The sequence below is a fragment of the Pseudomonas sp. B707 genome (genome assembly GCF_022496685.1).
Classification (GTDB): Bacteria; Pseudomonadota; Gammaproteobacteria; order Pseudomonadales; family Pseudomonadaceae; genus Aquipseudomonas; species Aquipseudomonas paraglycinae.
The window spans coordinates 1-55,890 of record NZ_WTVE01000030.1 but is presented as its reverse complement, the minus strand read 5'-3'; the positions used below and the strand labels follow the sequence as shown (position 1 = coordinate 55,890).

Genomic DNA, 55,890 nt, shown 5'->3' with positions numbered 1-55,890 from the left:
CGGCACTGCACCTGGGCGCGAGTCGGGTGCTGGTGGTGGGCGTCAGCGGCAACCCGCGCGGTTTCGATCCGGCGCAACCGCTGGAACGCACCTACACCGGGCAGCAGCCGACGCTGGCGCAGATCGGCGGGCACATGCTCAACAGTACGTTCATTGATAGCCTGGAAAGCGATATCGAGTTGCTTCAGCGCCTGAACCAGTTCAGTCATCTGATGCCCGAAGGCACGCCGACCCGCGCGCTGGGTGTGGCGCCGGTGGAAGTGCTGGTGATCTCGCCGAGTCAGCCGATCGATGAAATCGCGGCGCGGCATCGCCAAGAACTGCCGGCGGCGTTGCGGCTGTTTCTGCGTGGGCCGGGAGCGACCAAGACGAGCGGGGCAGGGGTGTTGAGTTACTTGCTGTTCGAGGCGGGGTATTGCAGTGAATTGATCGACCTTGGACGGCGCGATGCCTTGGCCAAGCGCGATGAGCTGTGCCGGTTTATCGGGATTGGCGAGGCGCTGGTTCCGGCCTGAGAACGATGGCGCCCGAGCGGGCGCCATCTGAACCTTCATCAGAAGTGGAACTTCACCAGGAAGCTGGTCACGTTCTGATTGGTGGTGAAGGCCTTGGTGTCGTCGATACCGTACTTGTCTTTCCAGTAGTCGTATTCAACACCGACGTACAACTGCTTCTCGCCGAAATTCAGCGCCTTGCCCAGGTCGTATTTGACCTGCGGGTTGAAGTGCAGGTTGGCGTGGTATTCGCCTTTGTTGTTGACGTCGTTGTCGACCACCCAGTCCATGTAGCCGTCGATCAGGATGTTCGAGTCGCCCACCGGAATGGTGTAGGACCACACTGGTGTGATCTGCCAGACGTTGTCACCCGCACGCGAGCCTTCGGTGTGACGCTGGTAGAAGTTCAGCTGGAAGTAGTCGAAGCCCGGAATGGCCAGGTCGAAGCCGGGGCCGATCAGGTAGGACTCGGTGTCACCCTCGCCGAACTCGTAGGTCATCGCCAGCAGGACGTCCTTGATCGGGCCGAACTCGATCTTCTGGTCGAGCACCTTGCCCAGCGAGATGCGTGGCTGGAACTCGCCGTAGTAGGTGTTCGGACCGTTGTTGAAGTCCTTGTCACCGTTGTAGAAGATCTTGTCGAGGAAGAAGAAGTTGTCCCCGTACTTCCACGCATCGGCGTGCTCGAAGGTCACGGTCTGCTGGATGGCCGGGTTGACCTTGAAGTCTTTGCCGTAGAGGTAGGTCAGGCTGTTGTTCTGCCATTGCAGCAGGCCGTCGGCCATGGCCTGACCCCCTGCCAGCAGCGATCCCGCAAGCATCAGGCTGGTGCACATACGTTTCATTCGGTTGCTCCCAAAGTAGGTGTTCCACGTTTATTTTTTTGAGTCGGCGCTCTGGTGTGGCGCCTTTTTTCGTTGCTGCAAAAGTCATCCATCCGGTCAGCTTTCATGCTGTTAGCAAGAGCTGAGCCAAGGCTTTTCGAAAAGCAAAAAAACGCCCGTCGGCTGCTGAAAAACAGTCGATTGAGCGTGTTTTCGGGATGCCTCGGTACTGACCGAAGCCTGGATAAGTTGGCTTTTCGGTCAGGAATTAAATTCGGGCTTTTTTTTAGACCGAATTCAGGAGGCCGCGGAGAATACTGACTCAACGGCCAGGCCTCAAGTGCCCCGCAACAGAGCACCGACGACAGGTAGGGGGCACGGTTGCGGGTCATCTTAGAAGTGCACCTTCACCAGCAGGCTGGCGGTGTTCTGGTTGGTGTCGAAACTGTGGGTGCTTTCGACCCCGTATTTGTTTTTCCAGTAGCTGTATTCGGTGCCGACGTACACCTGCTTTTCACCCCAGCCGAGGGCTTTGCCCAGGTCGTATTTGATCTGCGGGTTGATGTGCAGGTTTGCGTGATAGGTGCCACGGGAGTTCTGGTCGTTGTCGACCACCCAGTCCAGATAGCCGTCGATCAGCAGGTCGGAATTGCCCACGGGAATGCTGTAGGACCAGCCGGGCGTGATCTGCCAGACGCCGTCGCCCGGGCGCGGGCCTTCGGTCTGGCGGCGGTAGAAGTTCAGGGTGAAATAGTTGAAGCCCGGTACCTTGAGGTCGAAGCCGGGGCCGATCACATAGGCCTCGCTGTCGCCTTCGCCGTACTCGTAGGTCATGGCCAGCAGCACGTCCTTGATCGGGCCGAACTCCAGCTTCCTGTCGAAGATCTTGCCGAACGACAGGCGCGGGCTGAATTCGCCGTAGAACGCGTGGGGGCCTTTGTTGCGGTCTTCCTGGCCGTTGTAGAAGATCTTGTCGACGAACAGGAAGTTGTCGCCGTACTTCCACTTGTCGGCGTGCTCGAACGTCACCGTCTGCTGGATCGACGGGTTGATCGCGAAGTTCTTGCCGTACAGGTAGCTCAGGCTGTTGGTCTGCCACAGCAATAAATCGCCGGCCATGGCTTGCGATGCGGCCAGCAGGCCGCCGCTCAACAACACGTTGGTTTGAGTCCGGATCATCTGTTGCTCCCTCTTGTTTTTATTGTTTGAGGCAAAGCTGTCGCGAGGGGGCAGGCTTGGGCGAGCCCCCTTTTTTACTCTTCGGATCAGTGCGGGTGTGCGTGGCAGTCGTTGATCGCGGCGCGTTCGGCGCCGCCGAGGATGTTGAACAACAGGTTCAGCGTCAGCGCGCTGAGGGTGGCCATGGCGATCCCGCTGTGGGTGATCGGGCTCATCCACAACGGCAGGTGGGCGAAAAATTCCGGACGCACCACCGGGATCAGGCCCATGCCGATGCTCACGGCTACCAGCAATTGATTGCGGCGGTCGCCGATGTCGGCTTCCTGCAGGATCTTGATGCCGGTCGCCGCCACCATGCCGAACATCGCAATCGCCGCGCCACCCAGCACCGCCGGTGGAATCGATGCCACCAGGAACGCCGCTTTCGGCAGCAGGCTCAGGACGATCAGCAGACCGCCGGCAACGATGGTCACCGAGCGGCAGCGCACGCCGGTCATCTGCACCAGGCCGATGTTCTGCGCGAAGGAGGAGTGGGTGAAGGTGTTGAAGAAGCCGGCGAAGAACGACGCGCCGGCATCACACAGCAGGCCGCGACGCAGCATGCGCGGGCAGACTTCCTGGCCGGTGATCTTGCCCAGCGCGAGGAACATCCCGGTGGACTCGACGAAGATGATCACCACCACCAGGCACATCGACAGGATCGGTGCCAGTTCGAACTTCGGCATGCCGAAATGCAGCGGGGTGACGAACTGAACCCACGGCGCGTTGGCCATGCCGCTCAGGTCGACCATGCCGATGGCGCCGCAGAGCACGTAGCCCAGGCACATGCCGATCAGCACGGAAATGTTGACCCAGAAACCGCGCATGAAGCGGTGGATCAACAGAATGGTGGCCAGCACCAGTGCGGCGATGGCCAGGTAAATCGGTGAACCGAATTGAGCAGCGCCAGCGCCGCCGCCGGCCCAGTTTACGGCCACGGGGAACAGCGACAAACCGATCGAGGTGATGACCGTGCCGGTCACCAGAGGCGGGAAGAAGCGTACGACCTTGGACATGAACGGCGCGATGATCATGCCGAAGAACCCGGCGGCGATGGTGGCGCCGAAGATTCCCTGCAGACCGATGCCGGGCATGCCGGCCATGGCGACCATGCTGCCGACGGCGGCGAAACTGGCGCCCATCATTACCGGCATGCGAATGCCCATCGGGCCGATGCCCAGAGATTGCACGATGGTGGCGATGCCAGCGACCAGCAGGTCGGCGTTGATCAGGAAGGCGATTTCTTCACGACTCAGGCCAGCGGCCTGTCCAATGATCAGCGGTACCGCGATGGCGCCGCCGTACATCAGCAGTACATGTTGCAAACCGACCAGGATCAGTTGCAAAAGGGGCAAACGCTGAATGGCGGGTGCGTCGGGGATGCGCGCTTTGGACAGCTCGGACATGCAACACCTCGGATCTTTTTTATTCTTGTGATTAACAGCTGCCGGGTTGCTCACAGCTGTTTCTTTGCATCAGGTAAGCCGCGTTGCGGCTAATCGCTGGCAAGCCAGCTCCCACACAGGCAGTGCAAAACCCTGTGGGAGCTGGCTTGCCAGCGATGCTTTTACTGCTTAGTTGGTCTGGGCTCCCTGGGCGATCCATGCACCGATCAGGTCACGTTCCTGCTGGGTCATCTGTGTGATGTTGCCCAGTGGCATGATCTGCGTGGTGATGGCTTGCGCCTGGATCCGTGCCGCGTTCTGGCGGATCTGCTCGGGGGTGTCGAACATCACGCCGGCCGGTGCAGCGCTGAACAGCGGGCTGGTCGGTTTGGCCGAGTGACAGACCGCGCAGCGTTCCTGGATCACGTTGTGCACCTTGTCGAACGCAGGACCGGCGTTGGACGCCTGAGCCGGAGCGGCGGCCGGTGCAGCAGGGGCGGCCGGTTGTGCAGCTTCAGCCGGTTTCGCGCCACCACCCAGCGCCGTTTCCGGCAGTGGCTGGTACTCGATTTTCGCAGGCGCCTTGGCCACGTCTGGAGCGGTCGACATCGGCGCAGGGCCGGTGACGTACGCCAGACTGATCATGCCCACCGCTGCCACAGGCAGGGTCCAGGCAAACTTGTGGCTGTCGTGACGGGTGTTGAAGTAGTGACGCACCAACACCGCCAACACTGCGATCCCGGCCAGGATCAGCCAGTTGTACTGGCTGCCGTAAGTGCTCGGGAAGTGGTTGCTGATCATGATGAACAGCACCGGCAGGGTGAAGTAGTTGTTGTGACGCGAACGCAGCAGGCCTTTGGCCGGCAGGGCCGGATCCGGCGTGCGGTTCTCGGCGATCGCGGCCACCAGTGCGCGCTGGGCCGGCATGATGATGCGGAACACGTTGCCGACCATGATGGTGCCGATGATCGCGCCGACGTGCAGGTACGCACCACGACCGCTGAACACCTTGCTGAAGCCAAACGCCGCGCCGATGATCAGCACGAACAGGATGAAGCCGAGCAGGGCAGGTTTTTTGCCCAGAGGCGAATCGCAGAGGAAGTCGTAGATGAACCAGCCGGCGATCAGCGAACCGATGCCGATGGCCACGCCTTCAGGGCCGGTCAGGCCGCTGCCGGGTGCCACGAGGTAGAGCACGGGGTTGGAGTAGAACACCACGCACAGCAGCGCGATCCCCGACATCCAGGTGAAATAGGCTTCCCATTTGAACCAGTGCAGGTTCTCCGGCATCGACGGAGGGGCCAGTTTGTATTTTTCCAGGTGATAGATACCGCCGCCGTGGATCGCCCACAGATCACCGGCAAGACCGGTTTTCGGGTTGACGCGGTTGAGGTTGTTCTCCAGCCAGACGAAGTAGAACGACGCGCCGATCCAGGCCACGCCAGTGATCATGTGAACCCAGCGCACGCTCAGGTTCAGCCATTCCAACAGATGTGCTTCCACAGTCTTTACCTCTCGCCCGTCACTCTTGTTGTCGAGTGATCGGACCTTCTCTTATTGGTGGGGGGCGAGGATCAAACGCTCATCCTCTTTGAAAAAATGCTCATCGCAGTTATTGCCTGTGCCACTGCGATCAACCACCAGGAAGTCATCCCGCTTTTCGATCGTCAGCACCGGGTGGTGCCAGACGCCGCGATGGTAATTGATGCCCTGCCTGCCGTTGGTGACGAAGGCGCGGACCAAGCCTGATACAGGTTCATCGCCAAGTGGCGCGACCACGATCAGAAAGGGGTTGCCGAGCAGCGGAATGAAAGCCTGGCTGCCCAGCGGATGGCGTTCCAGCATGCTGACGGTCAGCGGCATGTCCTGCGCGTCGGCGCGGAAGATGCTGATGATCGCGTTGTCCTCAGGCGTCGCGGTTTCGACCGTCGCCAGTTTGTGGAAGCGCATGGTCGAACCGTTGTTGATCATGAAGTGATCGCTGCCGTCGGTTTCGATCACGTCACCGAAAGGGGCGAAGGCTTCTTTGGTCAGCGGTTCAATCGTCAGTGTGCGCATGCTGTTCTTCTTATCCGAATTCTGTGTTGTTGGTTCTGTTGCTATCGCTGGCAGGCCAGCTCCCACATCTGGAATACATTCCCTTGTGGGAGCCAGCCTGCTGGCGATCGGGTTCAGCGCTTATTTAGCGACCTTGCCCAGTACGCGCAGGCGGCTCACACCACCATCCGGGAACACGTTCAGACGGATGTGGGTGATCGGGCCCAGTGCCTTGATCTGCTCGACGAAGGTGTGTTCGGCGTGCATTTCCAGCTTCTGGCTTGGCAGCAGCTCGCGCCAGAACAGCGACTGGGTTTCGATCTGGCTGTCGGTGCCGCCCTTGACGAACGCGCCCTGGATCGAGCAGGTGTCCGGGTAGTTGCCCTTGAAGTGCAGGGTGTCGACGATGATCTTCTCGATCTCGCCCGGGTGGCCCAGCGCGACGATCACCCAGTCATTGCCTGGCGTGCGACGACGTGCGGTTTCCCAGCCGTCGCCCATGTTGATGCCACGGCCCGGGTTGAGAATGTTGCTCATGCGGCCGAAGTGTTCGTCGGAGCAGGCGAGGGCGCGGCCACCGTTGAGGGCTGCTGCCAGGTCCACTTGCTCGTTGTCGCCAACCGCCGACCAGTCGCGGAACGGAATGCCGTACACGCGCAGACGGGCCACGCCGCCATCCGGGTAGATGTTGAAGCGCAGGTGGCTGAACGCCTTGTCGTTGCTGATTTCGTGGTAGTGGTGGCTGTTGCCCTGCAGCTCGACGGCCGACAGCACTTCAGTCCACTGGGTGTTTTCGTCCGGCTCGCCCGACGCCAGGAAGCAGGCTTCCAGCGAGGCCGATGGCGGGAAGTTGCCGGTGAAGAATGAAGTGTCGATGTCCACGCCTTTGATCGAACCCGGTACGCCCAGGCGGATCACCGCGCTGTCGTAGCCTTCGAAGCGCTTGCGGCGCGATTCCCAGCCGTCCATCCACTTGCCGTTGTCATCGAACACGCCCTCCTTCCACACGGCCGGGGTCGGCTGAAACAGACGATTGGCGTCTGCGAACCAGTCATCGGTGACCGAGATGATTTTGGTGCCCAGACGGGCATCGGCCAGGTTGACGAACTTCTCGAAAGGTACGGCGTAAGCTTTCATTCTTCTTGTCTGCCTTTAAATAAGTGGCTTGGGATGCTTGCAGGGCCCTGGGAAACACAAGCGTTCTAGAGGTTTCTCGGGCCAGGCTCGCTAGAGAGTCAGTAATCGGAACAGGGCGATCTTGTTGATCTCCGCCAGCGCGCATTTGAACTCGGTGTCGACCGGGTTGTGAATGCGCGTTTCGAACGCCGCGAGGATCTGATGCCGGTTGCTGCCTTTTACCGCCATGATGAAGGGAAACTTGAACTTGGCTTTGTAGGCGTCGTTCAGCTCGGTGAAGCGCTGGAACTCTTCGGCCGTGCATTGGTGAATACCGGCGCCAGCCTGTTCATTGGTGCTGGCTTCGGTCAACTCGCCCTGGACGGCAGCTTTGCCGGCCAGGTCCGGGTGAGCGTTGATCAGTGCCAGCTGACTGGCGTGATCGGCGCTCAACAGGATGTCGCTCATGCGCTGGTGCAGGGTTTCGATCTGGTCGATCGATACGTCCTGGCCCAGGTCGAAGGCCTTCTCGGCCACCCATGGCGAATGTTCGTAGATGTCGGCGAAGGCTTTGACGAAGGCGTCGCGGCTCAGGGTCGACGGTTGCAGGGTTTGAAAGGTGCTCATTTGGCAGCCCCTTGGTACGGGTGGGTTTCGTGCCAGTGACGCGCGATGTCGACGCGGCGGCTGAACCACACCTGTTCATGACTTTTAGCGTATTCGATAAAGCGCTTGAGCGAAGCCAGACGCGCCGGACGGCCCACCAGACGGCAGTGCAGACCGATCGACAGCATCTTCGGTGCTTCGGCGCCTTCGGCATAAAGCACGTCGAACGCATCTTTGAGGTATTCGAAGAAATCGTCGCCCTTGTTGAAACCCTGGACCTGGGTGAAACGCATGTCGTTGGTGTCCAGGGTGTACGGGATCACCAGGTGCGGCTTGCCGGTCGGGTTGTTCGGTTCCCAGTAGGGCAGGTCGTCGTCATAGGTGTCGCAGTCGTAGAGGAAACCGCCTTCTTCCATCACCAGGCGACGGGTGTTCGGGCCAGTGCGACCGGTGTACCAGCCCAGTGGGCGCTCGCCGGTGAGTTCGGTGAGGATGCGGATCGCTTCGAGCATGTGCTCGCGTTCCTGCGCTTCGTCCATGTACTGGTAGTCGATCCAGCGGTAGCCGTGGCTGCAGATCTCGTGACCGGCCTCGACCATCGCGCGGATCACGTCCGGGTGACGCTGGGCGGCCATGGCCACGGCGAAGATGGTCAGCGGAATATCGAATTCCTTGAACAGTTTCAGGATCCGCCAGACGCCGGCACGGCTGCCATACTCGTAAAGCGATTCCATGCTCATATTGCGCGCGCCTTGCAGAGGCTGGGCAGCAACCATCTCGGACAGGAAGGCTTCCGATTCTTTGTCGCCGTGCAGAATGTTGCGCTCGCCGCCTTCTTCGTAATTGAGTACGAACGACAGGGCGATCCGGGCATTGCCCGGCCAGTGTGGGTGAGGAGGGTTACTGCCGTAACCGATCAGGTCGCGTGGGTAGTCAGCGCTCACTGCAGTCTTCCTTCTTATTCGTTGACAGATTGTGTGGCGCCCTGAAGTTTGAATGGCAGGCTGGCGTCACAGCGATGGGCTGATTGTATACAACTTTATTCTCAATTTGTAAGCCTGAATTTTCGCATTTTTCACCGGCTGTCATCTTTTGCTGTTAATGGCGTGAACCTGCAAGAAACCTGCCTGACCAGTCAGCTAATGGATTGGGGGTTCAATGAATGCGAGGTTATGGGGCAAATCACCGGGAAATCGAAGGATGGCGGGGGTAGCAGCAAAAATGTCGTTTTTATTGTGTACAATTTTTTTGAAAAGTGTCTTAATCAATCGCTCGCCGCAGCTTTTCGTGCTCCGAAACGGTGCGGTCTCCTTTTCAACTGACTTCGGGAGGCGCGAGGTCTGACTGCTCCACGCAGGCAGGCGCGCAGAATCAATGGGACGTTTGACAACACACGTTTTGGACGCTGCACACGGTTGCCCGGGCAGCTCGATCAAGGTCGAGCTGTACCGCGTTGAAGGTTCGCACCTGGAATTGGTCGCCAGTGCGCTTACCAACAGCGATGGCCGGGTCGATGCGCCACTGCTGCAAGGCGATGACTACCGTACCGGTGTCTATCAGGTTCAGTTCCACGCCGGCGATTACTACCGCGCCCGTGGCGTCCAGTTGCCGGAGCCGGCATTCCTGGACGTGGTCGTGCTGCGGTTCGGCATTTCTGCCGAACAGGATCACTACCACGTACCGTTGCTGATCTCGCCTTACAGCTATTCCACCTATCGGGGCAGCTGACCCCCAAGCAGCTGCCCCTACCGGGAAGCGACTGCGCATATAGCTTCTTTGGTCTTTCGCCCGCTCACACTGCGGGCTTTTTTTCGTCTGTCATTCAGCAATCTGCGATCACAGCCGTGGGTGCCCGTCGCGCACGATAAACACTGTGTCGTCAGCGTTTGCAAGCGTCTGCGGGCCGCCCCTGAGCCAGACGACTTTGTTTCTGGCATTTGCTGCGATCACCGCTGCCGCCGCCGGTGCGCCCACCTGAATATGCAGGCGCAAGCTGGCGCTGTTCTGATCGACATTCAGAGTCTGGTTGATCTTGCGGCCCCGGATGCGATGCAGGCTGATGAAGAATACATAGTCATGCCCGGTGCGCTTGAACACCAATGCCGGATACGAGTTGGAAGGGCTAGGATCGAACACGGCGTAACCGTTACGGGTCAGCAGCGTCGCCATGAAGCGTTTGAGATCCACCGCCGATTGGGTATTGGTCGAATACAGCCATTCCTGGCGAAACAGCGCCGGATCGAAATCCAGTCGCTGCAGCGGACCACCCGATTCCGGCGTCGGTAGTTCGATCACACGGATCGTTCCAGCGCCCGACGTTGGCAGGATCGGCAACATCAGCAACGGATCCGCCAATTGCTGGCGTGGAGTGTCGTTTCCGGTTTCCCAGTCGTTGAAGGTTTGTCGCAGCAAGGTCAGTCCCGAGCCGGTGGCGGTATTGGTTCCGTTTGCCAGCACAAACTGGTGAAACGCGACATTCTCCTGCGAGCTCGCGGACAACTCGGGAAAGTATCGAGCGACGTAATTCGTCAATGGACGATCGAATGGCAACGTCGGATCGATTTGCCAGTGCTGGGCAGGCGGAACCTGAATGGCGCCTCGCGGCTGTTGCTGCGGGTCCAGTCGGAGTGTGCGCTCCAGCAGGTCGAAGTCGTAGATCAGGTGACTCGGGTTCTTGATATAGACGATCGGATCTCTCGCATCGCCTGGCGGAATGACTTTGTACTGGATACCGTCGACGCGAATGTCACCCGGGGTGGCATGTTGCGGGTCGATGCCCCAATCGCTCCACGGCGTCTCTTCCAGGCGAGAGCGTTTTGACGGTACGGCTGACGGTTCATCATCCGGCAATCGGTGGCGTGTGATGGTCAGCCTGGAAGTATCTGGCGCGGTTTCCACGGGAACCGGGCGCCACATCAGCGTCCCTTCAACCCGCTCCAGCAACGGACCGGACGCGAAGAGTTCGTTCGATAAACGAGCTCTTACTCCATCCTGTGCATCGGGGTCGATCAGCACGGTGCCACCCTCGACAAGATCGACATAGGCATAGCGTCCGGCGGAACGAATGCCGCTCGGCAAGTCGGGAGGCGGCAACCTGTTGACCAGCCCGGGTGCAAGAAAATAACTGCCGATCGGCCTTTGCGCGGTGCTGGCCCTGACCTGTGTCTCGGCAGGAAGATCGTAGATTTCGATCATCTGACGGCGAGTCACGGGCGGCGCAGGCAATTGCCAGGCCGGATGCGTGAGGGTTGGGTCGATCAAGGTGTCGGGCGTCAGGCGTGGGGGGACTGGAATGTCCGGCGTGGTGTCTCGTACGACAGGCGTGGAGTCCGGTGTATCCGTTTTCGGTCGGGTGGGGCGTTTGGGGCTCATTGATGATCAGCCTTCGCGAAGAATGAAGAGGGTGGGTTGGTCCGGACTCGGTCGTTGAATGCCGCCCACCAGATAGTTGATTTTGTCTTGTGCCAGCAGGGTGTTCAGCCGTTGCCGTCCGGTTTCGTCGAGTGTCATCAGCGCTGCCGAGCTGGTCAGTTCGGAACCCGGTCGGGTGTATCGCGGGATGAAGTCGGAGGAGACGAGCGGGAGCTTCAGTACGAAAAGCGAGTCCAGTCCTTCCCGACGGAAAACCAGCGAGTTTTCCAGCAGCAGGGGATCTGGCGGACTGACCGTGTAGCCGCTCTTGACCAGAATTTTGTAGAAGAGCTTTTGCAAGCTCGCAGCCCCCGGTTCAGCCGTATATTCATTCCATTGCTGCGAAAATTTCTGCGGATCAATATCGACTCGCTGCAGGCTTGGCCCGCTTGTCGGGGGCAGTACGATCCCTCCCCCGAAAGTGCCGTCATCGATGATGGGCTGGATCGGCAGCAACATCAGCGGATCTGCGAGCTGTCGGTGGGCGGGGATGGTCCTGTTTTCCCAGTAACGGAACGTCTGGCTCAGTGCCTGCAATCCCTCACCATTGATCACTTCGGCGCCACGTGACGCGCTGAACATGGCCTTGGCCACGGCCCTGGCGGATTGCCCGGACAAGTACTCGAAGGTATCGGCGACGTATTGCGTCAGCGGTTTTTCGAATGGCAGGTGATCGTCTGCAACGACCCACCGGTTGTCCGGGGCACGGGCTGCCCAGCGCGGTTGTAGCGTGCGATTGTCTACGAGCATCTGTTCGAAAGCTTCGAAGCGTTCCGGGTTGAAGCGCGGGTACTTGATGCAGACGATGGGTGTATTGGAGCGAACAATCTGCGACACGATCGGGTAGTGCAGCCCATCTACTTCAACCGATTGACCGCTGGTGGGTTTTGTCGGTTGACCCCAGCTTCGCCATGGCTTGCTGGACAGGTCCAGTGGTTGCTGGATGGTTGTCGAAGCCTTGTCGGCGAACGGGTCCGGATCGGTCGACGCGTCATCCTCATTCAGTCGCGGGCGTTTGCTCGGACCGGCTTGCTCGTCCGGCTCGTCGACATGCGGGCGACGTGCCGCGATGGCTTGGCGTTTTTGCCACAGATTCGTGCCATGGATCCGCTCGACTTGAAAACCGGATGGCGTCAACTCGCTGGCCGAGGTCAGTTGATAGCGGCCGTCAGGGTGTTGATGAACCATGGCAGTGCCTTCGCGCATGTCGACATAGGTTCGTTCACGACCGTCACGGCGAATGCCTTGCGGTGAGTCTGCTGCCGGGGTCAGCCTGAGGGCCAGATGAACGGGAATGAACACGGGTGATGTCGGCCTCGCCGAGGCGTCAGGTGCAATGACTGACCCGTGTGGATGCTGGCGGGTCAGCATCTCGCTGACCTCGACCGAGGGCTGTTTGCCCCCGCCATGGTCTGCCGTGTGTTGCGATGAATGTCCGGCGAACGTCAGCTCGACGGTTGGCAAATGCGTGCCGGGGCGAATGTTCGAAACGTGATCGACATTGATAGGAGGCGTGTCTGTCAAGGACCTGGGAGGCGACGAACTCGCGGGAGGAATCTGCTTGGGTGGCTTGGCCATTTGAAGTGCTCCGATGTACGACTGATTCAGCGGTGTAAAGCCATGGAGTGGTGCTGGCTAAAGGGGGCTGAATGATCGTCAAAGCAGGCTTCTGGCGTGTGGTACATATATCAATTGGCGCAAGCGACTGATGCAAAGCGTTTCCAGCGGAGTCCGTGACTCCCGAGGGCGTCAGTTGTAGTGCGATTGTCCGGATAAAAGCCAGGCGAGGTGTTTCGCCTGTTCCAGTTTTGCCGGGTAATCCAGCGAGAGATCGCCCATCAGCCTGACGCATTGATCGCGCAAGGCTCTCAAAGCTTGCTCGCCAAGTGGAGGAGAGTAAGCGAGACCGATCTGTGCCACTTCTTCGAACAGTTTCAATTGGTGGGTACAGTGATTGGTTGTCTGCAGATCCCGGGGGGCAATGGTGCGGGACTTGTCTGTGTCGAGCATCCATTTGCGCTGTGTCAGGTGATACCGCAGTGCACCGAGGCTGCCATCTTTCATGACCATGTTGCGTACAAGTATGTGGTCTTCCGGATGTTGCTTCAGCCCGGCAGGCAAGGAGGTCGAAACATCGGTTGCCGGTACCAGGAACCGTGCGTCTATCGCTTCGATATAGACCGCCTCGAAAATCAGATCGACCGCCCAGACAATGCCCTGCGCGGTTATCACGCGAACCTGGTCGATCAGGTCGCCCGTGTTCTGGTATTGCGGCAGATAGATGATCGTCTGCCCGATCTGCAACTGGTTGTCGATGAGCCTGATCTCCACCTCGCCCAGGCTGGAGGCGTCGAATTCCCAGGTCGAGGAAAAGGCCAGTTGCTGGCTCGCGGTCGCCAATGCGCCTGGCGTGGAAATGCGCAACGACATGCCGGGGTTGAGGTGGACGAGGTACTTCGAACCTTCACCGGTGAGGCTTTCCACGGCAGTCTGTTGCGCAGCCGGTTTGAGCATGACGCACTTCTCCCCGCTACCTAGCGCATGTGTCTGGTTGTCGAGCGGTTGCAGGTATTGATGCGTTCCCGCTCTGGGGGAAAGTGGCAGAGGCACGTTGCTGGTCCAATGCATCGGGCCGCTTATTTCAAACGTGTCGTTCAAAAAATGACTGTCGGTGACAGGGGGTTGGATAAGTCGATAAGACGCGCCGTCGTTCATGATCAGAATGAACGAGTGGTTGGTTGCCAGCTCGGGGGCCTTCAACCGGGGCTTGAGATCGCGCATGCCGGACACGGTCGAAGAGGCAAGATTTTTGATCGATAGCTGTTTGCTGCCGAAATGCAGGGTCAGCCCGCATTCCTTGTACATTATGTAGTTGAAATGAGTTCCGCGCATGAGGTCGGCGTTGTAATAAGCCTCGACGTGAGTCAGTTCTGTGCTGGCACAATCGATGTGCAGCGTAGTGACCCCTGTATTACCGGGCGTTGTTACCTGGAAAACCGTCTGGATATTGTTGCGTGACAGCCAGTAGCTCGAACTTCTGTCGTTGGGGACGGTGAGCTGCTTATCAAACACAATGACCGGAAGCTGGCGTGTTCCCTGTCGCAGGATCACCACTTCCACATCGACCGCTAGCGGCGTTTCTATGCTGGCTGGAAGTTCCGGCACGAGATGAAATCCATCTTTGCTGATGAAGGTCAGTTTTCCATTCTGTAGCAATCGTTTGTCCCCGGTTTGCTGGTAGACATTCTTGATCCGGACAATTTTCTTGCTGGTATCGTCGAATTCGAATCCTGACGTGATGACCAGTTCCCGTTTTTCAATCTTCCAGCTTTCGATCAGCTCGCAGCGCCAGTCCAGCGCAATGATGCTTTCATCTGCGCCGTCTTCAATAATCGATACCATGCCGGGGACGTGAGCGATTGCGTAGGCATCCTTGCCTTTGCCGCCATTGGCCGATACGTAACTGCCGAGTAAATAAATCTGGTCCTCGCCGGGGCCTGCATCAATCTCGTCGCGACCACGGGACTTGATGATGTTCGGACCGTCACTACCGATGACTTCATTGGTTGCACCGGCCAGCGTCTCGACGTTTTCGATACTTTGCAGATGACTGTGCAGCCTGTAGGCCTGCTCTTTTGGAGTGAGCGGCTTGACCAGCAGCGACATCTCGCCCTTATGCAAATCAACTCGGAATCCGTAACGATCTTCGTTGGTTTGCGGAAAGTGCCCCGCCAGTTTCAGCGTGTCGTTACCTGCATCACCTTGCAGTTCGGAAATCAGTGTTTCTTGCGTGCCGGTTTTCAGCAGGTCGGCAGCGCCCTCGAAGATGAACTCGTCGGCTTTCTCGCCACCGTTCAGGGATTTATGGCCGGCACCGTAATAGAACCTGTTCGGTTTTTTCTTTACCCCCAGAATCGTGTCGTTACCGCCACCGATAAACCATAGGATGTCTTTGTCGTCGGCAGAAGTTCCAAACACTGCCCCGGGTGTGTCTTGGGTGACGCCTGCATGTGCGTCGATGTTGTCGTTGTTATCGCTGATTCGTGGACGCTTGATGGTTTTGTACTTCGGGTTTTCCGGGGTCCACTCATAAGTCGCGACCTGGAGTGATTCGACTTCCACCCGGAAACTGCCATTGATGATGGCTTCGGTCTGATCCTTGAGTGTTTCGTCCAGCAACTTGCGGGCGGTGGTTTGAAGTTGTTGTGAATGTCGGGCAGCCGATCTGGCAATGAGGTGACGATCTTCAATGCTTTCATCCGGGCTGATGCCCCAGAAAGCGAACCAGCCGGTACGCAGACGCTCTTCGGTGGTCAGCGTGATGTAATCGTCAATGTCATCGACTACATTGATTGCCGCCCAGACTCGCGATCCCGCGACCAGCAGCAAACCCGCGACCAGCCCGATCGGGCCGGCCGAGGAAAATCCGGCCAGGGCCGCGGCGCCGAGCAGCACGGTCATGGTCGCGCTGGTGACGCTCAGCCCGGCATTCACATAATTATTGATCGACTCTTTCCCGGTTGTCCTGGCTGCCGCTTTGAAACCATCCACTGCAGAAATGACATCGAACGGCAGCGTCAGGGCACCGCCGATCAAGCCACCGCCGCGACCCAACTTGAGGGCGAAACTGGTTTTGGCAAATCCCTTGTAGGCACTCTCGCTGGCTTTGAGCATTTGTGTGGCTTTGCGGGCGACGGCCAGATCGATCGCTATCGAAGCGACATCGGCGGTGAACGCCGAGCTGTTGAACACAATGCCATACGAATCCTTGTCTCTGATCGCATCCTGCAGACCGCGAAGACCACTGTAGATACCGAACGCCTGAAGTCCGATACCGGTGCTGGCCATGGTTCGGCTGCTTGAGCGTTTGACCCAGTTGGGAAGTGGCTCCTCGATATGGGCATGGCGGATATTGAGTCTCTGCGCCGAGTTCAGAAGTTGTTTCAGCTTGGCCTGATAAGCACCTGGATCGGTTTGAGTATCGAGTGGATCAATCAACAAGGGAGGTGCCGTGAGAGGGCGTCGGCTGGCCATTTCGAAGAGCAGGGCCGGCAGTAAATAGTCGTCTGCGCCGGTCGTTGTTTTCATCCGCGCTTCAATGGCGACCGGGTCAAATTGCAGGGCGTTGATAAAGCGCTTTCCTGGGGTACGGAAAAACGTGTTCTTGCCATCCAGGGGGTGCCCGTCGACCGTTGCGCCCAATGTGTCCAGCGCTCTGCGGCTAATGGAGTATTCGCCTATCTGCAGCGGGCCGAAGACTTGGTCCACGGTTTTAAGCTGCGCTCTTTTGTTTTTGAGCGCAGGAGAGGGCGGGCGGGAATTGTCGTCGTCATAGTCGATCGTTGAAGGTTGCCGTTCATTGGCGACAAGTTGCATGTCGGCAATGTCTGCGTCGTTATATTCGATCGAGGACGGGTGAATAAGCGTGGCCATTTGAACATCCTTGTTCTGAGATGAGGTTGTGCTGCGCCGTCATCTTAGGAAAAGGGTTCAAACGAAGTACATCGGCGGGGTGTTGCGGTGTGTTGCGTTTTGGAAGCGGAAGTTGCTGCCAGTTTCGATGCAGGACGTGAGTGTCGAAACTGGCAGTCAGATTCAAATCATCTGAGACTCAGAACATTGTCTGCAAGTATCAGTGCCCGCTGAGCAGCGATGCGGCACCGGCACCGCCGAACAATCCGGCGCTGATGCGGTTGAACCAGCTCTGGCCCTTGCCACTGCGCAGGTAACGCGCTGCACCATGGGCACCGAGGCCGTAGGTCAATTTGCACAGCAGATCGAGCAGCGTCCAGGTGGCGATCATCACCAGCAGTTGCGGCAGGAACGGTTGCTCGGCGCTGAGGAATTGCGGCAGAAACGCGGCGAAAAACAAAATGTCTTTAGGATTGCTGGCGCCAAGCACGAAGGCCCGGCTGAACAATGCGCGGAACTTAGGAACCGGTGCGGCCTGAGGCACTTCGGCCCCCACCGACGGCTGGCGCGATTGCTGCCAGCTCTGCCAGGCGAGGTAGAACAGGTAAATCGCGCCGACGATCTTCAGGGCGCTGAACAGTTTTTCGGACGCCAGCAGCAGGGCGCCCAGCCCCAGCGCCGAGGCACTGAGCAGGCAGATCGAGGCGAACACGCCACCGAGAAACGCCGGGTACGATCGACGCAGACCGTAATTCAGACTGTTGCTGATCATCAGCAACGACAGCGGCCCCGGAATCAGGATCACCACCAGCGCAGCGCCGCTGAACAGCAGCCAGGTTTCCAGACTCATCACTTGCTCCTTTTTATCGTTATCAAGAATGTGCAAAAGCCCCACCCGGTGGGGTGAGGCTGTTTTGAAGCGTGAACCGCGCAGCGCTTACAGGAAGATGAACTTGGCGATGAAGATCGCGCAGAGCACCCACAGGCTGACGGAGATCTCTTTGTATTTACCGGTGCCGGCCTTCAGCGCGACATAGGTAATGAAGCCCAGCGCGATACCGTCGGCGACCGAGAAGGTCAGCGGCATCATGATCGCGGTGACGATCGCCGGAATGCTGTCGGTCGCTTCGTCCCATTCGATGTGCGCCATGCCGCCCATCATCAGCATCGCTACGTAAATCAGCGCGCCGGCGGTGGCATAGGCGGGAATCATGCCGGCCAGCGGTGCAAAGAACATCGCGGCTATAAATAGCACACCCACGGTGACTGCGGTAAGACCAGTCCGACCACCAGCCGCTACGCCGGCGGCACTTTCCACGTAACTGGTGACCGGCGGAACGCCGACCACTGCGCCGAAAACGCTGGAGGCGGAGTCGGCTTTCATGGCGCGGGAGAGGTTTTCGATACGACCGTCAGCGTTCACCAGGTTGGCGCGCTGGGCGACGCCCATCAGGGTGCCGGCGGTGTCGAACATGTGTACGAAGAGGAAGGCCAGCACCACGCTGATCATGCTGACGTTGAATACGCCGGCGACGTTCATGGCCATGAAGGTCGGTGCCAGGCTTGGCGGGGCGGACATGATGCCCTCGTAGTGCACCAGACCAATGCCCCAGCCGGCCAGGGTCACGGTGATGATGCTGATGAGGATCGCGCCGAACACTTTGTGATAGCTGAGGATCGCGATCATCAGGAAGCAGATGGCGGCAAGCAGCGGACCGGGTTCACGCAGCGAGCCGAGTTTGATCAGGGTGGCCGGGCTATCGACGACGATGCCGGCGGTTTTGAGGCCGATCAGCCCGAGGAACAGACCCACACCCGCGCCCATCGCATAGCGCAGGCTCACCGGAATGCTGTTGAGCAGCCATTCGCGAATCCGCGAAAAGGTCAGGATCATGAACAGCACGCCCGAGACGAACACCGCACCGAGGGCCGTTTCCCAGTTGTAGCCCATGGTGCCGACCACGGTGTAGGTGAAAAACGCGTTGAGGCCCATGCCCGGCGCCAGGCCTACCGGCCAGTTGGCGTAGAGGCCCATCAGCAGGCAGCCCAGCGCGGCGGCGATACAGGTGGCAACGAAGGCTGCACCGTGATCGATCCCGGCATCGGCCATGATGTTCGGGTTGACGAAAATGATGTAAGCCATGGTGATGAAGGTTGTCAGACCGGCAATCAGCTCGGTCTTCACCGTGGTGCCATGCAAGCTGAGTTTGAAGATGCGCTCCAGCAGGCCATTGCGTAACGGCGGCGAGAGTTCCAGCGTCGATGCTTCGGATTTGCGGCTTTCCACAGCGAGTACTCCTCAAGAGTTTTATTGTTATTTCCAGGACCGGACCCATGAGGGGTGGCAGCGGCCCTTTGAGGCATACGCGAATTTGTTGACCATGCGGTCAGGAACTCGCACGCTGTGGATTATGCTTTTGTGTACAAATAAAGCAAATATTGTTTTTGGTTTTGTAGACGAAAATACTGGCGATCAAGCTATATCACTCGTTCGGGCGATTGGCTCCCAGCGCCAGATTCACCGCCAGCCAGCCGTTGACCGCCGTTTCGCCGGCTTCGGCAAAGACGCGTTCAAGCAATTTCACCTGTTCCCGACGCAGAGCCTGTTCAAATTTCGCGCCTTCAGCAGTCAGCTCCAGCAGGCGTTTACGCTTGTCGGTCTCGGACGCCACGCTGTTCACCAGATGCATTTCCTGCAATTGCCGCAGCGGCATGTTCAGCGCCTGCTTGCTGACACCGAGCAGCGCGAGCAATTCCTTGACGCTCAGGTTCGGGTAACGGGCGATGAAAAACACGATGCGTTGATGCACGCGGGACAAGCCGCGACGCTCGAGCATTTCATCGGCCTTGGCGGTGAACGCCTGGTAACCGAAGAAAAACGCTTCCATGGCTTGTTGCTGGCTGGCGCAGTTTTTAAGGTCAAGCATATTGACGTTTCCAGAGAGGGTGTCGTAATTTCAGTCAACAAGTTTGACTCATTTTTCCCATGCCTCGCTAGCGGTGACTTCCATGGCTTTTTCCGAACGTGTCTCGCGCCTCAAAAGTTCTCTGATCCGTGAAATCCTTGCCGCGGCTCAGCGCCCGGAGGTCATGTCATTCGCCGGTGGTTTACCGGCCGAAGCGATGCTGCCGAAAGTTGAATGGGCTGAGATGCCGCTGTCTCTCGGCCAGTACGGCATGAGTGAAGGCGAGCCAGCACTGCGCGAAGCGCTGGCGGCAGAGGCGAGGGCGCTGGGTTTGCCGTGTGAGGCGAGTCAGGTGCTGGTGGTCAGTGGCTCCCAGCAAACCCTCGATCTGGCGGCCAAGCTGTACATCGACAAGGGCACCGAAATCCTGCTCGAAGCGCCGACCTATCTGGCGGCCTTGCAGATTTTCCAACTGTTCGGCGCCGATTGCCTGACCGTGCCGCTGGAGGCTGACGGGCCGAATCTTGCGCAGTTGCGTCAACGCCTGGAACAGCATCGCCCGGCGTTCATCTATTTGATTCCGACCTTCCAGAACCCGTCTGCCGTGCGCTATAGCGAAGCCAAGCGCGAAGCCGTTGCGGCATTGCTCGACGAATTCGGCGTGACCCTGATCGAAGACGAGCCCTATCGCGAGCTGACCTTCGACGGCGGCAGCGCGCAGCCGATTGCCGGACGCCTGAAAAAATCCAGCTGGATCTACACCAGCACCGTGTCGAAAACCCTGCTGCCAGGTCTGCGCGTCGGCTATCTGATCGCCAGCCCGGATCTGTTTCCGCATCTGCTCAAGCTCAAACAATCGGCGGATCTGCACACCAACCGCATTGGTCAGTGGCAGGCGTTGCAGTGGATCGGCAGTGAGAAATATCAGCAGCACTTGAGTGAATTGCGTGGCTTCTACCGTCAGCGTCGCGATGCATTTCAATCAGCGCTGGAAACTCACTTCGGCGATCTGGCGGACTGGAACACACCCCAGGGCGGGCTGTTTTTCTGGCTGACCCTGAAGCAACCGCTGGACACCCGCACGTTGCTGAACACCGCGCTGGACAACGATGTGGCGTTCATGCCGGGCGAACCGTTCTTCCCCGAGCCGGATCGCAACCCCGGCCACCTGCGCCTGAACTTCAGCCACATCGATCCGGCCCGACTGGACGAAGGGCTCAAACGTCTAGCGGCGGTGGTGCGCCAGGCACAGGCCGCGCAGGCAGCATGAAAAAACCGGCCTTCAGGCCGGTTTTTTTGATTCAGACCGCGGCGAACCGCTGGTTCAGATATTCGATGATCGTGTTGGACTCATACATCCAGGTGGTCTGGCCGTTCTCTTCGATGCGCAGGCACGGCACCTTGATCTTGCCGCCCTGTTCCAGCAGGGTCTGGCGATCCTGCTCGTTGTTTTTCGCATCCTTCAGGGCCACCGGAACGTTCAGGCTGCGCAGGCTGCGGCGGGTCTTCACGCAGAACGGGCAGGCGTGGAACTGATACAGGGTCAGGTCCTTTGCGGCGGCATCAACCTGAGCCTGGGCAGCGGCGGGGCGCTGCTTCTTGCCCGGGCGAGTGAGGAAATCAACGAAGATGATCAGTTGGCCGAGGCCGACACGAAGCGCTTTGACGAACACGTTACAAGCCTCACAGGGACATTGAAGAAGGCGCGCAGCTTACCCGATTTTTCACGGACGAAAAAAAACCGGCGATCAACGCCGGTTTTTTTGTGTCACGCATTACTTGATCAGGCTGAGAAACTCGCTGCGGGTCGCCGCGTTTTCGCGGAACTCACCGAGCATCACCGAGGTGATCATCGACGAATTCTGTTTCTCGACACCGCGCATCATCATGCACATGTGCTTGGCCTCGATCACCACGGCCACGCCCAGCGCGCCGGTGACCTGCTGGACCGCATCGGCGATCTGGCGGCTGAGGTTTTCCTGGATCTGCAGGCGGCGGGCGTACATGTCGACGATCCGCGCGACCTTCGACAGGCCCAGCACTTTGCCGCTCGGGATGTACGCGACGTGGGCCTTGCCGATGAACGGCAGCAGGTGGTGTTCGCACAACGAGTAGAGCTCGATGTCCTTGACCAGCACCATTTCGCTGTTGTCGGAGCTGAACAGGGCACCGTTGGTGACCTCTTCGAGCGTCTGTTCATAACCGCGGCAGAGGTACTGCATGGCTTTGGCGGCACGCTTTGGCGTGTCGAGCAGGCCCTCGCGGGAGACGTCCTCGCCCAATTGGCCGAGAATCGCGGTGTAATTCTGTTCCAGGGACATGAAACTACCTGTGGGGATTTTCGCAAAGGGCAAGGGTACGGTGGCGGACACGACCCTGCAAGTTCGGTGTGACGGGATTATTCGTCGCGGCCTTCCATCATGGTGCGTTTGAGCATCACATACACGGCGCCGGCACCGCCATGTTTCGCCTGGCACGAGCAGAAACCGAGTACTTGCGCATGCTGGCGCAGCCAGGTGTTGACGTGGCTTTTGATCATCGGCCGCTTGCCGTCCAGACGCACGGCCTTGCCGTGGGTGACGCGCACGCAGCGGATTTCGAATCTGGTCGCTTCGGCGAGAAAGGCCCAAAGGGTTTCGCGGGCCTTTTCGACGCTCATGCCGTGCAGGTCGAGGCTGCCTTCAAACGGGATCTGCCCGATCTTGAGCTTGCGCATCTGGCTTTCCTGCACCCCGTCGCGGGCCCACATCAGCTCGTCTTCGGGACCGACGTCGATCACGAACTGATCGGACAGGCCGTCAACGGTAGGGGTGTCGGTGCGCACGGTGGCGGACTGGCGCAGCTTGGCGATCCGGTCACGGTCTGCCTTGGGTTTGCCGGTGTCGGCGCGGTCGTGCTTGATCGGCTTGACGCCTTGGATCGCACTTTTGAACAGGGAAAAATCGTCGTCTTGCATGTCAGCCTCCGCGAAGGGCGGCCAGTTTACCCAAACAGACACAAAACGGCCCGGCAAAAAGCCAGGCCGTCGATCAATCGTGTTTTTTCATCAGGTGCGGGGACATGTTCAATTCCCGCGATTGCCGTGCGCGACGCCGGCAACGACGCCACAGGGCCACACCGAAATACAGGAACAGCAGGCCGACCGCGAGAATGATCGCCGAGCCGAGCGGTGTTGCATTCAGATCGCCGAGCGCCGGCGGGCGCCCCAGCAGGCTGGCGGCCCCGGCCATCGCCAGCAGCACGCCGAACGTGGCCAGAATGGCCGCGATCGCCGCGCCGAATCGAAATCGCCAGTTGCTTTGGCCTTTGGGCCGCAAGCGGCGTGCGTCAAATCCATCGGATAACTTCATTCCGACCTTCCTCAATGGGTATCGGCCCTTCGACCGGGAGTTGACCGGGTTGTTCCTGAGGCTAGGGTAATTGAAGCAAATGCGAGGTTTTTGCAGATGAGCGGCGAGCTGAGCCGCTCATTTACGGTCGATCAGATCAGGTCCTGAGTCAGCGCGAGGGTGGCGAAGTTGTCGGCCATGATTGCCATTTCCGCTTCCTGTACCTGTTCGGCGCTGAGTACGCGGCCCTTGAACGGCAGATCGCGGGTGGCGCAGGCGTCTTCGACCAGGGTGCAGCGGAAACCCAGGTTCTTCGCCGCGCGCACGGTGGTGCTGACGCTGGAGTGGCTCATGAAACCGCAGACGATCAGGTCCAGCGAGCCGATGGTTTGCAGACGATCGTAGAGTTCGGTGCCGTGGAAGGCGCTCGGCAGCAGTTTGCCGATGATGGTTTCATCGCCCTGGGGTTCCAGGCCGGGGATGAATTCGCCGCGTTCGCCCTGCGGGTCGAACAGACCGCCGACGGTGCCGAGGTGGCGCACATGCACGATCGGTCGGCCGGCTGCGCGGGCGGCGGCAACCAGTTGTTTGATGTTCGCGACAGCCGCGTCCATGCCGCTCAGGGCCAGCGGGCCGCTGAGGTACTCTTTCTGGGCATCGATGATGACCACGGTGGCATGGCTCAACGTGGCCGCTGCGTAACCGCGACCGCTGAGTTGAAACATCGTTTTTGGAACGGACATTCTGGGGCTCCTTCGGGTGGGGCTTTTGCGACATTGTCCTCTGGCTGAGCGGTTCTGTGAATCGCTACCATCGTAGACACCGTCGTTGCTGGCCTGCAGCCTTGTCAAGTTACACGATCTGTTCAATAGCCGAGGGGAAAATCGGAAGCGTCCTACCGTCGCCCCGGAATCTTTCCTGCGTCGTCGCGGCGCGTTTTGGCTGCTAGAATCGCCAGTCGTTTTTTCTGGAGTTCTGCCCCGTGATCACTTCCCGACTTCGTACCCTGCGCGACCACATTCGTTGGGCCGTCAGCCGCTTCCATGGGGAGGATCTGTTTTTCGGCCATGGCACTGACAATGCCTGGGACGAAGCCCGACAGCTAGTGCTCGGTGCCTTGCACCTGCCATGGGAAATCGCCGACAGCTATCTGGATTGCGCGCTGGAAGACGACGAACTGGTCAATCTTCAACGCCTGCTCAAGCGCCGCATCGAAGAACGCATTCCAACCGCTTACCTGCTGGGCGAAGCCTGGTTCTGCGGCATGTCGTTCATCGTCGATGAGCGCGTGCTGATCCCGCGCTCGCCGATTGGCGAACTGATCGAAAACCGTTTTGCCCCATGGATCGGCGACGAGCCGGCGCGGATTCTCGACCTGTGCACCGGCTCCGGCTGCATCGGCATCGCCTGCGCCTACGAGTTCCAGAACGCCGAAGTGGTGCTGGCGGATCTGTCGTTCGAAGCGCTGGAAGTGGCGAACCAGAACATCGAGCGTCATGGCGTCGATGAGCGTGTGTTCACCGTGCAGGGCGATGGTTTCGACGGCCTGCCGGGTCAACGTTTCGACCTGATCGTGTCGAACCCGCCCTACGTCGATGCGGAAGATTTCGCCGACATGCCGGACGAATACCAGCACGAGCCGGAACTGGGCCTGGCCTGCGGCGATGACGGTTTGAACCTGGTGCGCCGGATGCTCGCCGAAGCGGCGGATCATCTGACCGAGAAGGGTTTGCTGATTGTCGAGGTGGGCAACAGCCAGGTCCACGTCGAGGCGCTGTACCCGGAAGTCGATTTCGCCTGGCTGGAGTTCGAGCGCGGCGGGCATGGCGTGTTCATGCTGACCGCCGAACAGTGCCGCGCCCATCAGGCACTGTTCGCTTCCCGCGTCTGACTGACGTCGATCGTTCCCACGTCGAGGCGTCGAACCGTCTGCGTGGGAATGCAGCCCGGGACGCTCCGCGTCCCATCCGAGTCAAACGCGGAGTGTAGGAAAGATCAGTCAGCGGTGCGTTGCAATCCAGATCAGCAACCCGGCCTGAAACACCGCAAACGCCACCAGGCAAGTAATGGTGAAACGCAAACCGGCGTCTTCACGCTTGAACTTGCTGACCTTGTCTTCCTGCTTCTTCAGCTTCACTTCCTGTTCGGCCAGATTCTGCTCGGCCTGCTGCAACATCTGCGCAGCTTCAAGAATTTCGACGATCTGCAGCTTTTCGCTGTTCCAGTCACCCAGCAGGTCGCCGACCTTCGCTTCTTTGACGCTACCCTTCAAATGCTGGGCGTCGGCGTAAACCACATCAAAGCCGTGCACCCGCAAAAAGTGATCGCGGCGCAGGCGAGTGTCCTCGTTCAGCGCGTCCTTGTTGTTCAAGTCCATGCCGTCGACGGTGTAGGTGGGCCAGCGTTTTTTTGCCCAGTTGATGCCCTGGGCAGCCATGAAACGGCCGATGCCACGGTTCATCGGTTCGATCTGCAAACCGCTGTCCGGGCCGAAATGCACGCGTTTGGTCGTATGGTCGACCCACACGTCCAGGTGATTCTGCTCTTTGCGCACGCGCTGAGCGGGCAACTTGATCGCCATGCGCATCAGACTGTGTTCTTTGCCGTTGCGCTCGGCGTAACCGAATTCAACGAAGCGCAGCGGCCGCCCGCCGGTGTTGCGGTCGGTCTGCAACGGCGCCAGGCGGAGCATCTTGTGGTGCTCGACGTGGACATCCGCCCATGGCAGCTCGACCGCTGGCGGTGCGTCTTTTTCAGCGGTGGTGTCGGGTGAAGTCTGGGTATCAGTCATAACGGCGAGATCCTGTCCAAGCTGCTTGCCGCCAGCCAGTACGCTGGCGACAAAGGCTTATCGGCCGTTTTTCAAAGTCCTAGAGGGTAAAAGAGCTTAACGGGTGCGAAGTCCGTCAATAAATTCAAGGACGCGTGTCCCCAGTTCCGCCGCCAGCGGCAAATTCGGGTCCTTGTAGGAGGCCAGTTGCCGCTTCACGTCGTTGGGCACGATGCGCAACACGTGGTTCATGCCTTCGATCAGCGCCAGTTGCGCGTCCGGTTTGGCGGCCTTGAGCAATTTCGCATCATCGACCTGAACCTGAATGTCGTTGCTGCCTTGCACGATCAGCGCCGGCATTTTCAGCTGGGCGAAGGCCGCCGCCGGATCCTGACGGAACAGCGAAATCAGGTACGGCTGTACACTCGGACGGAAGATCACCTGCAACGGCGCCGGCACATTGTCGTCGGTGCGCCCGGCCTTGAGGCTGTCGAGCAGTTCGTTGCTGCGCAGCATTAGCGGGGGAGGGAGGCTGCGGGCCAGTTGCCGACGCAGCACCTGATCGATCGGTCGGGCCGTGCCGGAGAGCGAGATGACCGCCGCCGCGTCGACCTTTGGCGCCGCCAGGCTGGCAATCAGCGCGCCTTCGCTGTGGCCGAGCAGGATCAACGGGCCGAAGCGCGGATCGGCTTTAAGCTTCTGACCCCAGGCCACGGCGTCCGCCACATAGGCTTCCACCGACAGGTTTCGCTCGTCCGGGGTAGCCGCAAGGCTGGCCGCCACCCCGCGCTTGTCGAAACGCACGCTGGCGACATTGTGTTTGGCCAGCACCCAGGCCAGTCGCTTGAGGCTGTCATTGCGCCCGCCATCGGGGTTGTTTCCGTCACGATCGGTAGGACCCGAGCCGGAAAGGATCAGGACAACCGGCACGGGGCTGTCGGATTTTGGCAGCAACAGCGAGCCGAAAAGTTCGCCATTGTCGGTAGTCAACGTGACCGGTCGTTGCAGGACAGTTGCCTGGACGAAGCCGGTAAACAGGGAAAGGCTCAAGATCAAAACTCGCAGCATCATCACGCCATCATTTGCCAAGGTGCCGGTTGGACTCACCCACACCGCTAAGGTTCGAGGATGAACTACTCGGTTAGCCTGCGTATACTGGCGCGCATCACGAATTTGGGTTCGATTTCACGGAGCGTCCTGCATGTCCGGCAATACCTACGGCAAGCTGTTCACTGTCACCACCGCGGGCGAAAGCCATGGTCCGGCGTTGGTCGCCATTGTCGACGGCTGCCCGCCGGGCCTGGAGATTTCCCTTGAGGACCTGCAACGCGACCTCGATCGCCGCAAGCCGGGCACCAGCCGCCACACCACCCAGCGCCAGGAAGCCGACGAAGTCGAAATCCTTTCCGGCGTGTTCGAGGGCCGCACCACCGGCTGCTCCATCGGCCTGCTGATCCGCAACACCGACCAGAAGTCCAAGGACTACTCGGCGATCAAGGACCTGTTCCGCCCGGCCCACGCCGACTACACCTACCACCACAAATACGGCGAGCGCGATTATCGCGGCGGCGGTCGCAGCTCGGCGCGGGAAACCGCCATGCGCGTCGCGGCCGGCGCCATCGCCAAGAAATACCTGGCCAGCCAGGGCATTGTCATTCGCGGCTACATGAGCCAGCTCGGCCCGATCGAGATCCCGTTCAAGACCTGGGAATCGGTCGAGCAGAACGCCTTCTTCAGCCCGGACCCGGACAAGGTGCCGGAGCTGGAAGCCTACATGGACCAGCTGCGTCGCGATCAGGATTCCGTCGGGGCGAAGATCACCGTGGTTGCCGAAGGTGTGATGCCGGGCCTGGGCGAGCCGATCTTCGACCGTCTCGACGCCGAACTGGCCCACGCACTGATGAGCATCAACGCGGTCAAAGGCGTGGAAATCGGCGCCGGTTTCGCCTGCGTTGCCCAGCGCGGCACCGAACACCGTGATGAGCTGACTCCGGAAGGTTTCCTCAGCAACAACGCCGGCGGCATTCTCGGCGGGATCTCTTCGGGTCAGCCGATCGTCGCGCACCTGGCGTTGAAGCCGACCTCGAGCATCACCACCCCGGGCCGTTCGATCGACATTGACGGCAACCCTGTCGATGTCATTACCAAGGGCCGTCACGACCCATGTGTCGGTATCCGCGCTACGCCGATTGCCGAGGCGATGATGGCCATCGTGCTGATGGATCACCTGCTGCGTCACCGTGGCCAGAACGCCGATGTGCGCGTGAGCACCCCGGTGCTGGGTCAGCTTTGATGGGTGATCTCAAAGCCGCCGCGGTCTGACCGTGGCGGCGCTCCCGTACTGGCGGCTGTCCAGTTTCTATCTGTTCTATTTCGCCTTGCTCGGTTCGACGGCGCCGTTTCTGGCGCTGTACTTCGATCACCTCGGATTCAGCGCCGCGCGCATCGGCGAGCTGGTGGCGATCCCGATGCTGATGCGCTGCGTGGCGCCGAACATCTGGGGCTGGCTCGGCGATTACACCGGCAGGCGCCTGGCCATCGTGCGCTTTGGCGCGGTGTGTACGCTGCTGACTTTCTCGCTGATTTTCGTCAGCAAGACCTACGCCTGGCTGGCGATGGTCATGGCCTTGCACGCCTTCTTCTGGCACGCGGTGCTGCCGCAGTTCGAAGTCATCACCCTCGCGCATTTGCAGGGCCAGACGTCTCGCTACAGCCAGATCCGCCTCTGGGGCTCGATCGGTTTCATCATCACCGTGGTCGCCCTCGGTCGCCTGTTCGAATGGCTCAGCCTCGACATCTACCCGGCGGCGCTGGTGCTGATCATGGCTGGCATCGTGCTCAGCAGTCTGTGGGTGCCGAACGCTCAGCCGCCTCAGGGCAACCGGCCGACAGGCGAGGGCTTTCTCAAGCAATTGCGCAATCCCGGGGTGCTGGCATTCTACGGTTGCGTGGCGCTGATGCAGATGAGCCACGGGCCGTATTACACGTTTTTGACTCTGCACCTTGAGCGACTGGGTTACAGCCGTGGCGTGATCGGCATGCTCTGGGCGGTCGGCGTGGTGGCGGAAGTGCTGATGTTCATGGCCATGAGCCGGATCCTCGCGCGTTTTTCCCTGCGGCGGGTGCTAATGGCGAGTTTTCTGCTGGCGGCGTTGCGCTGGTTGCTGCTAGGTTCGTTCGCCGAGTTCCTCTGGGTCTTGCTGTTTGCCCAGGTGCTGCACGCGGCGACCTTCGGCAGCTTTCATGCGGCTGCCATCGCGTTCGTGCAACGTAGCTTCGGCGCGCGCCAGCAAGGACAGGGCCAGGCGCTGTATGCAGCGCTGGCCGGCACCGGTGGCGCGCTCGGCGCGTTGTATTCCGGCTACAGCTGGAATGCCCTCGGCGCGACATTGACCTTTAGTATTGCCAGTCTCGCAGCGCTCGCCGCTGCCGTTATCATTGCCATTCGAATGCAAGAGGACAGGCCATGAGCCTTACCCGTGAACAGCTTGCCCAGCAAATTGTCGACGCCGGGCGTTTTCTTTATGGTCGCGGCTGGTCGCCGGCCACCAGCAGCAATTACTCGACGCGCCTGTCGCCGAGCGAAGCGCTGCTGACCGTGTCCGGCAAGCACAAGGGCCAGTTGGGCCTGGACGACGTGCTCGCCACCGACCTGTCCGGCAACAGTCTTGAGCCCGGCAAAAAGCCGTCCGCCGAAACCTTGTTGCATACCCAGCTCTACAGCTGGCGCCCGGAGATCGGCGCGGTGTTGCACACTCACTCGGTGAACGCCACGGTGCTGTCGCGACTGACGCCGCAAGACTTCATCGAGTTCGAAGACTACGAACTGCAAAAAGCTTTCAGCGGCATCTCGACCCACGAATCCCGGGTGCGCGTGCCGATCTTCGACAACGATCAGGACATTGCGCGCCTCGCCGCCAAGGTGCAGCCTTGGCTCGACGCCCATCCCGATTGCGTCGGTTATCTGATTCGCGGCCACGGCCTCTACACCTGGGGCGCGCAGATGAGCGACGCGTTGCGTCAGATCGAGGCCTTTGAATTCCTGTTTGAATGCGAGTTGAAGACCCGCAGCGTCATGAACCGCCAAGGCTGACTTCACCAGAACCAGCCCCTTTGCCTGATGAATGCAGTGCCCGACCGGTCTCGAAGAACCGGACGGCAAGGCCGATACCGAGGAATGCCCCATGAGCAGCCTGTCCGTCTATCACGTTTCCAGCCCCGAGATTCCGAACAAGGTGCTGACCCATTTCGAAGACATCGCTTCGACCCTGGCCGAGCAGGGCGTGCGCTTCGACCGTTGGCAAGCCGCCGCGAAGATCCAGCCCGGCGCCAGCCAGGAAGAAGTGATCGGTGCCTATAAAGAACAGATCGATAAACTGATGACCGAGCGCGGTTACATCACGGTCGATGTGATCAGCCTCAACAGCGATCACCCGCAAAAAGCCGAATTGCGCGCCAAGTTCCTCGAAGAACATCGCCATGGTGAAGACGAAGTGCGTTTCTTCGTCGCCGGTCGTGGCCTGTTTACCTTGCACATCGACGATTACGTCTACGCCGTACTGTGCGAGAAGAACGACCTGATTTCGGTGCCGGCCGGCACCAAGCACTGGTTCGACATGGGCGAGAACCCGCATTTCGTGGCGATCCGCCTGTTCAACAACCCTGAAGGCTGGGTCGCCAACTTCACCGGCGAAGACATCGCCGGCCGCTTCCCGCGTCTGGAGGACTGAGCCGATGTCGATCAAGGTCATTCTCACCGACATCGAAGGCACCACCAGCGCAGTGAGTTTTGTGTTCGACGTGCTGTTCCCGTATGCGGCGAAGCACCTGCCAGACTTCGTTCGCCAGAACGCCCAGCGTGCCGACGTTGCCGAGCAACTGGACGCCGTGCGCCGCGACAGCAACGAACCGCAGGCTGATGTCGAGCGAGTCGTGGAAATTCTGCTGGCCTGGATCGCCGAAGACCGCAAGGCCACGCCGCTGAAAGCGTTGCAGGGCATGGTCTGGGAGCAGGGTTATCAGGCCGGGCAGTTGAAAGGCCATGTTTACCCGGACGCCGTTGAAGCGCTCCAGCGCTGGCATCAGGCCGGTCATCAACTGTTTGTGTATTCGTCCGGTTCGATTCAGGCGCAAAAGCTGATTTTCGGCTGCTCGGAAGCAGGGGATCTGACGCCGCTGTTCAGTGGCTACTTCGACACGACGTCGGGCCCCAAGCGCGAGGCGCAGTCGTACAGCAATATCCAGCAGGCCATCGGTGTCGAACCGCAGGAAATCCTGTTCCTCTCGGACATCGTCCAGGAGCTCGACGCCGCCCAGTCAGCCGGCTTGCAAACCTGCGGCCTGGCCCGTGAAGGCGGGGAACTGGCAGGGCATGTGACCGTCGACAGCTTCACCGGGATTGAGCCGGAAGCGTTCTGAGTTCACACAATCGACGCGCAAAAAAAACAGGCCGTGAAGCGAAAGCTCCACGGCCTGTCTGTTTATACGGTGTTCGAATTACATCGAGTGATAGGTCGGCAGGGCAAAACGCTGCTGGCTTTGCAGCATGCCGATCTGTGGCAGCTCGCTGGCCTGTTCCGCCAGATCACGACGGATCGCGCTGATCGCCCACGACAGTTGATCACCGGTATGCAGTTGCTGATACGTGAGCGCACGTTTGAACACTTTGCCGTCGGCACTCTTCAGCGTCAGCAGGATCCCGCCATCGGGACGGGGCTGGGTGGTGACGGCGAAGTTGGAAAACAGGGAGGTAAATTTTTCTTGGATCAGGTTCATGTCTTTCAGCTCCGTATGCACTTGAATGGCAAGCATGTATAGGGAGTTGCAGCGATTGTGCCAGTATTTGAGTTTTTAAAAATCCTTATAAATCAGTAATTTATAAAATCTGCTGGTTTCGGCTGTCGTGCAATCTGCATGAATGGCCATCGTGCATCCTGCATTTTGCGGGATCATTGTCGATTCGATTGAACCAATACCCTTGGCTGTAATCATGCGGCGTTTAGTAGTGCCGGGGCGGATACAAAACATTGCAAAAACCGCGTGTACAGCCCGCGAAGCCCTGACGTATTTTCGGCCTCGACCCTCGCTCGAGAAGCGCCGGTTGTCTCACCCGATTGCCCGACAATAAAAATCCGGCCTGCACGTCAAGGTCGAACGGGAGCTGCCATGCACCAAGCGCCGAGCGACACGATTACCTGGGGCATGATGCTCCGCAAACTGCCGATGATTGCCAAAGCCATTCCACGGGTGGTGAAAGGCATGAAGGTGGCCAACGTCACGGATCCGACCCAAACCTGTGGCCTGGGCTGGACATTCGAGCAAGCGACCCTGCGCAATCCCGAGGGCCCCGCGCTGCTGTCGGGCGAGGTGTTGCTGAGTTATTCACAGGTCAACCAGTGGGCCAACCGCATCGCCCACTACCTGATCGGGCAGGGCATCGGCAAGGGCGATGTGGTGGCGGTGTTCATCGAGAACCGCCCGGAACTGCTGGTGACGATTCTGGCGCTGGCCAAGGTCGGCGCTGTCAGCGCGCTGCTCAATACCTCGCAGACCCGCGATACGCTGATCCACAGCATCAATCTGGTGACCCCGGCGGCGATTGTTGTCGGTGAAGAGTTGCTGCCGGCATTTGCGGCGGTACGCGAGCAAGTAGCGATCCCGGCAGCGCGCGTATGGTTCGTCGCCGATCAGGATACCTTCAGCCATCCGGGCATCGCGCCCGAGGGCTATATCAACCTGATCAGCGCCAGCGCCGACGCACCTGTCGACAACCCGGCCAGCAGCCGGCAGATTTTCTTCGACGACCCCTGTTTCTACATCTACACCTCCGGCACCACCGGTTTGCCCAAGGCCGGGGTGTTCAAGCACGGCCGCTGGATGCGCAGTTCGGCGAGCTTCGGCATGATCGCCCTCGACATGCGCCCGGACGACATCGTCTATTGCACCTTGCCGCTGTACCACGCCACCGGGCTTTGCGTGTGCTGGGGTTCGGCGGTCAATGGCGCGTCGGGTTTCGCGATTCGCCGCAAGTTCAGCGCCCGCCAGTTCTGGAGCGATGTGCGTCGCTATCGCGCAACCACCATCGGTTACGTCGGCGAGTTGTGCCGGTATCTGGTGGATCAGCCGCTCAGTGCCGACGACAGTCGTCATGATGTGCGAAAGATGATCGGCAACGGCCTGCGGCCCGGTGCGTGGGCCGAGTTCAAGACCCGCTTCGGCGTGGATCACATCTGTGAGCTTTACGCCGCCAGCGACGGCAATATCGGCTTCACCAACATCCTCAATTTCGACAACACCATCGGTTTCTCGCTGATGGCCTGGGAACTGGTCGCCTACGACCAGGACAGCGGCGAGCCGATTCGCGGCGATGACGGATTCATGCGCAAGGTCGGTCGGGGTGAGCGAGGCCTGCTGCTGGCGCGGATCGACGACAAGGCGCCGCTGGACGGCTACACCGACCCACAGAAAACCGCGAAAGTCGTGCTACAGGACGTGTTCACCAAGGGCGACCGCTTCTTCAACACCGGCGATCTGCTGCGCAACATCGGTTTCGGCCACGCACAGTTTGTCGACCGTCTCGGCGACACCTACCGCTGGAAGGGCGAGAACGTCTCGACCACCGAGGTCGAAAATCTGCTGCTCCAGCACCCGCATATTTCCGAAGCGGTGGCCTATGGCGTGGAAATCCCCAACACCAATGGCCGCGCCGGAATGGCGGCGATCACCCCGGCCGAGTCTCTGGCGACCCTGGATTTCGCCGAATTGCTGGCCTTCGCCCGCCAACGCATGCCGGCCTACGCGGTGCCGCTGTTCCTGCGGGTCAAGGTCAAGATGGAAACCACCGGCACTTTCAAATATCAGAAGACCCGCCTGAAAAACGAAGGCTTCGACCCCGGCCTGACGGGGGATGACCCGATTTATGCCTGGCTGCCGGGGACCGAAACCTACGTGCAGGTCACGGATGAAACTCTTGCCGACATCCGGGCAGGCAAGTACCGCTATTGATATTGGCTATCGGCAGTCTTGGAAAAAAGGGGATGACAGCTATCGCCGCGCTCGGGAAACTATCGGTTTTCCGATTGACCGAAAGTGGAGTTGCCCCATGTCCGACCAAAGCCGCCAGATGACCCCCGAAGAAGCAGCCGAATTCACTGAACAGGTGTTCAACAAGGCGCGCGAGGGCGATGCGGTGATGCTCGATCGCCTGATCACTGCCGGTCTGCCGGTGAACCTGACCAACAGCAAGGGCGACACCCTGCTGATGCTCGCCAGTTATTACGGGCATGTGGACGCGGTGCAAGTGCTGCTCAAGCACAAGGCTGACCCGGAACAACGCAACGGCAACGGCCAGAGCCCGATTGCCGGCGCCGCGTTCAAGGGTGACCTGGCCGTGGTCAAGGCATTGGTCGCCGGTGGGGCGCAGATCGAAGGCGCCTCCTTCGACGGCCGCACGGCGTTGATGATGGCGGCGATGTTCAACCGCGTTGAAATCGTCGACTTCCTGATCGACCAGGGCGCCGACCCGAAAGCCAAGGATGCCAACGGCATCACCGCGCTGGACGCGGCCCGCACCATGGGCGCCGTCGACACCACTGCGCAGCTGGAAAAACTGTTGGGCTGAAGCCGCTGGCCGGAACCCGCTCTGTGGCGAAGGCGAGAATGCGCTATCCTTCGCGCCCTCAAAATTCCCTTCGCCACAGGATCCGCTCCCATGAAAGCCGCACTCGCCGAACTCATCAGCAAAATCAGCTCCGGCTGCATGGGCGACGACGAGATTCAGAAGGTCGCTGACGAAGCGGCACAGGCCTACGCCGATGCCGAAGCTTTTCTGACCGCCAACCCGGATATCAACTACGACGACACTTTCCCGATTCCGCTGGGCGAGTGGGTCGTGGTCGGCAGCCTGCCGGAGACCGTGCTGTTCCAGGCTGACACTTACGCCGACCTGTTCGCGCAGATCGTTGCTTCGTTCGGCCCGGGCGTCGAGTTCAACCTCAAGCCCAAGCAACTGGCCAAGACCGAGGCGCTGACCGCGCTCAACCGCATCCAGGTGCAGATGAGCAGCCTGAACAAGGAAAACGGCGGTTACACGCTGATGAACTTCAGCCAGTTGCTCGATGATGAGCTGCAAGTGGTGCTGGTCTACGGCAACGACGTACCGCGCGTGCTGGAACTGTGCGCCGAAGTCGGCATTGCCGCCGCGCCGTCGCTGGAAGCCCTGAAGGTCGCCGTTCACGTCTGAACGCAATAAAAGGGAACCCTGTGCGCGACCGTCTATCCTAAAAGTGCATGCCACTATTCTGGAGCGACACCATGGGTTCCACGTTCAACGGCCTGGTCGGCCTGATCATTCTTGCGCTCGACATCTGGGCGATCATCAACGTGCTGAAAAGCGGCGCCGAGACCGGGATGAAAATCCTATGGGTGCTGTTGATCATTCTCCTGCCGGTGCTGGGCCTGATCATCTGGGCGATTGCCGGGCCGCGGGGCAATGTGCGGATCTGACCGTTCGCAGCCTGATTGGGTCGGGCCGATGAACTGAGGTTCGACCTGTCATCTTCGGCAACGTAGAATGCGCGCCTTTCCCGGGCAATCGAACCTGACGATTGGCGCCCGCGCATTCATCGGAGCACTTCACCATGACCGTCACCAAAACCAGCGAATACCTGGAAACCCTCTACGAAGGCTACGGCCAGCGTTTTCGCATGGAAAAACTGCTGCACGAAGTGCGCACCGAACACCAGCACCTGGTGATCTTCCAGAACCCGCGCATGGGCCGGGTGATGGCGCTGGACGGCGTGATCCAGACCACCGAAGCCGATGAATTCATCTACCACGAAATGCTCACCCACGTGCCGATCCTAGCCCACGGCACCGCCAAGCGCGTGCTGATCATCGGCGGCGGCGACGGCGGCATGCTGCGCGAAGTGACCAAACACGCCAGCGTCGAGCACATCACCATGGTCGAGATCGACGGCACCGTGGTCGACATGTGCAAGGAATTCCTGCCGAACCACTCCAAGGGCGCCTACGACGATCCACGCCTGAACCTGGTAATCGACGACGGCATGCGTTTCGTCGCCACCACCACCGAAAAGTTCGACGTGATCATTTCCGACTCCACCGACCCGATCGGCCCGGGCGAAGTGCTGTTCTCGGAAAACTTCTACCAGGCCTGCCACCGCTGCCTGAACGAGGGCGGCATCCTCGTGACCCAGAACGGCACGCCGTTCATGCAGATCGAAGAAGTGAAAACCACCGCCGGCCGCCTGCGCAGCCTGTTCCCGGACTGGCACTTCTATCAGGCAGCCGTGCCGACCTACATCGGCGGTTCGATGACCTTCGCCTGGGGTTCGACCAACCCTGCGTACCGCAAGCTGAGCCGCGAAGTGCTGCAACAGCGCTTCATCGGCAGCGGCATCGTCACCCGCTACTACAACCCGGAAATCCACATCGGCGCTTTCGCCTTGCCGCAATACGTGTTGCAAGCGGTGAACAAGCCAAGCAACGACTGATCGTTCGCGGGTCAGAAAAAGCCGAGGCCGGTGTGCGAAAACACGCCGGCCTCGGCTTTTTTCATGTTGCATCGGTGTAAACCTTTTGAACGATCAATCCTGACAAAAGTCGAGATAGGTGTAAGCCCATTTGCGGGTTTGATCGAGGAGGCTCCGATGTCAAAGTGGAAAGTCACTTTCGTGGACGATCATGGTGAAACGATCGACGAAGTCTTCGAGTGCGAGGAATGCCCCAGTCATGAACGGGCAGCCCGCCTCATCAAGGAACGGTTGTTGCCGGTCGCCGCCGAGCTTGACCTGAACGATCTGGAAGGGCGCACCGCCGATGCCGGCGTGAAAAGCCTGAAAACCCAGAACAGCATCGAAATCCGCAGCATCACCCCAATCTGAATCTTCATTTTCTTCATGTACCAGGCCTTGGCAGCGGCTCTATCTTGGGGCTACTCTGCAAGCGAGATCAGCGAACGGATCGCTAAGGTCTGGTCTTGTCAGCTACATGCTTGTTTCCCGCCGGCAACGCGGTTGCCGTAAGCACCCGGGCCCATTGGGCCAGTGCAGGGAATACGGAAAGTCTATCCATCTATGCGAGGGGGACGATTCATGAGCACAGCCTATCAAGAAGACATCAGCAGCAGTGTGCTGCGCCGCATGAAAGAAGGCGGTTTCGATTTTTCCCGATTCCATCCCATCGAGTTCTACGCCATTTTCCCGGACGAGGAGCGGGCGCGCAGGGCGGCAGGCAAATTTCGCGGTGAATCCATCAATGCCCAGGTCAGTGCGCGCGACGACGGCGCCTGGTCTCTGGAATTGAGCAAGGTGATGTACGCAACCTACGACGACATTGGCGATTTCGAGCAGGGCTTTTCGGCGGTGGTCGAGCCCTTGGGCGGCATCATCGAAGGCTGGGGCGTGAAACAGGAGATCCGCAACCGGCACCGTTTGAACTGATCACTCTCGCAACACGTCGAGCTACGGCTGACCTTCGGGTCGGCCGTTGTCGTTTCTGCCCCCTGAACACCCCATGGCAAAACCCTGAAACAAGAAACCGGCGCAAAAAAAAGCCACCTGAAAAGGTGGCTGAAAGGGAAGACCGGAAGGAGAGGAAACCGCTCAGGGTTACGGCCGGGATGGCTGCCGAGGCAAGCCGGATCAGTGGGGCTGCGTACTTCGTCAGCGAGGTTTTTGCAGCGGATGCGCGGATTATCCGCAGCCGGCACCGAGCAGTGAAATCAACTCTGACTATGCTGGTGATAGGCGACGGGACTGCGTCGCAATGAAGCGGGGGCGATCAGGTTGGGGCATTTGCCGCACAGGAATGGTGCGGTGCGTGTGGCGTGAATATCCAACCGATTGAAATCAAAGCGTTTATGCCGATGGCACGGGCCTTGCGAAGGCCTGTATGTCCGGGGTGACAAGGAGTACGGCATGATCCGCACCTATTTTGATGAAATGTACGATGCCGGCGGCCAGATCCGCCCGCATTACCGGGAGTTTGCCCGCTGGCTGGCCGAAACGCCTGACGAACTGCTGGCCCAGCGGCGGCGCGAGGCCGATCTGCTGTTCCATCGTGCCGGGATCACTTTCACGCTCTACGGGGACGAGCAAGGGACAGAACGCCTGATTCCCTTCGACACCATTCCGCGCAGCATTCCCGCCAGCGAGTGGCGGATCGTCGAGCGCGGCTGCATTCAGCGGGTCAAGGCGTTGAACATGTTCCTCGCCGACCTTTACCACGAGCAGCGCATCATCAAGGCCGGGATCATTCCCGCCGAACAGGTGCTGGCCAACGAGCAATATCAGTTGGCGATGCAGGGGCTGGACCTGCACCGCGATATCTATTCGCACATCTCCGGCGTCGATCTGGTGCGCGACGGCGACGGCACGTACTACGTGCTCGAGGACAACCTGCGCACGCCGAGCGGCGTGAGCTACATGCTCGAAGACCGCAAGATGATGATGCGCCTGTTCCCGGAACTGTTCGCGGCCCAGCGCATCGCCCCGATCGACCATTACCCGAATCTGCTGCTCGACACCCTGAAAAGCTCAAGCCCGATCGACGACCCGAGTGTGGTGGTGCTGACACCGGGACGCTTCAACAGCGCGTTTTTCGAGCATGCGTTCCTGGCCCGGGAAATGGGCGTGGAGCTGGTGGAGGGTGCGGACTTGTTCGTGCGCGACGACAAAGTCTTCATGCGCACCACCGACGGCCCGAAAGCCGTGGACGTGATCTACCGCCGGCTCGACGACGCGTTCCTCGATCCGCTGGCGTTCCGCCCGGATTCGATGCTCGGCGTGCCGGGGCTGCTGTCGTCCTATCGCTCGGGCAACGTGGTGCTGGCCAATGCCATCGGCACCGGCGTGGCGGACGACAAATCGGTGTACCCGTTTGTCACCGAGATGATCCGTTTCTACCTCGACGAAGAACCCATCCTGAAGAATGTGCCGACCTGGCAATGCCGCAATCCGTCTGAACTTTCCCATGTACTGGCCAATCTTCCGGAACTGGTGGTCAAGGAAACCCAGGGCTCCGGCGGTTACGGAATGCTGGTGGGGCCGGCGGCGACGACCGCGGAAATCGATGCGTTCCGTGAGCGGATCAAGGCCAAGCCCCACGCGTACATCGCGCAACCGACGCTGTCGCTGTCGACCTGTCCGACCTTTGTCGAAAACGGCATTGCGCCGCGCCATATCGACCTGCGTCCGTTCGTATTGTCCGGCCGCGAAACCCGGGTCGTGCCCGGCGGTTTGACCCGTGTCGCCCTGCGTGAAGGCTCTCTGGTGGTGAACTCATCCCAGGGCGGCGGAACCAAGGACACCTGGGTGGTCGAGGATTGAAGGAAACCTGCCATGTTAAGTAGAACTGCCTCGGATCTTTACTGGATGTCGCGTTACCTGGAGCGGGCGGAAAACCTCGCGCGGATGCTCGACGTCAGTTATTCGCTGTCGCTGATGCCGCAGGACGGCCGTGGCGACGGTCTGCACGAACTGGCGATGCCGCTGCTGATCACCGGCACGCTGGACGATTACCTGGAGCGTCACGGCGAGCTGCATGCCGAGCGCTTGCTGCATTTCTTTGCCCTCGACGCGGCGAATCCTGCGAGCATCTACAGCTGCCTCGGTGCGGCGCGGGCCAGCGCCCATGCGGTGCGCGGGCGAATCACTGCCGACATGTGGGAGAACATCAACGCCACCTGGCTGGAGATCCGCGGGATCGCCAATCAGGGCCTCAGCCGTTATGGCATGAGTCGCTTCTGCGAGTGGATCAAGGAGCGTTCGCACCTGTTTCGGGGCGCGTCCTACGGCACCATCATGCGCAACGACGCATTTCGTTTCATTCGCCTGGGTACGTTTATCGAGCGCGCTGACAACACGTTGCGCCTGCTCGATGCGCGTTACGAAATGGCCGGCGATCAGGCGGAAGCAGTCAGCGACGGCACCGCTCACGCCTATTACCAATGGAGTGCGCTGTTGCGGGCGCTGTCATCGTTCGAGGCCTACACCGAGATCTATCGCGATGCGCCCGGCGCCCGGCATGTTGCAGAGCTGCTGCTATTGCGCGCCGACGTGCCGCGTTCGCTGCGGGCCTGCACCGAAGAGATTGACCAGATTCTCGCGCAACTGCCGGGGGCCAACGGTCGCCCTGCACAACGACTGGCGGCGGAAATGGACGCGCGTCTGCGTTACACCGGCATTCAGGAAATTCTCGAGGAAGGGCTGCACGCCTGGCTCACCGAATTCATCCCGCTGGTGCGCCAGCTGGGCAACGCCATTCACAGTTCCTACCTGGAGGCCGCATGAGACTTTCCATCAGCCACGAGACCACCTATCACTACGAAGATCAGGTGCGAGCGAGCATCCAGTACCTGCGCCTGACGCCCCACGACAGCGAGCGTCAGCACGTGCTGAGCTGGCAGCTCGACCTGCCGCGCCCGGTGCGTGCCCAGCTCGATCCGTTCGGCAACATCCTGCACGTGCTGACCATGGACGAGCCCCACGAAGCGATCATCATCGGCGCCCGGGGGCAGGTCGATATCGACGAGTTGCGCGAAGCCGAACACGAGAGTCAGTCGGCGCTGCCGTTCCTGCGTTTCACCCGGCTGACAGAGGCTGACGAGGCGCTGCGGGCGTTTGCCGAGAAGTCCTGCAAGCAACGACGCGACCGCAATGCACTGATCGACCTGATGCATGGGCTGAACCAGCACATGACCTACAAACCGGGCGCCACCGAAGTCGACACCAGCGCCGCCGAGGCATTTGCCGGCCGGGCGGGTGTTTGCCAGGATCACGCCCACGCGTTTCTCGCCTGCGCGCGCAGCCTCGGTGTGCCGTCGCGGTATGTGTCGGGTTATCTGTACAGCGAGGATTGCGAGCATCTGGCCAGTCACGCCTGGGCCGAAGCCTGGATCGACGACGCCTGGTACAGCTTTGACGTGACCAATGAGCTGGCGCGGCCGGAGCGGCACCTGAAACTGGCGGTGGGTCTGGATTACCTCGACGCCTGCCCGGTGCGCGGCATGCGCCGGGGCGGCGGCTCAGAGCAGATGCACGCGAAAGTGCTGGTGTCGCCGACACCAGCGCCAATCATCTCGGTGCAGCAGCAGTAAGCGGCGTAATTGGATTACTTGGCCGGCGCAACCTTGCGCCCGGCCATGTGCTGCAAATACCCGATCAGCTTCTGCAGATCCGCATCCGGCAACACCTCGGCAGAAAACCCTGGCATCTTCGCTTGCGGCCACTGACGCAGACTCTGTGGGTCGCGGATGTAGCGCTTGAGGAAGTCCGCGCCGAAGTACTCGGTCGGGTTGTACGGAATATTCAGGTCCGGCCCGAACTGCGCATCGCCCGCGCCATTCAGGCGATGGCAGGCCAGGCAGTTCTTCTGGAACAGCGCAAAACCCTGATTCACCGGGTCATCGGCCTTCAACGCAGGATCCGGCAGCAGGGCAGGGAAGCGCTCGGCCACCGGCGCCATGCGCTTGATGCTCGCCACTTCGAACGGCCATTGTTCCGGGCTGATATTGCCGGCCTGCGGATCGGTCCACACCAGATAGAACGGCCCGGCGCTGTGCTTGCCTTCCGACAGCGGCGGCCAGGGCTGCGCCGGATCCTCGATGGCCAGCCAGGCGCGTGAACCCTTGGTGTTCAGTAGCGGCGCGGCGGACAGTTCGGCGGCAAAACCGTCCAGCGCTACGGCTTGCAGGTGATCGTCCGGTTTGATGCCGGTCAGCAGCGCGGCCATCGGCACGGCGCGATAAGTCATGTCCTTCTTGTAGGACACGTCGTTTTTGATGGTGAGGGTTTGTACCTGAGGGTGCTTGAGCAACTCCTCGGTCTGCCAGGTGCGGCTGTTCGCGCCCAGCTCCAGGTTCAGCTGCGCGGCAGACAGGGGCATGCTCAGCAGCATGGCCCCGAACAGAATGAGCGTTTTCAAGTGATCGCCGTCCGTGTCGTGGAAGTGCGCAAAGGTTGGCACAGCCACGCTGGCCCGGGTAGCGGGCCAGTCACATTTTCAGTGGCGATAAACAATACCTGCCGCTTGAATCAGCCGATGACCTTGGTCAGGTTCGGCAGAATCAACAACAGCGTCGTGGCGAAAAGAATGAGCCCTGCTTGCCGTACTTTCGGTTGTTTGAACATGGCTTGACCGCCTTTTTTGTTATTTCCTGATGCCTGCCTGCATATCCATGACGGCAAGCGCTGCACTTCCTGTAGCGAACGCCTGTCTCGGCAAAACCCGACGACAACGACGTACATCTTCACCTTAGGGCCCGCGTCACGCTTCGCTTAGATCCATTTCGTATGTATTTGCTACCTGTCGCGATTAAAAAGGCATGAGGCCCATTGCCAGCTTCTTTGCCGCCCGTTTGCTAGACAGCTCGCGCACCTGAACCGGTTAATCAAGCCACGGATGACCGTCCGTCTGAGCGTGCGCGTCAACGTCATTGAGCGCTGTGGTCATTGAATCGATGGCCTGCGAAGACAACAGTGACAGTACGAATTTCACTCACCGCACAGGTTCGAGGACGTCATGACCCAAGCTTTGATTTTCGACGCGTTACGCACGCCCCGTGGCAAGGGCAAGGCCGACGGATCGCTGCACAGCGTCAAACCGGTGAACCTGGTGGCCGGGCTGCTGACCGCTTTGCAGGCACGTACGGCGCTGGACACCAGCCAGATCGATGACGTGGTGCTCGGTTGCGTCACGCCGATTGGCGATCAGGGCTCGGACATCGCCAAGACCGCCGTGCAGGTGGCTGATTGGGACGTCAGCGTCGCGGGCGTGCAGATCAACCGCTTCTGCGCCTCGGGGCTGGAAGCGGTGAACCTGGGGGCGATGAAAGTGCGCTCCGGGTTCGAAGACCTGGTGGTAGTTGGTGGCGTCGAATCCATGTCCCGAGTGCCGATGGGCAGCGACGGTGGCGCCTGGGCGCTGGACCCGCAAACCAACCTGCACAGCCACTTCACACCACAAGGCGTCGGCGCCGACCTGATCGCCACCCTTGCAGGCTTCAGCCGGCAGGACGTCGATGCCTACGCGCTGCACTCGCAGCAGAAAGCTGCCCGCGCCCGGGCCGACGGTTCGTTCAGCAAGTCGCTGGTGCCGGTGCAGGACCAGAACGGCATCATCCTGCTCGATCACGATGAATTCATTCGCGCCGAGTCGACCCTTGAAGGCCTGGGCAAGCTCAAGCCGAGTTTCGAAATGATCGGCCAGATGGGCTTCGACGCCACGGCATTGCGGGTCTACAGCCATGTCGAGCGGATCAACCATGTGCACACGCCGGGTAACAGCTCGGGCATCGTTGATGGCGCGGCGCTGATGCTGATCGGCTCCGAGGCCAAGGGGCGCGCGTTGGGCCTGCAACCCCGGGCGCGGATTGTCGCCACGGCGGTCACCAGCACCGACCCGACCATCATGCTCACCGGCCCGGCGCCGGCCACTCGCAAGGCGCTGGCCAAGGCCGGGCTGCGGGTGGAGGACATCGACCTGTTTGAAGTCAACGAGGCGTTCGCCTCGGTGGTGCTCAAATTCATCAAGGACATGGCTGTCGACCCGGACAAGGTCAACGTCAATGGCGGCTCGATCGCCATGGGCCATCCGCTGGGCGCCACCGGTTGCGCGATCCTCGGCACCTTGCTCGATGAACTGGAAGCCCGGCGCCTGCGCTACGGCCTCGCGACGCTGTGCGTCGGCGGCGGCATGGGCATCGCCACCATCATCGAACGCCTCTGACCCCAAGGAATCCTGTCATGACCCAAGCCATTCGTTACGAAAAAGGCCAGGACGGCATCGTCGTCCTGACCATCGACATGCCGGGCCAGAGCGCCAACACCATGAACGCGGCGTACCGCGAGGCCATGGCCGAAAGCGTCGCCCGTTTGCAGGCGGAAAAAGATGACATCGCCGGGGTAATCATCACTTCGGCCAAGAAAACCTTCTTCGCCGGCGGCGACCTGAATGAACTGATCAAGGTCGGCAAGCCCGAAGCCAAGGCCTTCTACGACATGGTGCTGACCCTCAAGGGCCAGTTGCGCACTCTGGAAACCCTCGGCAAACCGGTGGTCGCGGCGATCAACGGCGCGGCGCTCGGCGGCGGCTGGGAAATCTGCCTGGCCTGCCACCACCGGGTGGCACTGGACGAAGCGTCGGTGCAGCTCGGTTTGCCGGAAGTGACCCTCGGCCTGTTGCCGGGCGGCGGTGGCGTGGTGCGCATGGTGCGCATGCTCGGCATCGAAAAGGCTTTGCCGTATCTGCTTGAAGGCAAGAAAGTCCGTCCGCAGCAGGCGTTGCAGGCGGGGCTGATTGATGAACTGGCAGCGGATCGCGATGAGCTGCTGGCCAAGGCCCGGGCCTGGATTCTGGCCAATCCTGCGGCGGTGCAGCGTTGGGATGTGAAGGGCTATCAGATTCCCGGCGGCACGCCATCCAATCCGAAAGTCGCGCAGATGCTGGCGATTGCGCCGTCGATCCTGCGCACCAAAACCCAGGGCACGTTGCCGGCGCCGGAGAAGATTCTGTGCGCGGCGGTGGAAGGCGCGCAGGTGGATTTCGACACGGCGCACCTGATCGAAACCCGCTACTTTACCGAACTGACCACCGGCCAGATCTCGAAAAACCTGATCGGCACCTTCTGGTTTCAGCTCAATGAAATCAATGCCGGCGGTTCGCGGCCGCAGGGTTTTGCGCCTTATGTGACGAAGCGTGTGGGCGTGCTTGGCGCCGGAATGATGGGGGCGGGAATCGCGTACGTCAGCGCTGTGGCCGGAATCGATGTGGTGCTCAAGGACATCAACCTTGCTGCTGCCGAAAAGGGCAAGGCGCATTCGGCGGCGCTGCTGGATAAAAAAGTCGCTCGTGGGCAAATGTCTGCGCAGCAGCGTGAAGCGGTGCTGGCGCGTATCCAGCCGACCGAAAGCGATGCCGATCTGGCGGGTTGCGATCTGATCATCGAGGCGGTGTTCGAGGATCGTCAACTCAAGGCCAAGGTCTCGGCAGCAGCGCAACAGGTGGTTGGCGCCGACGCTGTGATTGCTTCCAACACATCGACCTTGCCCATCACTGGCTTGGCGACCGCAGTACCGGATCAAAGCAAGTTTATCGGCCTGCACTTCTTCAGCCCGGTGGAAAAGATGCCGCTGGTGGAAATCATCAAGGGCGCGCAAACCAGCGACGAAACCCTCGCACGCGGGTTCGATTTCGTACTGCAAATCAAGAAAACCCCGATTGTGGTCAACGACAGTCGCGGATTCTTCACTTCGCGAGTATTCGGCACCTTCACCAATGAAGGTATTGCGATGCTGGGTGAGGGCGTCAGCGCGCCGATGATCGAGACCGAAGCGCGCAAGGCCGGCATGCCTGTCGGACCGCTGGCGATCTCTGACGAAGTTTCCCTCAGCCTGATGAGCCATATCCGTCAGCAAACGGCCAAAGACCTTCAAGCAGAAGGGAAACCGCTGATTGAGCACCCGGCGTTCGCCGTGATTGACTTGCTGCTCAACGAATACAAGCGGCCGGGCAAGGCAGCGGGAGGCGGTTTTTATGAGTACCCGGCGGGTGGTCAGAAACATCTGTGGCCCGAGCTGAAAACCCGTTTCGAGAAAGCCGACGGGCAGATTTCACCGAAGGATGTACGTGATCGACTGTTGTTCGTGCAGGCCATCGAAACCGTGCGCTGTGTGGAGGAGGGCGTGCTGACGTCGACGGCGGACGCCAACGTCGGCTCGATCTTCGGCATCGGCTTCGCGGCATGGACGGGCGGCGCGTTGCAGTTCATCAACCAATATGGCGTGAAGGACTTTGTCGCGCGGGCACAGTATCTGGCGGAACAGTACGGCGAGCGTTTTGCACCGCCAGCGCTGCTGCTTGAGAAGGCCGCGAAGGGCGAGTTGTTCTAACGGGCTGGGGATGCATTTCGGGGCTTGCCTTGCCGGGGGGTTTCAAGGCAGGCTCTGGGCTGTGCATTATTCCCATCACGTGTCAGGTATTTTTTATGTCGCTACGCATCTGCATTCTGGAAACCGACATCCTGCGTCCGGAACTGGTCGATGAATATCAGGGTTACGGGCAGATGTTCCAGCGCCTGTTCTCGCAACAGCCGATCGCCGCCGAGTTTACGGTGTACAACGTGATGCAGGGCGATTATCCGAGTGATGACCTGACCTTCGATGCGTATCTGGTTACCGGCAGCAAGGCCGACTCGTTCGGTACCGACCCGTGGATCCAGACCCTCAAGCAATACCTGCTGACCCGCTATGAGCGCGGCGACAAACTGCTCGGCGTGTGCTTCGGCCATCAACTGCTGGCGCTGCTGCTGGGCGGCAAGAGCGAGCGCGCCACGCAAGGCTGGGGTGTCGGCATCCACAACTACAAACTGGCGGCCAAGGCGCCGTGGATGAGCCCGGTGCGTGAAGAGCTGACGCTGTTGATCAGCCACCAGGATCAGGTGACGGCGTTGCCGGAAAACGCGACGGTGATTGCATCGAGCGATTTCTGCCCGTTTGCCGCGTACCACATCAACGATCAGGTGCTGTGCTTCCAGGGTCATCCGGAATTCATTCACGACTACTCGCGAGCGCTGCTGGATCTGCGTCAGGAAGCGCTGGGCGAGCAGGTTTACAGTAAGGGTGTGGCCAGTCTGGAGCATCAGCACCACGGCACCACCGTCGCGGAATGGATGATGCGTTTCGTGGCGCACAAGCCGACCGCTGCTTGAATCCAGACGCCCCCGTGTTTTACACGGGGGCGTTTTTTCTTATAGCCAGCCGGATTTCTTGAAGCTCGCCCACAGGCTCACGCAGCCGACCGTGATAAAGCCCAGCACGCCGAAATAGCCGTAGTGCCAGCTCAGCTCCGGCATGTTCTGGAAGTTCATCCCGTAGATCCCGGCCACCGCTGTCGGGAACGCCAGAATCGCCGCCCATGCAGCGAATTTGCGCTGCACCACGCTCTGGCGTGATGCTTCCAGCAGCACGCCGATTTCGATGGTCTGGCTGGCGATATCGGCCAGGGTGGTCAGATCTTCCATCTGCCGGTTCACGTGGATCTGCACGTCGCGAAAGTACGGGCGCATGTTCTTGTCGATGAAGGGGAAGCTCAGCTTCTGCAGTTCTTCGCCGATTTCCACCATTGGCGCGGCGTAACGGCGCAGGCGCAGGACGTCGCGACGCAGGCCGTGCAGCTTCTGGATGTCGTATTCATTCAATGCGCTGCACAACACGTTGCGTTCCAGTTCATCGATCTCGGCGTGGATCGCTTCGCCCACTGGCTGATAGTTTTCGATCACGAAATCCAGCAGCGCATACAGTACGAAATCTTCCCCGTGCTCCAACAACAGCGGCCGCGCCTCACAGCGTTGGCGGACGTGGGCGTAGGACGCCGAGTGGCCATTGCGGGCAGTGATGATGTAGCCCTTGCCGGCGAAGATGTGGGTTTCGATGAACTGCAGAATCCCGTGTTCGCGCACCGGCGAGTAGGTGACGATGAACAGCGCGTCGCCAAAGGTTTCCAGCTTCGGCCGGCTGTGCTTTTCCAGGGCGTCTTCGATGGCCAGTTCGTGCAGGTTGAACTGACGTTGCAGGTTGGACAGTTCCTGGGCGCTCGGCTCTTCGAGGCCGATCCAGACGAAGTGGCCGGTCTTGGCGGCCCAGGCCGCGCCTTCGTCGAGGGAAATATTGGTGACTTTCTTACCGGCGCTGTAAACCGCAGCAGCAACAACTCGACCCATGGTGGTGATTCACTTCTTCTTGGCAGATGGCAGGGGAGACATGGCTTCAGCTTAGCCGTGTCGCTGCTTGAGAGTCAGTGAAATCTGCACAGTTCACCGGGCAAAAGAAAACCCGCACAGGGCGGGCTTCTTTTTCACGCAGCTTGCAGCTGCCGGTCCATCGCATCGATGCATTCGCGCATCTGTTCGCGGCACTGGTTGATCAGCATGGGCATGTCATCCATGGTCAGGCCGACGGTAGGAATTGCCGGCAGCGAGCGTATGAGAACTTTCCCGCTGTGCCAGCGGTTCAGACGCATGTGCTTGATGTAGCTGCTGACACACACCGGAACGATCGGCACCCCGGCGGCGATGGCCATCTGGAACGCGCCTTTCTTGAATGGCAGCAGTTCCTCACCCAGGTTGCGCGTGCCTTCCGGGAACACCCAGATCGAGGTGTCTTTGTGCTGCAAGGTATCGGTGGTGGTCAGCATCGACTGGCGCGCCTTGTGCGCGTTCCCACGATCGATCAACACATTGCCCGCCAGCCAGAACAGCTGCCCGAACAGCGGCACCCACTTCAGGCTCTTTTTGCCGATGCACACCGTCCGACGCGGCACCACGTTGCCGAACACGAACAGGTCATAGTTGGACTGATGATTGGCGATGATCACGCAGCTGTCGGGTTTGTTCATCAACGGGCCGACTTCGGCCTTCACTCGCAGACGCAAAATGCACATGGCCGGCAGTGCATAGAGGCGGGCGCACAGGCGACTGTTGTCCGGATTGAATGGCCGGCACAGCCCGAGGATCACTCCGAGTATCCCCGCCAGAATAAAGTGCAGGCCCATCAATAACATACGAAACACAAACAGCATTTTCAGGCCCATCGGGACAAAAGGTGGCGCAGTGTACGGATGTGCACTGTTTTCGGCAATTGCCGCTATAGAGTCCGGAGATGGGCGATGTTTAAGCGCATGTTTCCGACTTGTTGGTCAGAGGCGTCCTAGAGCTGCCGCGGAGTTTTCAACAAGCCGCGTAAGAAAAAGCCCGACACGACGGTGGGGCTTTTCTGAATCGGTATGAGCCGGGTGTCACCCCAGATGCTCCTGATCCTGGATGATCGCGTTGTCCAGGGTTTCCAGCAGCGCCTTGCGCACTTTCAACTTGGTGTTCTTGTGTGCGGTCATGTTGATCTTTTTCAACTGACGCGCGGCGGCGAGGGCGGCGCCTTGCAGTTCTTCGGCCGCGACCACTTTGTCGAGGAAGCCGGCATCCACTGCGCTTTGCGGATCGAACATCTCGCCATTGATGACCGAGCGGTGGAAGGCCGAGCGACGCAGGCGATCACGGGCCAGCTCGATGCCGGCGTGGTGCATGGTCATGCCGATCTGCACTTCGTTCAGACCAATGCTGAACGGGCCGTCGACACCGATCCGGTAATCGGCGGACAACAGAATGAATGCGCCTTTGGCTACGGCATGCCCCGGGCAAGCAACAATCACCGGGAACGGGTGCGACAACAGGCGGCGGGCCAGGGTCGAGCCGGCGGTCACCAGCGACACGGCTTCTTTAGGGCCGGCAGTCATCACTTTCAGGTCGTAGCCGCCAGAGAGAATGCCCGGCTGACCGGTGATGATCACAATGGCACGATCCGCCACCGCCTGATCCAGCGCCGCGTTGAAGGCCGCGATCACGTCCGGGGAAATGGCGTTGACCTTGCCGTTGCTCAGGGTCAGGGTCGCGATACCGTCTTCGAGGTGGTAGGCAATCAGGTCGCTCATGGCGCAATTCCTTATAAGAAAGATGGGCAGACGTTACCCACCGTCGCCGGTCAGGTAAAGCACTGTGACTGACCCGCCAGTCACCGTTTACCGGCCGATGCGCTGCAACACGCCCCGCGCCTGACGCCTGCGCACCTATATAGAAGGGCTGCGCCCACCCGAGATTGGCCGGATTGCCATGGCCCCTAGAAGGTGGAAGCGACTTTTTCTCTTAACCGCATGAAAATTCTGAAAAAAAGTTTGCCATCAGAAAAGCTTTCGACTACATTAGCGCGCCTCGACAGACAGAACATGTTTGAAGAGATACGGTGAAGTGTCCGAGTGGCTTAAGGAGCACGCCTGGAAAGTGTGTATACAGGAAACTGTATCGAGAGTTCGAATCTCTCCTTCACCGCCAAATTCGATGTAAACAAAACCCCTGGTTTCGAAAGAAGCCAGGGGTTTTGTGCATTCTGGCGTCCGGATTTTTTTGGTCACAGAGATCGGTTCGGCTTCCCTTGGCCAGGGCATTACAATCGCGGCTTTATCCGGCAAGTAAAAGGACGACCTCCATGATCATTTCCACCACCCACTCCATCGAAGGCCGGCAGATTACGGCGTATCTGGACATCGTCAGTGCCGAGTCGGTGCAGGGCGTGAATGTGATTCGCGATATGTTCGCGGGCATGCGGGACTTTTTCGGCGGGCGTTCGCAGACGCTGGAGCGGGCGTTGAAGGAGGCGCGTGTTCAGGCGACTGACGAGATCAGGGAGCGCGCGCGGGCCTTGCAGGCGGATGCGGTGGTCGGGGTGGATTTCGAGATCAGCATGCCGGCAGGGAAGGGCGGCATGGTAGTGGTGTTTGCGACCGGTACAGCGGTCAAGTTGCGCTGAGCATTGGTTTCCGCTTGTGAGCCCATTCAACGGAATGGGCTCTTTGCTGACAATCAGCCCTGTGGTTTGAGCAGGATAGTGCCTTTCGAGTCATAGGTCAGCGGTGTATCGATCGCAACGAGAGGCGGGGTATCGCCTGGTTGAACTGGCTGAACCGGGTCCGGGTGGTAGATGACGCCCGGCTGCAACGGGCTCGGTCCAGTCGGTTGCTTGATGACGATTTCGCCCGAAGCGACTTTTTCCTTGAATTTCTCTGCCCCGGCTTTGCCGGCGGCGATCTGTTCATCCGTGAGCTTTACAACGGGCAGTGTGGGGAATCCTTTGATTTCCATGTTCTCTCCTTGAGATTCATTGCGTACGAAAAAGGGCAGCGGCCGGTCGCCGCAAATCTTTAGCCGCGTGGGACCAACGGTTCCTCAATGTGTTTAATTTCCTTAGGCCATTCGTCGGGCTTCGGGTGATCTGAATCACAAGTCCAGGAATGACCGGCTAGTCTCAAAAGCCTTGGAGGTCGATATTTTTTCAGGCAAAAGGGTTTGCCGGTGTCGGCCCGCATTTGGAAAGGGGTGAAGAGATGACTGATCCGTACATCGAAGACGACGGGGCTGAATTTCCATTCAACAATTGCGTGCGCTGCGGCCAGACGGAGTACCAGGCCGGGTTTGGCGAGGACCCGGTGCAGACCGGCAAGATCAAGTCCACGGCACCCAAGGGGCCTAAAGCAAAATTTCTGCCCAAGGTGACGGCACGTTCCAGGAAGTAATCCGGATGCCATACAGCCCCGCCATTGAGCGGGGTTTTTTGTTTCTATTTTTTGAGAGGCGTCCTACAGAAATTGCAGATTCGTGTGGTTTCTTTCACAAACTTTTCACACCCGGCTGGGTAGGGTGAAGCCATCCGTTAGAAAGCAAGTCTCCAGCCCGTCTCCCCAGCGGGCTTTTTTTTGTCCGTCATAAAACCTTTTCCATATTCGCTGTCCAATCGGCGCCAAGTGCGCTGCAACGCTGGACATTGCCGCGACAACAGCATTCAATCTGCGCCCTTTTTTATTCCTTCTGTTGAGGTTTTTCGTCATGCGTTTAACTCTGCCTGCTCTGGTTCTGGGGCTTCTGGTTGCTCAAGGTGCAATGGCTGGCGACGGTACCGCCGCACTGGGTGGCGGTCTGGGCGGCGCGCTGGGTAACGTGGTTGGCCAGAAAATGGGCGGCAGCAACGGCGCGGCCATTGGCGCTGGCCTGGTCGGCGCGGCTGGCGGTGCGTTGGCAGCGAAGAAGGGAGCCCGCACAAAGGCGGCTATTGGCGGTGGTGTCGGTGCAGCGGGTGGTTCGATCATCGGCAACAGCCTGGGTGGCAAGAACGGTGCGACTATCGGTGCCGGCTTGGGCGGTGCTGCTGGCGGCGCAGTGGGCAGCAACTTGTCCAAGGGTCACAAGCGTCACTGATTGCCAACGCGTGACTGAAAAGGCCCGGCTTTATGCCGGGCCTTTTCGTTGCTGAACGTTTTTCCCGAATTCGCCTCCAATGCTACGTAGCCCCCTCCGCGGGCGAACCGTCCCGACTCGGGACCTGTGAGGTCTGTATGCGATTGACATTATCCGCATTGGTTTTGGGATTGTTCGTGGCCCAAGGCGCCATGGCCGCCGGTGATGGCACGGCCGCCGTGGGTGGTGGATTGGGTGGCGCGTTGGGCAATGTGGTCGGCGGCCAACTCGGCGGCAGCACCGGTGCTGCGGTGGGTGCTGGCGTTGGTGGCGCGGCCGGCAGTGCCGTCGGAGCGAACAAGCGCAATCGCACGGAAGCCGCCATTGGCGGTGGCCTCGGCGCCGCAGGCGGGTCCGTCGTCGGCAACAGCCTCGGCGGCTCCACCGGTTCGACTATCGGCGCAGGGTTGGGCGGCGCAGCGGGTGGCGCGGTCGGCAACAACCTGGGTGACGATGGCGGCAAGTCGCACTCCGGCGGTGGTCACAAGCACAAGAACAAACACAAGAACCGTCATCGTTGAGTGACCGGTTCTACGGAAACCCGGCTTTATGCCGGGTTTTTTGTGCCTGCGCGTTCATGCGCAGGAACGAATGGCGACCATACTTTTCGAACGTCCTATACGAACGCGATTGACGAGGTGCGCCATGACTCCGGAAACCGAAGGCAAGGAAGAGAAAGGCCCGAGCGGATTGCCGTTTATCAATGATCCGGGGAATGAAGATCCGGGGTCGTTGATGGATGATGCGACGGTTCCGCTTTTGGAGGGTGAGGACGAGCTTGAGTATGAGGATTTTGATGATGATGAGTGATAGGGTACTCGCCTTGTTGAACTTGGTGTGCGCCTACTCGACAGCCTTATCCTCCCGGACCTCAATGCGCCGCGGCCAATTGGTCAACGCTGACTTCCCTGTCCGCACCAATGCTTGTGGAGCAGCGGTCTAATCCCTGCCATTCGCTATCGAACAAACGAAACATCAATCCTGTCCGCGTTAATTTTGACAAATTGCCCATTTAGATGTGGAAATTCGTAGTGGATATCCTGATCAGTAAAATCAACTAAAGACCGGAAAACTTCGCCATCCAGGTAGCCATAAATCTCACAGGGGAATCCGCTACCGAGCATCTTGATCTGCGTTTTTTCGCATTCTGAAGGTGATACACATTCTTCATCAGATAACACCATTTCGAACTCAACTTCGTAAGTTTTTCCCACCTCAATTTCTGAAGGGCTGTAGCTTACGAAACATCTGACCGCTGTGCCCTCCACGACCAGCAAAATAGCTTCTTCTACATACGGGTCTATTTCGACAACCAGTGCTTTGTACGTCTTAGTCATGAGCGGGTCTCACTGTTTTATCTCGTGCATTACCATTGATTGTCCGCCAAAACTCTTTCCCACTTTTGGTGTGTAGAGTCGTAATTTCATCATTGGTGTTGGTGCCAACGAAAGCGAATTTCGCTTCACCTTTTCGGTTAGTCCCCATCAACTGGATATACCCTGCTCGCAGCTCTCCCTTGTATAAGTACTCCACACGCGTGCCTTGATTCACAACGCCTCGCGCGGTGAGTAAGTACTCTTCGTTGCTCATCGCTTTGAATTCGGCGCCATGCTTTTCAAAATGCCCGGTAAGCTTTTCATCACTCCCAAAATTTTCGGGTCGAGATTTTGGCTTTGGAATCAGCGGCTCACCTTCGTCAACAACCGAGCCACCCACCCCATCCGGCACCGAACAACCCGGCTTGTTCGGCGGCGGACAGTTGGACGTCAACCCCAACGGATCCACCCACCCCGTCGGATTCGGCACATACCGGTACTGATTCAACCCACCCGCCAACTTCACCGGATCCGGCGTCAGGTACCGCCCCACCTCCGGGTCGTAGTACCGGTGTCGGTTGTAATGCAGCCCGCTTTCTTCATCGAAATACTGCCCCTGAAACCGTAGTGGCTGGTTCAGGTAGTCCTCGGTCGCGAGCTCCAGCGAGGTGACCTTGCCGTAGGCGCTGTATTTGGCCGACCAGACGATCTCGCCGCTGTAGTCGGTCAGTTCCTGCGGGGTGCCGAGGTGGTCGAGCTGGTAGTAGAACGGGCAGGCGCGTTTCGGGCCTTTGCCGTCGAGCATGGCCAGTGGGCGGAAGGTGCCGGGTTCGTAGATGAAGCTGCGGTGTTGGGTCGGGCTGCTTTCGGCGATCAGGTGGTCGCCTTGCCAGAAGAACTCGGTGGTCTGGCCGTCGACGGTTTTGCGGATGCGCCGGCCGAAGGCGTCGTACTGATAGGTGGCGCTGGTGCCGTCGGGACGGGTGAGGCCGATCAGGCGGTGCTGGCTGTCGTAGCGGTATTCGGTGACAAGGGTTTGCGCGCGGCCGCGGCGTTCGCGGATCAGGTTGCCGAAGGCGTCGTAGTCGTAATGACGATCGCCCTGCATCAGCAGGCGATTGCCTTTGATCTGTGTCGGACCGGGGCGATCCTGCATCAGCAGGTTGCCGGCCGGGTCGTGGGCGAAGTTTTCCGGCACATCGTCGCGGGTGTGGCGTACGCGAATCAGCCGGTCGAGGGCGTCGTACGTGTAGCTGCGCTGGCCGTGGCGGGTGTCGGCGATGTGTTCGAGGTTGCCGTTGGCGCTGTAGGCAAAGTCGCGGCGGTACAGCGCACTGCGTTGATGGCCTACGGCGTGGGCGCGCAAGCGGCCCTGTTCGTCGTAGGTGTATTCGCTGAGCAGCAGGCCTTGCTGGCGCTGCTGTTCGCGGCCGTGCTGGTAGACGTGGCGGGTCAGCAAGGCACCGTTGAGGTCGATCGCCGTCAGCGCCCCGCCCTTGGCGTAGTGGTAATCGAGTTTGCTGTTGTCCGGCAGACGCAGGCGGGTGAGCTGGCCGCAGGCGTCGTAGGCGTAACGCAGGGTGCCCCAGCCCTGATGCTCGCGCACCAGCCGGTCCTGCAGGTCGTATTCGAAGGCCAGCGGGTGATCCTGGCCGTCATCCACGCCGACCAGCCGGCCGAGACGGTCATAGCGGTAGCTGACCTCGACCCCGTCCGGCAGGGTCTTGAGCAGCAATCGCCCGGCGCTGTCGCGCTGGTAAGTGGTGACCAGCGTGGTGCCGTCGTCGCCGAACTCGGTCTTCTCCAGCAGGTGGCCGTTGCGGTCGTAGGCATACGCCGTGCGCCGACCATCGAAGCCGGTTTCCTGTCGGATCAGTCCGGTGGGCGTGTAGTCCAGCCGATACTTTTCGCCGGACTCGTTCTCGATTTCCGTCAGCAGCAGCTGCGCATGGTCGTAGCGGTACTGGACTCGTGTGCCGTCGGGGTTGATCCGCCGGCTGACCAAATGCAGGTCGTCGTCATACTCGTAACGGGTGATCCGCCCCAGTTCATCGCGTTCGACCGTGATCTGGCCGTAGGCGCTATAACTGAAGGCTCGAGTGGCGCCATTCGGCGAGGTGGTCTGGATCAGCCGGCCAACGGCATCCCATGCATGACGGGTGACCGCGCCATGCTCGTCCTGCGCCGTAATCCGCCGCCCTAGCGCATCGTAGGAAAACTTGCGAACCCCACCGTCCGGCAGACTTTCTTCGACCAGTTGGCCCAGGTCGTTCCACACGAACACATGCCGACCCGAATCCGGATAACGGATCGACAGCAACCGCCCCTGTGCATCGCGGTGGTAGTGGGTGACATGGCCATCCGGATCGACCGCCTCGGTGATGTCACCCTGGGCATTACGCCGGTACGTCCACACCGCATCGCCACGTGAGCGGCTGTGCAGGAAACCGTTGCGGTACTCGTAGGACCTCGGCGCATCGTCCGGCGGAATCAGCGCGATCAGCCGTCCGGCGTCGTCATAGCGGTATTCGGTAACCGCGCCCAGCGCATCCTGCTCGGCGACCAATCGGCCCTGCGTGTCGTAGGCCTTGAGCTGTTCGCCCCCGTCCGCCGACACCTGACGCACCAGCCGCGCGGTGTCATCGTGGACGTAAGTCTCTTCAGTCCCATCGACGTAATGCACCGTGACACGGCCGGCGCCATCCCAGACGTAACGCGTGTCCATCTGCGAAAACGACGCCCAGTGCCGCACACAGCGCGCCGCCTTGCCGGCACGTTCCCATTCCCAGAAGAAGCTCGCACCGCCGGCCAGTTGCCGTTGCAGGATGACGTGCTGGTCGTCGTAGTCGTAACGCTCGGTCTCGCCGACGGCGTTCGACGCCTCGATCAACCGATGGCGGGCATCAAAGCGGTAGCTGGCCAGCGTCTGCTCGGTGCGCCAGGTCGAATCCCGAAAAACCTGATAATCGACCGCGACCAGATGCGCCCGCTCATAGCGCAGCAACAAGGAGCGACCAGCGCCGTTGTCGAGGCGCTCAACGCGATCCAGACGGTCCCGCGTAATACGCAAGCGGTTGCCGTACGCATCGCTGACCGCCGTCAGACCCCCAGCCCGAAAGTGATAAAACCGCGCCGCGTCCCCCGCCAGCGCAACAATCAACTCCTCCGGCTCATCCCCGAGAAAGATCGCCGCCCGCGACAGGCTGTTGTG

General features: G+C 60.0%; 56 protein-coding genes and 1 tRNA gene (1 of these 57 only partly in view). 28 read left to right on the top strand and 29 right to left on the bottom strand.

The genetic code is table 11. The features are described from left to right. On the top strand, positions 1 to 515 hold the 3' end of the coding sequence (locus GQX66_RS18885; RefSeq protein WP_240870437.1) for a patatin-like phospholipase family protein. Its footprint begins 658 nt before the window's first position; 515 of the gene's 1,173 nt are visible here — the last part of the coding sequence; its start codon lies off the left edge, out of view; its stop codon occupies positions 513 to 515. A gap of 38 nt (positions 516 to 553) precedes the next feature. On the opposite strand, the gene GQX66_RS18880 is transcribed toward GQX66_RS18885, so the two are convergent. The 8 genes from GQX66_RS18880 to puuE form a co-directional block, all read right to left on the bottom strand. Beyond that, the gene (locus GQX66_RS18880) at positions 554 to 1,339 is read right to left on the bottom strand and encodes an outer membrane protein OmpK (protein ID WP_085748491.1); all 786 of its coding nucleotides are present in this window, start codon (positions 1,337 to 1,339) and stop codon (positions 554 to 556) included. A 372-nt stretch (positions 1,340 to 1,711) separates the two neighbouring features. Continuing rightward, positions 1,712 to 2,497: an outer membrane protein OmpK gene (locus GQX66_RS18875; RefSeq protein WP_240870435.1), complete on the bottom strand. Its 786-nt coding sequence runs from the start codon at positions 2,495 to 2,497 to the stop codon at positions 1,712 to 1,714. A gap of 86 nt (positions 2,498 to 2,583) precedes the next feature. Then, the gene (locus GQX66_RS18870) at positions 2,584 to 3,942 is read right to left on the bottom strand and encodes a nucleobase:cation symporter-2 family protein (protein ID WP_011333188.1); all 1,359 of its coding nucleotides are present in this window, start codon (positions 3,940 to 3,942) and stop codon (positions 2,584 to 2,586) included. A gap of 168 nt (positions 3,943 to 4,110) precedes the next feature. Then, positions 4,111 to 5,424, bottom strand: a complete 1,314-nt coding sequence (locus GQX66_RS18865) for a urate hydroxylase PuuD (RefSeq protein ID WP_085748492.1) — start codon at positions 5,422 to 5,424, stop codon at positions 4,111 to 4,113. Between the two features lie 51 nt (positions 5,425 to 5,475). Then, entirely contained in the window at positions 5,476 to 5,979 is a 504-nt protein-coding gene (locus GQX66_RS18860; RefSeq protein ID WP_007960046.1) for an ureidoglycolate lyase, read from the bottom strand. Positions 5,980 to 6,099: 120 nt separating this feature from the next. Next, the gene (gene alc, locus GQX66_RS18855; protein WP_007960036.1) at positions 6,100 to 7,095 is read right to left on the bottom strand and encodes an allantoicase; all 996 of its coding nucleotides are present in this window, start codon (positions 7,093 to 7,095) and stop codon (positions 6,100 to 6,102) included. A gap of 90 nt (positions 7,096 to 7,185) precedes the next feature. After that, on the bottom strand, positions 7,186 to 7,701 hold the full coding sequence (gene uraD, locus GQX66_RS18850) for a 2-oxo-4-hydroxy-4-carboxy-5-ureidoimidazoline decarboxylase (protein WP_240870430.1): 516 nt from the start codon (positions 7,699 to 7,701) through the stop codon (positions 7,186 to 7,188). Further along, positions 7,698 to 8,624, bottom strand: a complete 927-nt coding sequence (puuE, locus tag GQX66_RS18845; protein ID WP_007960032.1) for an allantoinase PuuE — start codon at positions 8,622 to 8,624, stop codon at positions 7,698 to 7,700. Before puuE ends, uraD begins: the two co-directional genes overlap by 4 nt. Positions 8,625 to 9,054: 430 nt before the next feature. Here puuE and uraH point away from each other — a divergent pair, with 430 nt between their 5' ends. Then, complete coding sequence (gene uraH, locus GQX66_RS18840) at positions 9,055 to 9,408, top strand: hydroxyisourate hydrolase (RefSeq protein WP_011333195.1); 354 nt, start codon at positions 9,055 to 9,057, stop codon at positions 9,406 to 9,408. Between the two features lie 108 nt (positions 9,409 to 9,516). Here uraH and GQX66_RS18835 read toward each other — a convergent pair whose 3' ends face one another. The 6 genes from GQX66_RS18835 to GQX66_RS18810 form a co-directional block, all read right to left on the bottom strand. Further along, positions 9,517 to 11,052 carry a hypothetical protein gene (locus GQX66_RS18835; RefSeq protein ID WP_129973342.1) on the bottom strand — a complete coding sequence of 512 codons (1,536 nt, stop codon included), beginning with the start codon at positions 11,050 to 11,052 and terminating at the stop codon, positions 9,517 to 9,519. Positions 11,053 to 11,058: 6 nt separating this feature from the next. Then, on the bottom strand, positions 11,059 to 12,669 hold the full coding sequence (locus GQX66_RS18830; RefSeq protein WP_240870428.1) for a hypothetical protein: 1,611 nt from the start codon (positions 12,667 to 12,669) through the stop codon (positions 11,059 to 11,061). Positions 12,670 to 12,840: 171 nt separating this feature from the next. Continuing rightward, positions 12,841 to 16,524, bottom strand: a complete 3,684-nt coding sequence (locus GQX66_RS18825) for a hypothetical protein (RefSeq protein WP_085748496.1) — start codon at positions 16,522 to 16,524, stop codon at positions 12,841 to 12,843. Positions 16,525 to 16,723: 199 nt separating this feature from the next. Further along, positions 16,724 to 17,353, bottom strand: a complete 630-nt coding sequence (locus tag GQX66_RS18820; RefSeq protein WP_007960020.1) for a LysE family translocator — start codon at positions 17,351 to 17,353, stop codon at positions 16,724 to 16,726. 87 nt (positions 17,354 to 17,440) lie between these two features. Beyond that, positions 17,441 to 18,790 carry an NCS2 family permease gene (locus GQX66_RS18815; protein ID WP_007960018.1) on the bottom strand — a complete coding sequence of 450 codons (1,350 nt, stop codon included), beginning with the start codon at positions 18,788 to 18,790 and terminating at the stop codon, positions 17,441 to 17,443. 196 nt (positions 18,791 to 18,986) lie between these two features. Beyond that, on the bottom strand, positions 18,987 to 19,430 hold the full coding sequence (locus GQX66_RS18810; RefSeq protein ID WP_085748497.1) for a MarR family transcriptional regulator: 444 nt from the start codon (positions 19,428 to 19,430) through the stop codon (positions 18,987 to 18,989). Between the two features lie 82 nt (positions 19,431 to 19,512). Here GQX66_RS18810 and GQX66_RS18805 point away from each other — a divergent pair, with 82 nt between their 5' ends. After that, a complete protein-coding gene (locus tag GQX66_RS18805) occupies positions 19,513 to 20,679 on the top strand; it encodes a PLP-dependent aminotransferase family protein (RefSeq protein WP_240870426.1) in 1,167 nt (388 codons plus the stop codon). 31 nt (positions 20,680 to 20,710) lie between these two features. Here the strand turns inward: GQX66_RS18805 and GQX66_RS18800 are convergent, their stop codons facing one another. From GQX66_RS18800 to GQX66_RS18780, 5 genes are all read right to left on the bottom strand, one after another. After that, complete coding sequence (locus GQX66_RS18800) at positions 20,711 to 21,082, bottom strand: glutathione S-transferase N-terminal domain-containing protein (RefSeq protein ID WP_240870424.1); 372 nt, start codon at positions 21,080 to 21,082, stop codon at positions 20,711 to 20,713. A gap of 102 nt (positions 21,083 to 21,184) precedes the next feature. Then, positions 21,185 to 21,730, bottom strand: a complete 546-nt coding sequence (gene folE, locus GQX66_RS18795; protein WP_003204506.1) for a GTP cyclohydrolase I FolE — start codon at positions 21,728 to 21,730, stop codon at positions 21,185 to 21,187. Between the two features lie 77 nt (positions 21,731 to 21,807). Further along, positions 21,808 to 22,365: a Smr/MutS family protein gene (locus GQX66_RS18790; protein WP_129973345.1), complete on the bottom strand. Its 558-nt coding sequence runs from the start codon at positions 22,363 to 22,365 to the stop codon at positions 21,808 to 21,810. Positions 22,366 to 22,438: 73 nt separating this feature from the next. After that, entirely contained in the window at positions 22,439 to 22,759 is a 321-nt protein-coding gene (locus GQX66_RS18785; protein WP_007960009.1) for a hypothetical protein, read from the bottom strand. A 131-nt stretch (positions 22,760 to 22,890) separates the two neighbouring features. Next, positions 22,891 to 23,481: a cysteine hydrolase family protein gene (locus tag GQX66_RS18780; RefSeq protein ID WP_011333204.1), complete on the bottom strand. Its 591-nt coding sequence runs from the start codon at positions 23,479 to 23,481 to the stop codon at positions 22,891 to 22,893. 239 nt (positions 23,482 to 23,720) lie between these two features. Here GQX66_RS18780 and prmB point away from each other — a divergent pair, with 239 nt between their 5' ends. Beyond that, positions 23,721 to 24,629, top strand: coding sequence for a 50S ribosomal protein L3 N(5)-glutamine methyltransferase (prmB, locus tag GQX66_RS18775; protein ID WP_007960007.1), 909 nt, complete (start codon positions 23,721 to 23,723; stop codon positions 24,627 to 24,629). Between the two features lie 108 nt (positions 24,630 to 24,737). On the opposite strand, the gene GQX66_RS18770 is transcribed toward prmB, so the two are convergent. Next, positions 24,738 to 25,529 (bottom strand): hypothetical protein, encoded by a 792-nt coding sequence (locus GQX66_RS18770; RefSeq protein WP_240870422.1) that lies wholly within the window; start codon positions 25,527 to 25,529, stop codon positions 24,738 to 24,740. 96 nt (positions 25,530 to 25,625) lie between these two features. After that, positions 25,626 to 26,579, bottom strand: a complete 954-nt coding sequence (locus tag GQX66_RS18765; RefSeq protein ID WP_102688278.1) for an alpha/beta fold hydrolase — start codon at positions 26,577 to 26,579, stop codon at positions 25,626 to 25,628. Between the two features lie 130 nt (positions 26,580 to 26,709). Here GQX66_RS18765 and aroC point away from each other — a divergent pair, with 130 nt between their 5' ends. The 5 genes from aroC (at position 26,710) to mtnC (ending at position 30,926) form a co-directional block, all read left to right on the top strand. Further along, a complete protein-coding gene (aroC, locus tag GQX66_RS18760) occupies positions 26,710 to 27,801 on the top strand; it encodes a chorismate synthase (RefSeq protein WP_011333207.1) in 1,092 nt (363 codons plus the stop codon). Positions 27,802 to 27,832: 31 nt separating this feature from the next. Next, positions 27,833 to 28,978, top strand: coding sequence for an MFS transporter (locus tag GQX66_RS18755; protein WP_011333208.1), 1,146 nt, complete (start codon positions 27,833 to 27,835; stop codon positions 28,976 to 28,978). Beyond that, positions 28,975 to 29,601: a methylthioribulose 1-phosphate dehydratase gene (locus GQX66_RS18750; RefSeq protein WP_007959997.1), complete on the top strand. Its 627-nt coding sequence runs from the start codon at positions 28,975 to 28,977 to the stop codon at positions 29,599 to 29,601. Before GQX66_RS18755 ends, GQX66_RS18750 begins: the two co-directional genes overlap by 4 nt. A gap of 91 nt (positions 29,602 to 29,692) precedes the next feature. Further along, positions 29,693 to 30,238, top strand: a complete 546-nt coding sequence (locus tag GQX66_RS18745; protein WP_039770173.1) for an acireductone dioxygenase — start codon at positions 29,693 to 29,695, stop codon at positions 30,236 to 30,238. 4 nt (positions 30,239 to 30,242) lie between these two features. Beyond that, positions 30,243 to 30,926 carry an acireductone synthase gene (mtnC, locus tag GQX66_RS18740; RefSeq protein WP_102688279.1) on the top strand — a complete coding sequence of 228 codons (684 nt, stop codon included), beginning with the start codon at positions 30,243 to 30,245 and terminating at the stop codon, positions 30,924 to 30,926. A 78-nt stretch (positions 30,927 to 31,004) separates the two neighbouring features. Here the strand turns inward: mtnC and GQX66_RS18735 are convergent, their stop codons facing one another. Next, positions 31,005 to 31,283, bottom strand: a complete 279-nt coding sequence (locus tag GQX66_RS18735; RefSeq protein WP_039769924.1) for a DUF3509 domain-containing protein — start codon at positions 31,281 to 31,283, stop codon at positions 31,005 to 31,007. Positions 31,284 to 31,673: 390 nt separating this feature from the next. On the opposite strand from GQX66_RS18735, the gene GQX66_RS18730 reads away from it, so the two are divergent. The 10 genes from GQX66_RS18730 to GQX66_RS18685 all read left to right on the top strand — a co-directional run bounded on the left by GQX66_RS18730 (position 31,674) and on the right by GQX66_RS18685 (position 40,626). After that, positions 31,674 to 33,512 carry a long-chain-acyl-CoA synthetase gene (locus GQX66_RS18730; RefSeq protein WP_240870420.1) on the top strand — a complete coding sequence of 613 codons (1,839 nt, stop codon included), beginning with the start codon at positions 31,674 to 31,676 and terminating at the stop codon, positions 33,510 to 33,512. 97 nt (positions 33,513 to 33,609) lie between these two features. After that, entirely contained in the window at positions 33,610 to 34,128 is a 519-nt protein-coding gene (locus GQX66_RS18725) for an ankyrin repeat domain-containing protein (protein WP_085608799.1), read from the top strand. A 90-nt stretch (positions 34,129 to 34,218) separates the two neighbouring features. Then, complete coding sequence (locus GQX66_RS18720) at positions 34,219 to 34,749, top strand: hypothetical protein (protein WP_085748506.1); 531 nt, start codon at positions 34,219 to 34,221, stop codon at positions 34,747 to 34,749. Between the two features lie 71 nt (positions 34,750 to 34,820). Next, the gene (locus GQX66_RS18715; RefSeq protein ID WP_007959984.1) at positions 34,821 to 35,012 is read left to right on the top strand and encodes a PLDc N-terminal domain-containing protein; all 192 of its coding nucleotides are present in this window, start codon (positions 34,821 to 34,823) and stop codon (positions 35,010 to 35,012) included. A 134-nt stretch (positions 35,013 to 35,146) separates the two neighbouring features. Next, complete coding sequence (gene speE / locus GQX66_RS18710; protein ID WP_007959983.1) at positions 35,147 to 36,022, top strand: polyamine aminopropyltransferase; 876 nt, start codon at positions 35,147 to 35,149, stop codon at positions 36,020 to 36,022. Between the two features lie 156 nt (positions 36,023 to 36,178). Further along, positions 36,179 to 36,412 carry a hypothetical protein gene (locus tag GQX66_RS18705; RefSeq protein ID WP_007959980.1) on the top strand — a complete coding sequence of 78 codons (234 nt, stop codon included), beginning with the start codon at positions 36,179 to 36,181 and terminating at the stop codon, positions 36,410 to 36,412. Positions 36,413 to 36,622: 210 nt separating this feature from the next. Beyond that, a complete protein-coding gene (locus tag GQX66_RS18700; protein WP_007959978.1) occupies positions 36,623 to 36,970 on the top strand; it encodes a ribonuclease E inhibitor RraB in 348 nt (115 codons plus the stop codon). A gap of 477 nt (positions 36,971 to 37,447) precedes the next feature. Next, positions 37,448 to 38,857: a circularly permuted type 2 ATP-grasp protein gene (locus GQX66_RS18695; protein ID WP_085748507.1), complete on the top strand. Its 1,410-nt coding sequence runs from the start codon at positions 37,448 to 37,450 to the stop codon at positions 38,855 to 38,857. A gap of 12 nt (positions 38,858 to 38,869) precedes the next feature. Next, the gene (locus GQX66_RS18690) at positions 38,870 to 39,820 is read left to right on the top strand and encodes an alpha-E domain-containing protein (protein WP_007959974.1); all 951 of its coding nucleotides are present in this window, start codon (positions 38,870 to 38,872) and stop codon (positions 39,818 to 39,820) included. Continuing rightward, a complete protein-coding gene (locus tag GQX66_RS18685; RefSeq protein ID WP_007959971.1) occupies positions 39,817 to 40,626 on the top strand; it encodes a transglutaminase family protein in 810 nt (269 codons plus the stop codon). Before GQX66_RS18690 ends, GQX66_RS18685 begins: the two co-directional genes overlap by 4 nt. Positions 40,627 to 40,640: 14 nt before the next feature. Here GQX66_RS18685 and GQX66_RS18680 read toward each other — a convergent pair whose 3' ends face one another. Continuing rightward, the gene (locus GQX66_RS18680) at positions 40,641 to 41,426 is read right to left on the bottom strand and encodes a cytochrome c (RefSeq protein ID WP_240870459.1); all 786 of its coding nucleotides are present in this window, start codon (positions 41,424 to 41,426) and stop codon (positions 40,641 to 40,643) included. A gap of 624 nt (positions 41,427 to 42,050) precedes the next feature. Here GQX66_RS18680 and GQX66_RS18675 point away from each other — a divergent pair. The 3 genes from GQX66_RS18675 (at position 42,051) to GQX66_RS18665 (ending at position 46,236) form a co-directional block, all read left to right on the top strand. Then, a complete protein-coding gene (locus tag GQX66_RS18675; protein ID WP_240870414.1) occupies positions 42,051 to 43,256 on the top strand; it encodes an acetyl-CoA C-acetyltransferase in 1,206 nt (401 codons plus the stop codon). A gap of 17 nt (positions 43,257 to 43,273) precedes the next feature. Continuing rightward, positions 43,274 to 45,418 (top strand): 3-hydroxyacyl-CoA dehydrogenase NAD-binding domain-containing protein, encoded by a 2,145-nt coding sequence (locus tag GQX66_RS18670; protein ID WP_240870412.1) that lies wholly within the window; start codon positions 43,274 to 43,276, stop codon positions 45,416 to 45,418. Between the two features lie 95 nt (positions 45,419 to 45,513). Then, positions 45,514 to 46,236, top strand: a complete 723-nt coding sequence (locus GQX66_RS18665) for an amidotransferase (protein WP_007959955.1) — start codon at positions 45,514 to 45,516, stop codon at positions 46,234 to 46,236. Positions 46,237 to 46,275: 39 nt separating this feature from the next. On the opposite strand, the gene GQX66_RS18660 is transcribed toward GQX66_RS18665, so the two are convergent. From GQX66_RS18660 to GQX66_RS18650, 3 genes are all read right to left on the bottom strand, one after another. Further along, entirely contained in the window at positions 46,276 to 47,247 is a 972-nt protein-coding gene (locus GQX66_RS18660) for a magnesium and cobalt transport protein CorA (protein WP_085748511.1), read from the bottom strand. Between the two features lie 134 nt (positions 47,248 to 47,381). Next, the gene (locus tag GQX66_RS18655) at positions 47,382 to 48,104 is read right to left on the bottom strand and encodes a 1-acylglycerol-3-phosphate O-acyltransferase (RefSeq protein ID WP_085748519.1); all 723 of its coding nucleotides are present in this window, start codon (positions 48,102 to 48,104) and stop codon (positions 47,382 to 47,384) included. Positions 48,105 to 48,320: 216 nt separating this feature from the next. Then, positions 48,321 to 49,010, bottom strand: coding sequence for a crotonase/enoyl-CoA hydratase family protein (locus tag GQX66_RS18650; RefSeq protein WP_011333225.1), 690 nt, complete (start codon positions 49,008 to 49,010; stop codon positions 48,321 to 48,323). A gap of 307 nt (positions 49,011 to 49,317) precedes the next feature. Here GQX66_RS18650 and GQX66_RS18645 point away from each other — a divergent pair. Together GQX66_RS18645 and GQX66_RS18640 are read left to right on the top strand one after the other, a co-directional pair. Next, positions 49,318 to 49,407: transfer RNA gene (locus GQX66_RS18645), tRNA-Ser, on the top strand. A 154-nt stretch (positions 49,408 to 49,561) separates the two neighbouring features. Further along, on the top strand, positions 49,562 to 49,882 hold the full coding sequence (locus GQX66_RS18640) for a YbjQ family protein (protein ID WP_085748512.1): 321 nt from the start codon (positions 49,562 to 49,564) through the stop codon (positions 49,880 to 49,882). A gap of 53 nt (positions 49,883 to 49,935) precedes the next feature. On the opposite strand, the gene GQX66_RS18635 is transcribed toward GQX66_RS18640, so the two are convergent. Then, entirely contained in the window at positions 49,936 to 50,214 is a 279-nt protein-coding gene (locus GQX66_RS18635) for a hypothetical protein (RefSeq protein ID WP_240870410.1), read from the bottom strand. Positions 50,215 to 50,456: 242 nt separating this feature from the next. On the opposite strand from GQX66_RS18635, the gene GQX66_RS18630 reads away from it, so the two are divergent. The 4 genes from GQX66_RS18630 (at position 50,457) to GQX66_RS18615 (ending at position 52,173) form a co-directional block, all read left to right on the top strand. Then, positions 50,457 to 50,645, top strand: a complete 189-nt coding sequence (locus GQX66_RS18630) for a hypothetical protein (RefSeq protein ID WP_085690513.1) — start codon at positions 50,457 to 50,459, stop codon at positions 50,643 to 50,645. A gap of 310 nt (positions 50,646 to 50,955) precedes the next feature. After that, positions 50,956 to 51,324, top strand: coding sequence for a bacteriocin (locus GQX66_RS18625; RefSeq protein WP_240870408.1), 369 nt, complete (start codon positions 50,956 to 50,958; stop codon positions 51,322 to 51,324). Between the two features lie 137 nt (positions 51,325 to 51,461). After that, the gene (locus GQX66_RS18620; RefSeq protein WP_007952177.1) at positions 51,462 to 51,884 is read left to right on the top strand and encodes a YMGG-like glycine zipper-containing protein; all 423 of its coding nucleotides are present in this window, start codon (positions 51,462 to 51,464) and stop codon (positions 51,882 to 51,884) included. 124 nt (positions 51,885 to 52,008) lie between these two features. Continuing rightward, the gene (locus GQX66_RS18615) at positions 52,009 to 52,173 is read left to right on the top strand and encodes a hypothetical protein (RefSeq protein WP_165369547.1); all 165 of its coding nucleotides are present in this window, start codon (positions 52,009 to 52,011) and stop codon (positions 52,171 to 52,173) included. A 146-nt stretch (positions 52,174 to 52,319) separates the two neighbouring features. Here the strand turns inward: GQX66_RS18615 and GQX66_RS18610 are convergent, their stop codons facing one another. After that, the gene (locus tag GQX66_RS18610; RefSeq protein ID WP_102688299.1) at positions 52,320 to 52,700 is read right to left on the bottom strand and encodes a hypothetical protein; all 381 of its coding nucleotides are present in this window, start codon (positions 52,698 to 52,700) and stop codon (positions 52,320 to 52,322) included. Next, positions 52,693 to 55,890 (bottom strand): RHS repeat-associated core domain-containing protein (locus tag GQX66_RS18605; RefSeq protein WP_240870406.1); only part of this gene is annotated, 3,198 nt, incomplete at its 5' end. The genes GQX66_RS18605 and GQX66_RS18610, both read right to left, overlap by 8 nt.

Bases quoted from the DNA above. Each gene is read 5' to 3' on its own strand.
- GQX66_RS18880 (WP_085748491.1), bottom strand. From the start codon at position 1,339: ATGAAACGTATGTGCACCAGCCTGATGCTTGCGGGATCGCTGCTGGCA.
- GQX66_RS18875 (WP_240870435.1), bottom strand. From the start codon at position 2,497: ATGATCCGGACTCAAACCAACGTGTTGTTGAGCGGCGGCCTGCTGGCC.
- GQX66_RS18870 (WP_011333188.1), bottom strand. From the start codon at position 3,942: ATGTCCGAGCTGTCCAAAGCGCGCATCCCCGACGCACCCGCCATTCAG.
- GQX66_RS18860 (WP_007960046.1), bottom strand. From the start codon at position 5,979: ATGCGCACACTGACGATTGAACCGCTGACCAAAGAAGCCTTCGCCCCT.
- alc (WP_007960036.1), bottom strand. From the start codon at position 7,095: ATGAAAGCTTACGCCGTACCTTTCGAGAAGTTCGTCAACCTGGCCGAT.
- uraD (WP_240870430.1), bottom strand. From the start codon at position 7,701: ATGAGCACCTTTCAAACCCTGCAACCGTCGACCCTGAGCCGCGACGCC.
- uraH (WP_011333195.1), top strand. From the start codon at position 9,055: ATGGGACGTTTGACAACACACGTTTTGGACGCTGCACACGGTTGCCCG.
- GQX66_RS18835 (WP_129973342.1), bottom strand. From the start codon at position 11,052: ATGAGCCCCAAACGCCCCACCCGACCGAAAACGGATACACCGGACTCC.
- GQX66_RS18830 (WP_240870428.1), bottom strand. From the start codon at position 12,669: ATGGCCAAGCCACCCAAGCAGATTCCTCCCGCGAGTTCGTCGCCTCCC.
- GQX66_RS18825 (WP_085748496.1), bottom strand. From the start codon at position 16,524: ATGGCCACGCTTATTCACCCGTCCTCGATCGAATATAACGACGCAGAC.
- GQX66_RS18820 (WP_007960020.1), bottom strand. From the start codon at position 17,353: ATGAGTCTGGAAACCTGGCTGCTGTTCAGCGGCGCTGCGCTGGTGGTG.
- GQX66_RS18810 (WP_085748497.1), bottom strand. From the start codon at position 19,430: ATGCTTGACCTTAAAAACTGCGCCAGCCAGCAACAAGCCATGGAAGCG.
- GQX66_RS18805 (WP_240870426.1), top strand. From the start codon at position 19,513: ATGGCTTTTTCCGAACGTGTCTCGCGCCTCAAAAGTTCTCTGATCCGT.
- folE (WP_003204506.1), bottom strand. From the start codon at position 21,730: ATGTCCCTGGAACAGAATTACACCGCGATTCTCGGCCAATTGGGCGAG.
- GQX66_RS18790 (WP_129973345.1), bottom strand. From the start codon at position 22,365: ATGCAAGACGACGATTTTTCCCTGTTCAAAAGTGCGATCCAAGGCGTC.
- GQX66_RS18785 (WP_007960009.1), bottom strand. From the start codon at position 22,759: ATGAAGTTATCCGATGGATTTGACGCACGCCGCTTGCGGCCCAAAGGC.
- GQX66_RS18780 (WP_011333204.1), bottom strand. From the start codon at position 23,481: ATGTCCGTTCCAAAAACGATGTTTCAACTCAGCGGTCGCGGTTACGCA.
- GQX66_RS18770 (WP_240870422.1), bottom strand. From the start codon at position 25,529: ATGACTGATACCCAGACTTCACCCGACACCACCGCTGAAAAAGACGCA.
- GQX66_RS18765 (WP_102688278.1), bottom strand. From the start codon at position 26,579: ATGATGCTGCGAGTTTTGATCTTGAGCCTTTCCCTGTTTACCGGCTTC.
- aroC (WP_011333207.1), top strand. From the start codon at position 26,710: ATGTCCGGCAATACCTACGGCAAGCTGTTCACTGTCACCACCGCGGGC.
- GQX66_RS18750 (WP_007959997.1), top strand. From the start codon at position 28,975: ATGAGCCTTACCCGTGAACAGCTTGCCCAGCAAATTGTCGACGCCGGG.
- GQX66_RS18745 (WP_039770173.1), top strand. From the start codon at position 29,693: ATGAGCAGCCTGTCCGTCTATCACGTTTCCAGCCCCGAGATTCCGAAC.
- mtnC (WP_102688279.1), top strand. From the start codon at position 30,243: ATGTCGATCAAGGTCATTCTCACCGACATCGAAGGCACCACCAGCGCA.
- GQX66_RS18735 (WP_039769924.1), bottom strand. From the start codon at position 31,283: ATGAACCTGATCCAAGAAAAATTTACCTCCCTGTTTTCCAACTTCGCC.
- GQX66_RS18730 (WP_240870420.1), top strand. From the start codon at position 31,674: ATGCACCAAGCGCCGAGCGACACGATTACCTGGGGCATGATGCTCCGC.
- GQX66_RS18725 (WP_085608799.1), top strand. From the start codon at position 33,610: ATGTCCGACCAAAGCCGCCAGATGACCCCCGAAGAAGCAGCCGAATTC.
- GQX66_RS18720 (WP_085748506.1), top strand. From the start codon at position 34,219: ATGAAAGCCGCACTCGCCGAACTCATCAGCAAAATCAGCTCCGGCTGC.
- GQX66_RS18715 (WP_007959984.1), top strand. From the start codon at position 34,821: ATGGGTTCCACGTTCAACGGCCTGGTCGGCCTGATCATTCTTGCGCTC.
- speE (WP_007959983.1), top strand. From the start codon at position 35,147: ATGACCGTCACCAAAACCAGCGAATACCTGGAAACCCTCTACGAAGGC.
- GQX66_RS18705 (WP_007959980.1), top strand. From the start codon at position 36,179: ATGTCAAAGTGGAAAGTCACTTTCGTGGACGATCATGGTGAAACGATC.
- GQX66_RS18700 (WP_007959978.1), top strand. From the start codon at position 36,623: ATGAGCACAGCCTATCAAGAAGACATCAGCAGCAGTGTGCTGCGCCGC.
- GQX66_RS18695 (WP_085748507.1), top strand. From the start codon at position 37,448: ATGATCCGCACCTATTTTGATGAAATGTACGATGCCGGCGGCCAGATC.
- GQX66_RS18690 (WP_007959974.1), top strand. From the start codon at position 38,870: ATGTTAAGTAGAACTGCCTCGGATCTTTACTGGATGTCGCGTTACCTG.
- GQX66_RS18685 (WP_007959971.1), top strand. From the start codon at position 39,817: ATGAGACTTTCCATCAGCCACGAGACCACCTATCACTACGAAGATCAG.
- GQX66_RS18680 (WP_240870459.1), bottom strand. From the start codon at position 41,426: ATGCTGCTGAGCATGCCCCTGTCTGCCGCGCAGCTGAACCTGGAGCTG.
- GQX66_RS18675 (WP_240870414.1), top strand. From the start codon at position 42,051: ATGACCCAAGCTTTGATTTTCGACGCGTTACGCACGCCCCGTGGCAAG.
- GQX66_RS18670 (WP_240870412.1), top strand. From the start codon at position 43,274: ATGACCCAAGCCATTCGTTACGAAAAAGGCCAGGACGGCATCGTCGTC.
- GQX66_RS18665 (WP_007959955.1), top strand. From the start codon at position 45,514: ATGTCGCTACGCATCTGCATTCTGGAAACCGACATCCTGCGTCCGGAA.
- GQX66_RS18660 (WP_085748511.1), bottom strand. From the start codon at position 47,247: ATGGGTCGAGTTGTTGCTGCTGCGGTTTACAGCGCCGGTAAGAAAGTC.
- GQX66_RS18655 (WP_085748519.1), bottom strand. From the start codon at position 48,104: ATGCTGTTTGTGTTTCGTATGTTATTGATGGGCCTGCACTTTATTCTG.
- GQX66_RS18650 (WP_011333225.1), bottom strand. From the start codon at position 49,010: ATGAGCGACCTGATTGCCTACCACCTCGAAGACGGTATCGCGACCCTG.
- GQX66_RS18640 (WP_085748512.1), top strand. From the start codon at position 49,562: ATGATCATTTCCACCACCCACTCCATCGAAGGCCGGCAGATTACGGCG.
- GQX66_RS18635 (WP_240870410.1), bottom strand. From the start codon at position 50,214: ATGGAAATCAAAGGATTCCCCACACTGCCCGTTGTAAAGCTCACGGAT.
- GQX66_RS18630 (WP_085690513.1), top strand. From the start codon at position 50,457: ATGACTGATCCGTACATCGAAGACGACGGGGCTGAATTTCCATTCAAC.
- GQX66_RS18625 (WP_240870408.1), top strand. From the start codon at position 50,956: ATGCGTTTAACTCTGCCTGCTCTGGTTCTGGGGCTTCTGGTTGCTCAA.
- GQX66_RS18620 (WP_007952177.1), top strand. From the start codon at position 51,462: ATGCGATTGACATTATCCGCATTGGTTTTGGGATTGTTCGTGGCCCAA.
- GQX66_RS18615 (WP_165369547.1), top strand. From the start codon at position 52,009: ATGACTCCGGAAACCGAAGGCAAGGAAGAGAAAGGCCCGAGCGGATTG.
- GQX66_RS18610 (WP_102688299.1), bottom strand. From the start codon at position 52,700: ATGACTAAGACGTACAAAGCACTGGTTGTCGAAATAGACCCGTATGTA.